Genomic DNA, 57671 nt, shown 5'->3' on the forward strand with positions numbered 1-57671 from the left:
ACGGCGCCGCGCGAAGAGGAGGGAGACGTTTTTGGCTCCCGACCGAGCAAGGGGACTGCGCAGCAGCGCGGCTCGTGCCACGCTGGGAGTCACTGAAACATAGCCGGTAATAGGCAGCAGACGCATCAAAGACACCAAAAGGCCCAGGATTGTTAAGGAGCGGGCCAGCGCTCCTTAACTCGGTTCGGCACAGCGGGTTAAGCTGCCCCCGCAATTATAAAACCGAAACAATTTCTCTAAAGCTAATGGTCTTTTAAGACAAAAATTGTCATTTAAGCCAAACCGGCACTGTTTACATAGTTGACTGGCACATTCAGAGACGGCGCCGCGCGAAGAGGAGGGAGACGCTTTTGGCTCCCGACCGAGCAAGGGGACTGCGGAGCAGCGCGGCTCGTGCCACGCTGGGAGTGACTGAAACATAGCCGGTAATAGGCAGCAGACGCATCAAAGACACCAAAAGGCCCAGGATTGTTAAGGAGCGGGCCAGCGCTCCTTAACTCGGTTCGGCACCGCGGGTTAAGTGGCCATTGCAATTATAAAACCGAAACAGCTCCTCTAAAGCCAATTGATTTTAAAATAAAAAATTGCCATTTAAGCTAAAACCCGAAACAGCTCCTCATAGCCCATTGCCTTTTTAAAACCAAAAAATTGCCATTTAAGCCAAACCGGCACTGTTTACATAGCTAGTTGGCACATTCAGAGACGGCGCCGCGCGAAGCGGAGGTAGACGTTTTTGGCTCCCGACCGAGCAAGGGGACTGCGGAGCAGCGCGGCTCGTGCCACGCTGGGAGTCACTGAAACATAGCCGGTAATAGGCAGCAGACGAATCAACAACACCAAAAGGCCCAGGATTGTTAAGGAGCGGGCCAGCGCTCCTTAACTCGGTTCGGCACAGCAGGTTAAGTGGCCACCGCAATTATAAAACCGAAAAAACTCCTCATAGCCCATTGACTTTAAAAAGAAAATTGCCATTTAAGCCCAACTTCTCATAGTCAATAATCAGGGTCACCGGCAGCGCAGAACAGGCTGTCGGTAATAAGCGACAGCATGAACGTTAACCGTCTCTAATTAACGACATTTAACCTTATGATAAATATATTAATTTATTTTAAATGACTTGAGCGTCTCTTTTTGACGACGGTGCGTCGGGTTTTTAAACGAATCTTTAGCCTGCAAGAAGAGCATTTTTCAATCTAAAAACTTTATTTCATAATAATAACAATGAATTGTAATAAAACTTTTTAAGTTGGCATGTTTCCTGCTATATTCTTGTCAGTTGCTCATTCAATCAGTTATAAATGCCTTGGCGGCTTGTCCGTTATTTGCGCTCATAACATCCGAATGACGCCACAGAAAAGGTGCCTATCGTTCACCAGACCGATATCGTTGCTTCGGCAATCTTATCAAGCATCGAACGACACGTTGAGTGAGGCACCACCTCTTCAGTCCGGCAGACTCTCCCCTGGGGGAGGTCTGCGGGGCGATTCATTAACTCCCTCAGCTTTATCCTTATCCTTCTGCAAGTTGCGGCTACCTGCGACACTATTTTCTTGCGCATTATCAGCCATTACTGGCCGTTTTTCCTCGTCTCAGCTAGTCTGGGTGCGATAAATCGACCTGTTACCGCTGTGGCCATAAGCCAGGCTCGGTATCTGCTACTTGATTAACCGTGAGATGATTTCCTTGAAAAAATGGCGTTTATTCCCTGGCTCGCTTCGACAGCTGGTGTTAATGGCCTTTCTGCTGGTATTGCTGCCGTTGCTGATTTTGGCGTATCAGGCCTATGAGAGTCTGAATCATCTGAGCAAGCAGGCGGCCGAAATCAATCGCACCACCATTGTTGATGCGCGACGTAGTGAGGCGATGACCAGTATTGCTCTCGAAATGGAGCGCAGCTATCGGCAATATTGCGTCCTTGGCGATGCCTCGCTTTCCACCTTGTACCAGAATCAACGTCGCCAGTATTCACAGATGCTGGATGCCCATGCCTCCGTTCTTCCTGATGTTCGCTATTATCAAAATTTGCGCGATCTGTTGACTCAGCTTGCGGAATTTAAATGTCAAAATAATGCCCCAGAGGCCGATGCCTCGATGCGACTGGAGCAGTTCTCGCGTTCCAATGCCGAAATGGTACACGCCACCCGTGAGGTGATTTATTCGCGTGGTCAGCAACTGCAACACGCTATTGCTTCTCGCGGCAAATTTTTTGGCTGGCAGGCGCTGGTGCTGTTTCTGCTCAGCGGCATGTTGGTGGTGCTGTTTACCCGTATGATTATCGGACCGGTGAAGGGCGTCGAACGTATGATTAACCGGCTGGGGGAAGGACGAGCGCCTGGCAGTGCCGCTAAATTTCGCGGCCCGAGAGAAATACGCGCGCTGGCCAAGCGTATTATCTGGCTGAGTGAACGTCTGGCCTGGTTTGAGTCACAACGCCATGAGTTTTTGCGGCATATTTCTCATGAGCTAAAAACACCGCTGGCCAGCATGCGCGAGGGAACCGAACTCTTGCGCGATGAAGTCGCCGGTCCCTTGACTCTCGACCAGAAAGAGGTGGTAACCATTCTTAATAGCAGCAGCCGTCATCTGCAAACGCTGATTGAACAGTTGCTGGATTACAATCGTCGACTGGCCGATGTGGTCACTGATAAAGAGCGGGTCAATCTGCCGGAACTCCTGCAAAGCGTGGCGGCAGCTCATAGTCTGACCGCACGAAGCAAGGGGATAAATACCGAGATCCACACCGATGCGACAGAATGCTGGGCAGAATCTATTTTATTGATGCGCGTATTGGATAATCTCTACTCCAATGCGGTGCACTATGGCGCTGAATCCGGTAACATTTGGCTGCGCAGCTGGCAAGATGGCCCATGTATCATGATTGATGTGGCAAATACCGGCACGCCGATCCCCGACGCTGAACGAGCGATGATATTTGAACCCTTTTTTCAGGGCAGCCAACTGCGTAAAGGCGCAGTGAAAGGTAGCGGATTAGGGTTAAGCATTGCCAGAGACTGTATAACACGTATGCAGGGTGAACTGAATTTGGTGGAAGTCGACTATGCTGACGTCTGTTTTCGCATTGCGTTGCCATCAGCCGCCGGAAACCTATAGCCGAGTATAATTGAACCATGCATAAACGATTTTTTTGCCGCATTGGCTACTTGAAAGCGCAATGGCGGCGGGCAAAACGCCTGCTGGTCCGGTGCCTGCGCCCGGCAGTGCTGTTAACGCCGGTACTGCTATCCGGTTGTATGCACAACAGCAGCGATCGCTTTTATCAGCCAGTGGAAGATGTGATCCCCCAGAGCAAAGTGGTGGATTTTCGCATGGCACCCTGTGAAACGCTGTGGATGCTCGATGACAGTAATACCATGAGTAATGGGCTTTACTGGCTGCGGGCGATGGACTGTGCCGATCGCATGAGTGCGGCCCAGGCGCATTATCAGATCGGCCAGCTCACCTCCGCAGGCTGGGCAAACAATTTCAAGCAAAGCATTTTAGAGGCAAGTTCCGATGCCGATATCGCACAACGTCGGGTGCTGCTGGACAAAGTGAACGGTTATCGCAGCCAGATCCCGGGAGCCATCCGTCCTTTGCTGGAACTCTGGCGGGAGCATCAGTCATTGCTGGTGGCCTTTGAGGACGAAAAAGCGCGTAATGCGCGCCAGCAACTCGCCGATCAGGCCCGGTTTGAAGAGATGAGCAACGCACAGAAGGTATTGCAAGCCAGTCTGCTGGATACCCGCCGCAAACTGGAAAATTTGACTGATATCGAGCGTCAGCTCTCTTCGCGCAAGCAATTGCAGGGGGAGTTGCCCGATAACGACAGTGCGCCAGCCGGCAGTGGTCGCAGCAAAAATGATACTGCCACCGACACCTATGTGCCCGCAAAAGCAACACAATCAAAAGCGACGGGAGATAAATGACCGTACGAAGAAATGCCAGTTTATTGCTGGTTGACGACGATCCCAGTCTGTTAAAACTGCTGGGCATGCGTCTGGTAAGCGAAGGTTTTCAGGTCACTACCGCGGCAAGTGGCGAAGAAGCGCTGAAGCTGTTACGTCGTGAACGTATCGATTTGGTGCTCAGCGACTTGCGCATGGATGAAATGGATGGCATGGCGCTATTTGCCGAGATCCAGAAGTTTCAGCCTGGTATGCCGGTAATTATTCTTACCGCACATGGCTCGATCCCCGACGCGGTGGCAGCTACTCAGCAGGGCGTGTTTGGTTTTTTGACCAAACCTGTTGATCGCGATGCCCTGTATAAGGCCATTGACGAAGCGCTGGCGCTGTCCATCCCTGCCGGCGACGAGAGCTGGCGCGAACATATTGTCACCCGCAGCCCGTTGATGCTGCGCCTGCTCGAGCAAGCCAAAATGGTGGCGCAGTCGGATGTCAGCCTGTTGATCCAGGGGCAGAGCGGTACCGGTAAAGAGGTGCTGGCGCAGGCCATCCACCGCACCAGTCCGCGCGGCAAAAATGCCTTTATCGCCATTAACTGCGGCGCCTTGCCGGAGCAATTGCTGGAATCCGAACTCTTTGGTCATGCCAAAGGGGCCTTTACCGGTGCGGTCAGCAGTCGCGAAGGACTGTTTCAGGCGGCGGATGGCGGCACACTGTTTCTGGATGAAATCGGCGATATGCCGCTGTCGTTACAGGTCAAGCTGCTGCGCGTTTTGCAGGAGCGTAAAGTGCGTCCGCTGGGCAGCAACTATGATATTGATGTCAATGTACGCATTATTTCCGCGACGCACCGTGATTTGCCGAAAGCGATGGAAAAAGGCGAGTTCCGCGAAGATCTGTTCTATCGTCTTAATGTGGTCAACCTTAAACTGCCGGCGTTAAATGAGCGGGCAGAAGATATTCCTTTGCTGGCCAATCATCTGTTACGCGAAGCGGCAGGGCGTCATAAACCTTTTGTACGCAGTTTTTCGACCGATGCCATGCGGCGTTTAATGGCCGCCAGCTGGCCTGGCAATGTTCGCCAGTTGGTGAACGTTATCGAGCAGTGTGTGGCCTTAACTTCTGCGCCAGTCATCAGCGAAGCGCTGGTTGAACAGGCGCTGGAAGGGGAAAATACGGCGCTGCCAACCTTTGTTGAAGCCCGAAACACCTTTGAATTGCACTATCTGCGCAAGCTTTTACAGATCACTCATGGCAACGTCACGCAGGCGGCGAGGATCGCCGGACGTAACCGTACCGAGTTCTACAAACTGCTTTCACGCCATGAACTGGAAGCCAACGATTTTAAAGCGTCATAAATATTTAGAAATCGGATATTTCCTCGCCGCCTTGAAGGATCGCGGGGATATGATACCTTAAGCGCCTGCGTGTGCCTTTGGCACCCAAAAGCTAAGCATACAATCTTGCTGCTGCCTGGCAAAAGCAGCGGCAAACGGATAAAAAAAGGGCATGCCATGAAGAAAATTGATGCGATTATTAAACCTTTCAAGCTAGATGATGTACGTGAAGCCTTGGCCGAAGTGGGCATTACCGGGATGACGGTCACCGAAGTCAAAGGCTTTGGTCGTCAGAAAGGGCACACCGAGCTTTACCGTGGCGCAGAGTATATGGTGGATTTTCTGCCTAAAGTGAAGATCGAAATCGTGGTGGCTGACGATATCGTGGATACCTGCGTTGAAACCATTATGACCACGGCGCAGACCGGCAAAATTGGCGATGGTAAAATTTTCGTCTTTGACGTGTCTCGTGTGGTGCGTATTCGTACCGGTGAACAAGACGAAGAAGCGATCTAACGCTTTGACGGGCTGGATCTCTCCGGCCCGACGTTTCCCCTGCGCCTTTCCCTCAGATTTATTGATTACCCCCTCTCTGCCCAGCTGCGACACCTGTCCATTTTTTGCTCAATTTATTATACCGCTTATAATTAGGGCTATTATCCCAGCTCATTGATAAACAATAATAAAATTTATTTTGGAATTTGATGAATAAATTTAGGCGCTGTTTTTGATGAATTTTCCGTGCTTTATGTTTGTTTTATGTAAATAAAATGGGTTTTTTATATGACTATTGACTAAGAATGAGAGTAATATCACATTTTCTTGTTATACCAATCTTAGTTTCTGTCCTATATGTGGTTTTCACCCATAACAACTATTCCAGGGTGTTATTAAATGACAGCGACCTCCCGATTGGGAAGGAACGACTGCCGCTTTTTTTCGCATAACAGTGAGAAGGCTTTAGTAATGTCAGACAATGAGCTCCTTGCGCAGGGACAACCGCCTTCGCGAATATCCCGACGCCTGTTTTTAGGCGGCGCCCTTGCCGTCCTATCCGTGCCGTTAATCAATAAAATGCTGCTCAATCCGGCTTATGCGGCACCTGTTGCCGGATTGCCGCAGGCCAAAAACGATTTTCAGTCGATCTCCCGTTATTTGACTGGCCATATGCAGCTGGATGCCACGCTATCCGAGCGTTATTACCAGGCGCTATTGCGTCTGTACCCCGATTTCACCGCTCAGGTTCAGGCGCTGCAGAGCTTTATCTCCAGTCGCAGCCTGGCCGCCAGCGACCTGCAAAAAGTTCTCGATGTTGAACAACCGGCATTAAGCAAACTTCCGCGCAGTATTTTACAAGCCTGGTATATCGGCGTGGTGGGTGAGGGCGCGCAAGCTATCTGCATCGCCTATGAGCAGGCGTTAATGAATATCAGCGTGAGCGATCACTTAAACCCTCCCAGCTACGCTTACGGTGCCTATGGTACCTGGGCTAAAAAACCTGCATAAAGGCAAAAAACATGACTGATAACTATTCTGCCGACGTTGTGGTGATCGGCTCGGGGATCGTTGGCTCTTTGGTGGCTCACCGTCTGGCCAAACAGGGGATTTCGGTGATTATTCTCGAATCCGGGCCGCGTTTTGATCGCGGTGCCATCACCGAAAATTTCCGTAATTCGCCGCGCAAAAATGACTTTATGTCGCCTTATCCTTTTTCGCCATGGTCGCCGCACCCGGTGTATAAACCGCAAAGTAACGATTATCTGGTGCAGATGGGCCCCTATCCCTATGCCGCTGAATATATTCGCATGGTCGGCGGTACCACCTGGCACTGGGCGGCGCAGGCGTGGCGGGTATTACCTAATGATATGAAAATCCATACCCTGTACGGTGTCGGTCGCGACTGGCCGATATCTTATGATGAGCTAGAGCCGTTTTATTACGAGGCCGAAGTGAAAATGGGGGTCTCGGGTGCGCCCAACAACGGCTCTCCACGCAGTCAGCCTTTCCCCATGGAGCCGGTGGCCGAGTCCTGGTTGCAACAGCGTTTTCGCGAGCGTCTGGCACCGGGCGGCTATGAGGTGATTGTCAATACCACCGCGCGCAATAGCCGCAATTATGATGGTCGTCCTGCCTGCTGCGGCAACAATAACTGCATGCCTATCTGCCCGATTGACGCGCAGTATCATGGCGGCATCGCCGCTCAGGCCGCCGAAGACGCAGGGGCAAAACTGATTGCCAATGCCGTGGTCTATCGCCTTGAGCACGATGAGAAAGGGCGCATTGTCGCTGCGCATTATTACGATCCCGACAAAGGCACGCATAAAGTCACGGCGAAGAACTTTGTGCTGGCCGCCAACGGCATTGAAAGCCCGAAATTGTTACTGTTATCAGCCAGCGACAAATATCCACAGGGGCTGGCCAACAGCTCAGGTACGGTCGGTCGCAATCTAATGGATCACCCCAGCAACTCTCTGACCTTTGATTGCGACGAGCCGCTGTGGCCGGGGCGTGGTCCCATGAGCCCGGGATCGATCAATAGCCTGCGCGATGGTGCCTTCCGCTCAGACTATGCCTCTTTCCGTATCGATATCTCCAACGCCTCTCAGGTGTTGTCGGCCACCAGTGCCTTGCTGGCGGAAGGGGTTTACGGTATTGATTTGGATAAACAAATCAACTATCGCGCCGCCCATCAGATGAGTTTGAAAAATGTTATGGAGTTGCTGCCCGATCCTGAAAACCGCGTGGTATTAAGCGACCGTAAAGATGCGCTGGGTATTCCCACTCCGGGCGTGATTTACCATATGAGTGACTATGTACATAAAGGCATGGCGCGGGCGGTGGAAGAGTACACCAAGATTGCCAAATTAATGGGCGGCAGCAATCTGCGCTTTAGCAAGCCCGGCATTTATGGCAACAACCAGCATATAACCGGCACCATGAGTATGGGCAACGATCCTCATGATTCGGTGGTCGACGCCTTTGGCCGCTGCCACGATCACGAAAATCTGTTTATTGCCAGCACCGGCGTGATGCCGACTTCCGCTACCGTTAACTCCACGCTTACCGCCGTGGCTTTAGGGTTGCGTACCGCCGATCATCTCGCGAAAACTGCGCTATAGGACTGATCATCATGATATTTAAAAAGATTAAGCCTGGTCAGCAGGTAGCGACATTGCTGGCGTTATTGCTGGGATTTGGCAGCGTCGCGGCACAGGCATCATTAAGCGCCGATCAGCAACAGTTGATTAAAAAAGGGGAGTATATTGCCACTGCCGGTGACTGCGTGGCTTGCCATTCGGTAGCCGGTGGTCAGCCCTTTGCCGGTGGTCTGGGGTTGGCAACGCCGCTGGGGACCATCTACTCAAGCAATATCACCCCATCGAAAAGCCACGGCATTGGCAACTACAGCTTTGAGCAGTTTGCCAGAGCAGTGCGCGGCGGGGTACGTGCTGACGGTGCCAATCTCTATCCGGCGATGCCTTATACTTCTTACGCCAAGATCAGTGACGAAGATATGCAGGCGTTGTACGCCTATTTTATGCAGGGTGTTGCGCCGGTGGATAGCGCCGCTACGAAAACTGCGCTGCCTTTCCCTTTTAATGTGCGACTGTCGATGGCTGGCTGGAATTTGCTGTTTCTTGATAACCAGCGCTTTGTCGCCGATGCGGGCAAAAGTCAGCAGATCAATCGCGGGGCTTATCTGGCCGAGGCACTGGAACACTGCAGCACCTGCCATACGCCGCGTAATGCCCTGATGGCAGAGCAGGGGAGCCAGGCATTGGCTGGCAGTAGTCTGGGTACCTGGTACGCGCCAAATATCACCTCCGATGCGGTAGCGGGCATTGGTAGCTGGAGCGATAGCGAGATTGTCGATTATCTGAAGAGCGGTCATGCTGCTGGGAAAGCGCAGGCGGCCGGGCCGATGGCCGAAGCTATCGATCATAGCCTCAGCCATCTGAGCGACAGTGATTTACAGGCGATTGCTGCCTGGTTAAAACAGACTGCGCCGCAGAGTAGCCCCGGTCAGGCACAGTCCGCCGATAGCTGGGGACAACCGGCGACTTATCTGGCACAACTGCGTGGTGTGGCGCGTCCCGCCCAGGCTGACAGCATGACCGGCTGGCAGGTGTATGATGGCTATTGCGCCAGTTGCCATCAGCCAAGCGGCCAGGGCAGTCCCGACGGTGGCTTGCCTTCGCTGCTGCATAACACCGCATTGGGCCATGAAAATGCCGACAATCTGGTCATGGCTATCCTTAACGGTGTGCAGCGCGGGCCAGAAGTGAAGGATGTGGCGATGCCAGCCTTTGGTCACTTGTTGTCGGACCATCAGGTCGCGGTGTTAAGTAATCAGCTATTGCAGCAGTTTGGCAACCCGCAAGTCCAGGTTAGCGAACAGCGGGTAAAAGAGTTGCGTGCAGGAGGTAAAGCTTCTCCGCTACTGGCCATCGCCCAATATGCAACGGCTATTGGTGCGGTGGTGGTGGTACTGATTGCTTTCTTCTTCTCGCGGAGAAAACGTCGGCAATAGGGCAGTTATTCTTTCCGGCGGCAGTTTTCTGTCGCTGGCCAGGCGGTGTAGCCATACACCGCCTGATATTGCAGATCGGCTTATCTCGACCCTGGATGCGCTGTCCTTTTTCGCCTCGCCATACCTGCCATCGTCTGTCACCCTCTTGCAGTCCGCTTGCGGGATATCTCACAAAGCTGAAGATTTCACATATGAATGTGAAGAAAACTCGCTTGAATGCCGATTGTATTTAACGGATCAAAGCCTTGTGCCGTCTATAGCCAATCGTTTGCTTAAAAAGCTGATACTGAGGCTATCCCAACCGGGGGGAAACAGTTTACACTGTGCGCCAGAACCCGTTAGGGGCGTTTATTTAAGTTTGTTGAGTCAGGAGATGCAGATGTTAAAGCGTGAAATGAACATTGCCGATTATGATGCCGAACTGTGGCATGCAATGCAGCAGGAAGTCGTACGTCAGGAAGAGCACATCGAGCTGATTGCGTCAGAAAACTACACCAGCCCACGCGTGATGCAGGCTCAAGGTTCTCAGCTGACTAACAAATATGCCGAAGGTTACCCTGGCAAGCGTTACTACGGCGGCTGTGAATTCGTTGATATCGTTGAACAACTGGCAATCGATCGTGCCAAAGAGCTGTTCGGTGCCGATTATGCCAACGTTCAACCGCACTCTGGCTCACAGGCCAACTTTGCGGTCTATACCGCACTGCTGCAACCGGGCGATACCATTCTGGGTATGAACCTGGCCCACGGCGGTCACCTGACCCACGGTTCTCCGGTTAACCTGTCGGGTAAACTGTATAACGTGGTGCCTTACGGTATCGACGAAAGCGGCAATATCGATTATGAAGATCTGGCGCGTCAGGCCCAATTGCATAAACCAAAAATGATCATCGGCGGTTTCTCCGCGTTCTCCGGTATTGTTGACTGGGCAAAAATGCGTGAAATTGCCGACAGCATCGATGCCTGGTTCTTTGTGGATATGGCCCACGTTGCCGGTCTGATTGCCGCTGGCGTCTATCCGAACCCGGTTCCTCATGCCCATATCGTGACCACTACCACGCACAAAACTCTGGCCGGTCCTCGCGGCGGCCTGATTTTGGCGAAAGGCGGTGACGAAGATCTGTATAAAAAACTGAACTCTGCGGTGTTCCCGGGTGGTCAGGGTGGTCCGTTGATGCACGTTATCGCCGGTAAAGCCGTGGCACTGAAAGAAGCCATGGAACCCGAGTTCAAAGCTTATCAGCAGCAAGTAGCGATCAACGCCAAAGCAATGGTTGATGTTGTGCTGCAACGCGGTTACAAAGTGGTCTCCGGCGGTACTCATAACCACCTATTCCTGCTGGATCTGGTGGATAAAGGTCTGACCGGTAAAGAAGCCGATGCAGCCCTCGGTCGTGCCAATATCACGGTGAACAAAAACAGTGTGCCAAACGATCCGAAAAGCCCGTTTGTCACTTCAGGTGTGCGTATTGGTACCCCTGCAGTAACCCGTCGCGGCTTTAAAGAAGCTGAAGTTCGTGAACTGGCTGGCTGGATCTGTGACGTTCTGGATAACCTGAACGACGAAGCCACTATTGAACGCGTAAAACAAAAAGTGCTCGATATCTGCGCCCGTTTCCCGGTCTACGCATAATTTCGCACTGAAATAGGCTGATCTTAAAAAACGGTATTGTTTTCAATACCGTTTCACACGGCTGACAAAGTCCGTTATTAGGGAGAGTGCACCGTTGGGGTCGTAGCGGGCTTGCCCGCCGGAGCGCCCCCAGGTGTGCTATGCCCGGGTATCTCTATCATCAAGACGACTTTGTCATCAAACTCAAACGGTATTGTTTTCAATACCGTTTTTTTATTGGTTTTTTCTCAGATTTTGAGATTGCTGGCTCTGGTAAGCTCTGTCAAAGTAGCGCTTCAATCCGGAGGCACTATGGTACTGCGTTCTACATATTGGCTGGCGCTTAGCTATTTCACCTATTTTTACAGTTACGGTATCTTTCTGCCCTTCTGGGGTATTTGGCTAAAAGGGGAGGGTATCTCCTCGGAAAGTATCGGACTTCTGCTCGGTGCCGGTCTGGTGGCACGTTTTCTCGGCACGCTGATTATCTCTCCTGCTATTAAAGATCCCGCATATCTGGTTACCGGGCTTCGTATACTGGCGTTGTTGACCCTGGTGTTTAGTGTCGGCTATTGGTTTGGCAACGGCTGGGCCTGGTTGATGATCAATATTGCCGGATTTAGCCTGTTTTTCGGTCCTCTGGTTCCCCTTACCGATGCCCTGGCGGGGACGCTACAGCGGCAGATCGCCATGGACTACGGCAAGGTGCGGGTCTGGGGATCGATTGCCTTTGTTATCGGCTCGGCGGTGACCGGCAAGCTGGTATCGGTCTATGGACATAATGCCATTCTCTATTCATTGACCGCCGGGGTTGTGGCCATGCTATTGGGCATGCTGCTGCAACCGAGCGTAAAACCCATTGCTCAGGATCGGCAGGCGCGTGGACCTGTAACGCCATGGCGAGTGCTGCTGGCCGAACCGGCGGTCTGGCGCTTTTTGCTCTGTGTCACGTTGATGATGGGAGCCCATGCCGCCTACTACGGATTCAGCGCCATTTACTGGCAGGATGCCGGTTATTCGGCAGCCACCGTAGGCTATTTATGGTCATTGGGGGTCGTTGCGGAGATTGTGGTGTTCACCTTTAGCCAACGCCTGTTTCGCCGCTGGTCGGCGCGTAATATGCTGCTGCTCTCTGCCGTGTGCGGCATTGTACGCTGGGTTATGATGGGGGAGTTTATCGCTTTACCCTGGTTGCTGGTGATACAGCTGCTGCACTGTGGCAGTTTTACCGTTTGTCATCTGGCAGGAATGCGCTTTATTGCTTCACGCCCGCGCGATCAGGTGATCCGCCTGCAAGCGATTTATTCGGCGCTGGCGATGGGCGGGGGTATTGCCGTTATGACCATGGTCTCGGGCTATCTGTTTGCCACTCTACATGGCGGATTGTTTTGGGTGATGGCGCTGGTGGCACTTCCGGCACTGTTCCTGCGACCGCAAGTGACGCCGGCTCAAAACTGATGAGCTTCCAACAGAGAGCGTATTTTTTTGCGCTGCTCTTTGGTTAATGGCAATTGGGTATGAATAATCAGCGGATCCGCGTCGGTGCTTTGTGTGGCGTAAGGGGTGACGATCATAGCGACGCCGCCCGGTGCGCCCTGTTGATGAAAAGCTTCCAGCGTTTGGTATTTAATATTTAACGGCAACAAGGTGGCTTCACGGATCTGCTGTTCCACCGCTGTCTCTAACTGCGGATTATTGCCGGTCAGCAGCAGGATCTGTTTCTCGCCGAGGGCGTTACCCTGCATCAACCAGGCACCAAAACTGACTGCGACCAGGCCGATTTCTTCCTGCGATAGTTCGATATCATAAGTGCGCTTAAAACCCTGTAGTGCATCTTGCGTGGTGCGCATCAGGCGTGGATACATGCGGTTGACCTCATCTTGCAACTGGCTATCGACGCCAATATCAAAACGACAGCGTTCGATGGCAGGCCCAAGATGAGCAAACAGTTGGCTGATCAAACCGCGATCGCTGCTAAAGGTCATTCCCGACACTTCCTGAAAACTGGCTACCAGTTCCCGGATAGCATGCATTAACTTTTGGTCTTCCCGCGAGCCAGAACTGTCGTAGCTATGATTTTTAATCAAGGTCAGCAACAGAGTAAAAAAGTCCCGTTCGCACTCGGCAATCCCTTTGCTAAACAGTTTTTGCAGCTGACTAAAGATCAACGATGCAGCGGAAAATTCCGGCTTGTTGCGCAACCATTGTTGTTGGCTGTCTGAGAGCTGTAGTTGAGGGATCTCAAGGTTTTGCCACAGGCAATATTGCAGGTAGATATGCAAGAATTGCTCGTCGCGGCTGCTGAACTCTCTGTGCAACTGACGGGATATCGTGGTGATCAGCGTCGGAAACTGGCGATCATAGCGGCTGCTGTCAAAATCAGCGGTTTGAGCAAGATGGCGAGTAAACAGTGGTGTAAAATGTTGATGAATAAAATTGGGATTGCTGCGGATAGCTCGTCGCAGATACTGGATCAGGCACAGCCGTTGATTGAGCAAGCCTCCCTGCAACCGGCAGTGATGGTCGTGGCTCGTCACAATTTCCAGCTGATGTAGACGCTGTATATCAAGAGATAGCTGCGCAACATCTTGCTGTGTGGTCTTCAGGTCCACGCCATTAATCTGGCTGACTTTCTCCAGTTGTACCGCCGGTAACGGCGCATACAGCATCAACAATAGGTTGCAGCGACGTTGTTGAGCGGAGAGCTCAGGCACGGAGGAGGTGTCCAGGCTCATATCACCTTCTATAATAGTTTTTTAATATCGCCTTTAGCATAGCAAATCATCGGCTATTCAACGCGCTACCGCTCACGCTTTTACACCGGCTTACAACTGAGATCACAGATTTGACTTAAATGGCAATTTTCTTTTTTGAGGTCAATTTGCCAGGAGGGAAGGGTTTTTAATTGCAAATTTGCTTTTAAATTCAAGGTCAAGGTTGAGGTCAACTTCAACTTCAACTTCAACTTCAAGGTCAAGGTCAAGGTCAACTTCAAGGTCAAGGGCATTCGCTGCGCTCACTGGGCGGCGGCCCAGACCGCCCAAAGGAGGCGAAGGCGCGCCTCCTTTGGAATCCTGCGCCTTGTCCAAATTGATAAGTGTCGTGCCCTCGGTTGTAGTTCTTTCCAGTGGCTTCTGAGTGTGGCCTAAACCACGCCGCTTCGCGGTCCCTTCACTCGGTCGCGAGCCAAAAGCGTCTCGCTCCACGTCGTTCAGCGTAGGTTTTGAATCGGCCAGGAAACATTTAAAGCAAAACCGGGATTGGCTTAAATGACAATTTTTGGTTTTAAAGTCAACTTCAACTTCAAGGGCATTCGCTGCGCTCACTGGGCGGCGGCCCAGACCGCCCAAAGGAGGCGAAGGCGCGCCTCCTTTGGAATCCTGCGCCTTGTCCAAATTGAACAGTGTCGTGCCCTCGGTTGTAGTTCTTTCCAGTGACATCGGTGTGTGGCCTAAACCACGCCGCTGCGCGGTCCCTTCACTCGGTCGCGAGCCAAAAGCGTCTCGCTCCACGTCGTTCAGCGTAGGTTTTGAATCGGCCAGGAAACATTTACTGCAAAACCGGCAACATTAAAGGTCAACGGCGAAAGACAAAAAGACAAAACAGTAGTTTCTGAAACGGTATGGTTTACATAGCTTACTGGCACATTCAGAGACGGCGCCGCGCGAAGCGGAGGGAGACGCTTTTGGCTCCCGACCGAGCAAGGGGACTGCGCAGCAGCGCGGCTCGTGCCACGCTGGGAGTCACTGAAACATAGCCGGTAATAAGCAGCAGACGCATCAACAACACCAAAAGGCCCAGGATTGTTAAGGAGCGGGCCAGCGCTCCTTAACTCGGTTCGGCACAGCAGGTTAAGTAGCCACTGCAATGATAAAACCGAAACAGCTCCTCTAAAGCCAATTGACGTTAAAACCAAAAATTGCCATTTAAGCCAAACCGGTACGACGTACATAGCTAGTTGGCACATTCAGAGACGGCGCCGCGCGAAGAGGAGGGAGACGCTTTTGGCTCCCGACCGAGCAAGGGGACTGCGGAGCAGCGCGGCTCGTGCCACGCTGGGGGTAACTGAAACATAGCCGGTAATAGGCAGCAGATGAATCAAAGACACCAAAAGGCCCAGGATTGTTAAGGAGCGGGCCAGCGCTCCTTAACTCGGTTCGGTACAGTGGGTTAAGTTGCCCCCGCTATTATAAAACCGAAACAGCTCCTCTAAAGCCAATTGATTTTAAAATGAGAAATTGCCATTTAAGCCAAACCGAAACAGCTCCTCTAAAGCCAATTGATTTTAAAATGAGAAATTGCCATTTAAGCCCAACTCGAAACAGCTCCTCTAAAGCCAATTGATTTTAAAATGAGAAATTGCCATTTAAGCCAAACCGAAACAGCTCCTCTAAAGCCAATTGACTTTAAAAAAAGAAAATTGCCATTTAAGCCCAAACCGAAACAGCTCCTCTAAAGCCAATTGACTTTAAAAAGAAAATTGACTTTAAGCCACATTCGCTATTAAAAACCCAGTTCTTATCGCTTCAGAGCTTCGCTCAACTCATCCCGCATGGTCATCAGAATACCTTTAACGACGCGTGGGTTACCGGCAACGACATTCCCTGAAGAGTAATGGTTATGGCCGCCAACAAAGTCAGTAACCACGCCGCCAGATTCACGAACCATCAGTTCGCCACCGGCGAAATCCCAGGGTTTCAAACCGATTTCAAAGAAACCGTCAACGCGACCAGCGGCCACATAGGCCAGATCCAGCGCAGCAGAACCGGTGCGGCGGAAGTCGGCACATTGGGTAAACAACTTGCCGACAACATTGATATAACTGTTGGCGTGCTGTTTTACTTTGAATGGGAAACCGGTCGCCAGAATGGTGCCGTCGAGATCTTTGGCGTTGGTGCCGCGCAGACGATAACCGTTAAGCTGTGCGCCCTGACCGCGGGTCGCGGTGAACAGTTCGTTACGCATAGGATCGTAAACTACCGCCACTTCAGTGCGGCCTTTGATGCGCACGGCGATAGAAACTGCAAAATGAGGGAAACGTTTAACGAAATTGGTGGTGCCATCCAGTGGGTCAATAATCCATTGTACATCTTGATCTTCGCCAACCAACTCACCACATTCTTCACTAATAATGGTGTGTTTTGGGTATGACTTGCGAATAACGTCGATAATCATATGCTCTGCATCACGATCTACGTTAGTAACAAAATCATTGGTGCCTTTCTGCGTTGCTTCTACAGCGTCTGGAGTTTCGTAATTTTTGGCAATCAGGTTACCGGCCTTGCGCGCAGCGCGCACGGCGATGGTGAGCATCGGATGCATGGATATCTTCCAACTAGGATGTTAAAGAACGGGAAACGGCGCGCAGTATAGCAACACTTGCGACAAACGCCAATCACTTTGGCGACGCCTGACATAATAACCTTTGCAGAGGATTGGCTAAATCATCACGGGGCGGCGGTTTGTGATAAACTGTTGTGATTTTCCGCAACGCTCAGAGTTTGTATGTTACACAATATCCGCATTGTCCTGGTTGAAACCTCCCATACCGGGAATATGGGCTCCACCGCCCGCGCTATGAAAACCATGGGGTTATCCAACCTCTATCTGGTCAATCCGCTGGTCAAACCCGATTCGCAGGCGATTTCGCTGTCTGCCGGTGCCAGTGATGTGATTGGCAATGCCACCATTGTTGATACGCTGGATGAAGCGCTGGCCGGATGCAGCCTGGTGATTGGCACCAGTGCCCGTTCTCGTACCTTGCCATGGCCAATGCTGGAACCGCGCGAATGCGGTGAACACAGCGCCAAAGCGGTATTGACCGCGCCGGTTGCGCTGGTATTTGGTCGTGAACGCGTTGGCCTGACCAACGAAGAGCTGCAAAAGTGTAACTTCCATGTCTGTATCCCGGCTAACCCGGAATATAGCTCGCTCAATCTGGCGATGGCAGTACAGATTATTGCCTACGAGGTTCGTGTTGCGTGGCTTAATCAGCTTGAAGCCGCCAAGCCGCCGGTGGTCTATGAAGAAACCCCTTATCCTCTGGTGGACGATCTCGAACGCTTCTATCAGCACCTTGAACAGGTACTGCTGAAAATCGGCTTTATTCGTCAGGCTCATCCGGGCCAGGTGATGAGTAAGCTGCGTCGTTTGTTTACCCGTGCCCGTCCTGAATCCCAGGAATTAAATATTTTGCGCGGTATTTTAACCTCAGTCGATAAACTCGATAACGACAAGCACTAAGTCGAGCTATCCGTTGTCTACTCTTGCTCAATGGGTTAGCGACCAGATTTTCGGTCAGCTATCGCCCCGGGATGGGTATGTATAATACTTGAGTAAATTACTGGGTTAAATAGTTGACTAAATTAGTATGGAATGTCAGACTTCATTTTATGTTGTCCCCCAATGATATTTTGAATTTCACGAACAGGTAATCATGTTATGAGACTGACATCTAAAGGCCGTTATGCTGTTACTGCTATGCTCGACGTAGCACTGCATTCTCAAGAAGGCCCAGTGCCTTTAGCCGACATCTCTGAACGTCAGGGCATCTCGCTTTCGTATCTCGAACAGCTGTTTTCCCGTCTGCGCAAGCATGAACTGGTTGCCAGCGTACGCGGTCCAGGCGGGGGTTATCTGTTGGGGCGTGATGCCGGTGAAATTTCCGTTGGTTCAGTGATCACTGCGGTTGACGAGTCGGTTGATGCTACCCGTTGTCAGGGCAAAGAAGGTTGCCAGGGCGGCGAGCGCTGCCTGACCCACACCCTGTGGCGCGATCTGAGCGAGCGCATTAGCGGCTTCCTTAATGACATCACCCTCGGCGAGTTGGTTAACAGCCAGGAAGTGATGGAAGTGGCAGATCGTCAGAACGGCGAAACCCGTCGTCTGCCAAATGGCCGTCTGCAAGACACTATCAATGTGAATCTGCGCGCGTAATCTCGGCTCTTTGACCGATATGCAGGCAGTATCACCACGGCAAACTTTTTGCCGTTAAATGACCGGGTTGCACAAGCGCATTGATTATCGATCAATGCCCACTTGTCGCCCGGTTTTTTGTTATCTGCCAGCGAAAATTACCGCCAAATAAGCTTATTCTGCTCTCTCTCCCGCCTATGGCATGATTTACCTTTTAACCGGTAGCCAAGCCGTTTTAAACTAGCATCAATGATGACATTTTCACGTTCACTTTCGAACGCGCAGTACGGAGCAACTTCGCCATGAAATTACCGATTTATCTCGATTATTCGGCCACTACGCCGGTCGATCCACGCGTAGCCGAAAAGATGATGCAGTGTTTAACGCTGGACGGTACTTTTGGCAACCCGGCTTCCCGTTCCCACCGTTTTGGCTGGCAGGCCGAAGAGGCGGTGGATGTTGCCCGCAACAATATTGCCGAGCTAATCAATGCCGATCCGCGCGAAGTGATTTTTACCTCGGGCGCGACCGAGTCGGATAATCTGGCAATTAAAGGTGCGGCGCTGGCCAATCAACAAAAAGGCCGCCATATCGTCACCAGCACCACCGAACATAAAGCCGTGCTCGATACCTGCGAGCAACTGGCCCGTGAAGGTTTTACCATCACCTACCTTAATCCGCAGGCCAATGGTTTGCTCGATCTGCAACAGTTGCGTGATGCCCTGCGTGACGACACCGTGCTGGTGTCGGTCATGCATGTGAATAATGAAATTGGCGTGATCCAGGATATTGCAGCAATAGGTACGATTTGCCGTGAGCGTGGTATTCTTTTTCATGTCGATGCCACGCAAAGCGTTGGCAAGATCCCGGTTGATCTCAGCCAGTTGCCGGTGGATTTAATGTCATTCTCCGCCCATAAGATTTATGGACCGAAAGGCATAGGCGCGCTTTATGTTCGCCGCCAGCCACGGGTGCGCATTGAGGCGCAGATCCACGGTGGGGGCCACGAGCGCGGTATGCGTTCCGGTACGCTGCCGGTGCATCAGATTGTCGGTATGGGGGAAGCCTATCGTATCGCCAGGCTGGAAATGGCCGATGAAGCTCCCCGGTTGGCACAACTGCGCGACCGTTTGTGGCAGGGGATTGCGCAAATCAAGGATGTGTTCCTCAACGGCTGTGAAACCCGGCGTGCGCCTAATATCCTCAATGTCAGCTTTGCTGATGTTGACGGTGAGTCGCTAATCATGACGCTAAAGGATCTGGCGGTATCTTCAGGATCGGCCTGTACCTCTGCCAGCCTGGAGCCTTCTTATGTACTGAAGGCGCTGGGACTCAACGATGAGCTGGCGCACAGCTCCATCCGTTTTTCACTGGGGCGTTTTACCACCGAAGAAGAGATCGACTACAGTATTTCGCTTATCGCTAAATCTATAAGCCGCCTGCGCGAACTTTCTCACGCTAATCATTGAAGATTTACCCGCTAAATTTCGGGCAGTGCCCTACGGCAACTTGCAAGATAAAGGGTATAAGAATAATCAGGAGTATTGTTATGACCAACAAAACGATTACTAGCGATGTAATGCCCGTTCTATTGTCTTCACAACCTGCGGATGCCCGTTGGGGTGAAAAAGCGCTGTTGAGCACTGACTCTGCTGGCATGACCATCCATTTTTCTGCGGAAGATACCTTATCTTCTATTGCTCGTGCGGCGCGCCGTATTGATGGCCAGGGTGTAAAAAAAGTCAAACTGGCCGGTGATGGCTGGGATTTGGAAAATAGCTGGGCGTTCTGGCAAGGTTTTCGCGGCCCGAAAGGCAGCCGCAGCGTGGAATGGGCCGAGCTGTCAGCCGACGACGAGAAAACCCTGCAACAGCGTTTGACGATTATTGACTGGGTGCGTGACACCATCAATAAACCGGCAGAAGATCTTAGCCCGGAAAAACTGGCTCGTAGCGCGGTAGATCTGCTGTGTGAATATAAAGACTCCGTTAGCTACCGCATTATCAAAGGCGAAGAGCTGCGCGAGAAAGAGTACAACGGCCTCTACAGCGTTGGTCGTGGTTCCGATCGTCCACCGGTTCTGCTGTCGCTGGATTACAACCCTACCGGCAATGCCGATGCACCGGTGTTTGCCTGCCTGGTCGGTAAAGGTATCACCTTTGATACCGGCGGCTATAGCCTGAAACCGAGTGCCTCCATGGATTCCATGAAAGCCGATATGGGCGGCGCCGCGACGCTGACCGGTGCGCTGGCCCTGGCCGCGGCCGGTGGCTTAAATAAACGCGTTAAATTGTATCTGTGCTGCGCCGACAATATGGTCAGCGGCAACGCACTGAAGCTCGGTGATATTATTCGCTATCGCAACGGGAAAACCGTTGAAGTGATGAACACCGATGCCGAAGGGCGTCTGGTGCTGGCCGATGGCCTGATCGATGCCGCAGAGCAGAACCCTGAGCTGCTGATCGATGCCGCGACGCTGACCGGCGCGGCTAAAACCGCCTTGGGCAATGACTATCATGCGCTGTTTAGCTTTGATGATGCTCTGGCTGCCGAATTGCTGGCCAGCGCCGAGCTGGAGCACGAACCTTTCTGGCGCTTGCCGCTGGCGGAGTTCCACCGTGGTCATCTGCCGTCCAATTTTGCTGAATTGAATAATATTGCCGCGCCAGCCAATACCGCCGGTGCCAGCAGCGCGGCGGCTTTCCTGTCGCATTTTGTCAAAGGCTATAAGAAAGGCTGGTTACATATCGACTGTTCTGCCACCTATCGTAAAAGTGCCGCCGATCAGTGGTCTGCCGGTGCCACCGGGCTGGGGGTGCGTACCATCGCCAACCTGTTGTTGACCAAAGCCAAGTAAAACCCTTGCCGCCTAAGCTTAGCCATGGCGGCAGTGTCAGGTAATATCATCAATCGGGGCGCTGGCAAGCGCCCCGTTTTTAACTGGATCCAGGGTCCAGTCGATATGCTCAGTGAGGGAGAAAAAGATGAGCGTTCCGCACGACATTCCTGCGGCTGCACAGCCGGATGAAAATGAGCTTGAGCGTCTGCTGAGGTTGTCTGTTACTCAGGCGGCTTATCGCCCGGCTTTTTATCAGGCGTTACTGGAGGCAACGGTATGGGTGTTAGGTGATGCCGGACAGCCAACCATCGATAGTCCCGTTGAGATCGCCCACGGCAGTGAACTGAATTTATTGCACTGGGAAAAACAGGACGGCAGCTCGATCATCCCTTTTTTCTCGTCTGTGGCGGTGCTGGAACGCGCAGCGGCCGGGGAAAGCGAGGACGAGCAGGGTTTTGTGGCGCTACCGGCGCGGATCCTATTTGAAATGACCCAGGGCGAGGAGTTGTTCCTTAACCCCAAATCCGAATACGGCAAAGAGTTTTATCCCAGCGAAATTACCCTGCTGCTCAATACCGGCGGTCTCAGTGCGCCCACCGAGCTGGTGCTGGATGCTGAAAGCCAGTTATTGATTGGTCAGCCCGAAGTTTACCCTTCGGCGATGGTCGATGCCCTCACCACGCTATTTAGCCAGAAAAAGCCGGTTCGCCGGGCATTTCTGGCACTGATCCACGATAAGAATCTCGATCCGCAGCCTAATTTGCTGGTGGGGATCGAAGCCGATGGCAGCGAGGCGGAAGTGGATGCCCTGATCCGTGAAGCGGGCAATGTGGCCAGCGAAAGTCTGCCAGACGACAGCCCGGTGGATTTTTGCATTATCAATGAGAAAGAAAGGGGCCTGAGTCACTATCTGGTCAGCCATACTCAGCCTTTTTATCAGCGCAAATGGGGCAGTTGGCTGCGCAATATTATCCCTTCTTCCGGCAAAGCCTGAGTCGGCGGCAGGCCCGCGCGTGGCCTGCCTTTACGGTTACTACTATGGGTGTTCTCTATTTAATTAACCTCAAAGGTTATTTTTAGTGGCAAAAACTAACCTTTGAGGTTATATTTTTGGCAGTAAAACAGCTTGTCAGAGGGATCATGGAAAAGAGAACTCCGCACACCCGCCTTCATATCGTCCAGGGACTCGTCGCTGAAGGTAAGGTAAAAGCCACGGTTTCGGCACTCAATGGTGCTGATGATTTGGGGTTGACCTTTGATGATATATGCCAGGTTATTTTGCAATTGCGGTCGACTGATTTTTTTAAAAGTATGACCACCTATCTGGATCATACTGTCTGGCAGGACGTGTACCGACCGAAACTGAAATGTGGTGACGTTTATATGAAATTAACCGTCAGCAAGGGTGTTTTGATCGTCTCATTCAAGGAGAAATAATATGAAATGTTCCGTGTGTGGCGGTGCAGAACTTGAGTCTGGTATCAAATATGTCCCTTACTCATTCCGTGGTCATAAAACAGCGATCGAAGCAGAAGGGGAACACTGTCCACAGTGTGGTGAAGTGGTTATGGATCGTCAGCAGTCTATGGCTTACCTGGCAAAGATTAAGGTATTTAAAGCCAAGGTGATGGCAGAAACCATTGCACCAGAATACATCGTGCAGGTTCGCAAAAAATTGGCCCTCACGCAGAAAGAAGCCAGTGAGATTTTTGGCGGTGGCGTTAATGCTTTTTCACGTTATGAAAATGGTAAAGCGCAGCCTCACCCTGCAATTATCAAGTTATTGCGGGTTCTGGATCATCATCCCGAGTTGCTACCAGAAGTGAGAGGCCAGATTTAATTGAACAGTAGAGAGCGCCCTGATTGTGCTCTCTCTACTGCTATAACTGTCTCGGCTTGAGGTCTGCGGTGCTTTACCAGCCGCGAAAAATCGGCCAGCAAGCCTCGATCTCGTCACTGCCGTCGCGCACCACGGCAAACTCGGCGTGCTGACTCACAGTGGCACAGGCGTGGTTGGGTAAAATCTGCACCCGACTGCCATAAGGCAGTTCAGGCAATGTTTGCTGGCTGCCCGGCCGCAGGGCGAGAATGCCGTGTTCCTGATTAACGTCAACCATCAGTAAATCCGCCAGCGGTTTTCCTGCCATATCGCAGACGATACCGTAACGCTGATCCACCGCCTGCGCCGATGTCCCGCGATCCCGCGACATCGCCATCCAGCCGGCATCCACCATAATCCAGCCTTTTTGCCGCTGATGGCCGATTACCGTCGCGACTACCGATACGGCGATATCCGTAGTCTGACAGACACCGGCACCCTCCATAACCAGATCAAACAGGGTGAAAACACCTGCGCGCACCTCGGTGACCCCGGTCAGATCCTGGCTAAAATGCGCCGTAGGCGTCGAGCCGACGCTGACTACCGGGCTGGGCAGGCCCGCTTTACGCAATGCTTCGGCGCAGGCCACGGCTGCGGCACGCTCTTTCTCCGCCATCGCCTGGTGGGCAGGAAGCGTTTTACAGTGATAGGACTCGCCAGCATGGGTAATAATACCGCGTAACTCCGCCCCCCGATGATGCAGGATATTGCCAATCTCAATCAGCAGGGGATCGCCGGGGGCAACGCCGCTGCGATGGCCGTCGCTGTCAATTTCAATCAGCGTCGGAATGGCCACACCGGTCTGGCGGGAAAATTCTGCAACCGCCTGTGCCTGCTCGACGCTATCAAGGATCACGCTAATATCGGTCCCGCTGTTAAGCAGTGCCACGACGCGCGGCAGCTTTTGTGGCGCAATGCCTACGGCATAAATCAGATCGTGGCAGCCTGCGGCGGCAAAGACTTCCGCTTCTTTTAGCGTAGAAACCGTTGCCGGGCCATTGCCATTACTGAGGATCAGCCGCGCTGCCTCTACCGATTTGACCGTCTTCAAATGCGGCCTGAGCGGCACCCCAAGACGATCGGTATGCTGGCGCAAGTGGGCGACGTTACGCTCGAGTTTGTCGCGGTTAAGCAGCAGAAAAGGCGTCGGCTGATTATGAATATTCAGGGTCTGGGGCATGTTTTTATCGCTCATAGCATTGGTCCGCCATCGCCGGAATAGGCGGCCAGCAGACGACAGTAATTATCCAGATCGACATTGCCGCCGCTGATCAGGATGCCGACGCGTTTGCCGCGCAAAGATTCGGCCTGATGGCACACCGCCGCCAGCCCCAGACAACCGGTAGGTTCCACGACCAGTTTCATTCGTGAGGCAAAAAAGGCCATGCTGGCTACCAGTTGATCATCGCTAGCGGTGAAAATATCGCTGACGTCCCGTTGAATAATCGGGAAAGTGTAGTGCCCAAGATGTGGCGTTTGTGCACCGTCGGCAATGGTCTTGGGCGTGCTGATATGCACGATGGTTCCGCTGCGTAACGATTGCTGGCCGTCATTACCCGCCTCGGGTTCAACGCCATAAATTTTGCATTCGGGAGAAAGCGCCCGTGTCGCCAGGGCACTCCCGGCCAGCAGGCCGCCACCGCCGAGCGGGGCAAACAGCGCATCCAGCGGGCCCACCTCTTCAATCAGTTCTTTCGCCGCCGTGCCTTGTCCGGCAATAACATCGGGATGATCGTAGGCCGGGATCAGCGCATAACCATGTTTCTCGGCCAACTGCTGGCAAATGCTTTCGCGGTCTTCGGTATAGCGGTCATATTCGACAATAGTGCCGCCGTAGCCGCGTGTCGCCGCCCGCTTGGCGGCGGGAGCATCGTAAGGCATCACAATAGTTGCCGGGATCCCCAGTATTGAGGCCGAGAGGGCAATCCCCTGAGCATGGTTACCGGAAGAAAAAGTCACCACGCCTCTTTTGCGCTGTGTGGCATCCAGTTTTGACAGGGCGTTAAATGCGCCACGAAACTTAAAGGCTCCCATCCGCTGCAGATTTTCACATTTAAAGAAAATCTCGGCACCCAGCGCCTGGTTGAGCAGGATAGATTGCATCACCGGCGTCGGGTGAGCAAAACCGGCAATGCGCTGTGCTGCTGCCAACACATCGTCAAAAGTTGGAAGTATGATCATTTTTCCCTCTGTGATTGCAGTGAAAAAGCGTGGCCCGCTTGCCATTAATGTCATGGCAGCGTAAGAGCAGACTTGGCATCGTTATACAGCGTGGCCCGCGAGACGCCTAAATGTCGGGCGATTGTGTCGATGGCTTTACGTACTTCAAGGTAACCGGCCTGTTTTAATTCTGCCAGCAGTTCGCGACGCTCCCGGGCTTTGAGTCCCTGCGGCGTTTTGCCACGGCTGGCGGCAAACTTGTCAATATAGTCATGGAGCGTTTCGCCATTGGCCGGATCCAGCGTCTCTTTGATTGCGCTGCTGCCGGTCTGGCAAAACTGCGTCAGCATATTTTGCAGCGTGCCAAACATATTGAGATCGACGTTCAGGCACAGGGCGGCGACATAGCGGCCTTGCTCATCCTTGATGCCAATCGAGGTGCTTTTTGCCCGACGTCCATCGGCAAAGCGATTGTCATAGTTGGCGATAATCTGCGGATAAACCGGATCGGCAATGCGTGCCAGACCCAACTCGGTGGCCGGCGATCCCACCTGGCGACCTGACAGATTATTGTGGATCGACAAGATGGCGTGTTGGGGATCGAGCAAATCATGCACCACCACTTCGCAAAAGGGCGCAAAGGTTTCGCCGATGCCTTTGGCTATCTGCTCAAGTTGGCTTAACAGAGCCTGGTTGGGTTGGGGAAGGTCGCGCTGAGTTTTCATATTTGACAATTTATCTATATTTTTACATTTGGTCAAATTTTGTTGCTTGAGTCTTGGCAACCGGCAGACAGAAAACGCTTATGCGGGTTTTTTTCATGGCTAACAGATTGAAAAGCGCGGATCGAACCGCATCTTTTAGAGTAGCCAGCGTTAGTGGGCTACTACTTGGCGCACTGAATCTGACGGCAGAATGATGCAAATCTTTATAAAAAATGAATGCTTTGTGCAGTAACGTGAATCAACTGCACAATTTTTTAACTAAATGTTGTGATTAGTGTAGGCAAGCGTTACTTCGCACCCTATAATCTGCGCCATTTTCCGGCAGCGTTAACATTTAATCTTCAACATTAATTTAACCGGCCCCACTTATAAGTCAGACAGAGGTTTTTATGGCTATCGAACGTACTTTTTCTATTATCAAACCTAACGCCGTTGCTAATAACGATATCGGTGCTATCTATGCGCGTTTTGAACGTGCCGGCTTCAAAATCATTGCCAGCAAGATGATCAAACTGAGCAAAGAACAAGCCGAAGGCTTCTACGCTGAACACCAGGGCCGTCCGTTCTTTGACGGTCTGGTTGAATTTATGACCTCTGGCCCGATCGTGGTTCAGGTGCTGGAAGGCGAAAATGCCGTGCAGCGCAACCGTGACATCATGGGCGCCACCAACCCGGCCAACGCTCTGGCTGGTACCCTGCGTGCCGATTATGCCGACAGCTTTACCGCTAACGCCGTTCACGGTTCTGACGCAGTAGAATCTGCACAGCGCGAAATCGCCTACTTCTTCAACGACAGCGAAATCTGCCCGCGTTAAGACGTCTGGTATCCGGTCGTTTTCGGCACTACTGATCCGTTGAACGAATAAATTTGCGTTAACGGTGTTCCAGTCGTAGCCACCTAGCCTTAAAATTTGTACAATGTTGCGCCCCGAATGAGTGAAGCTCGTCGGGGCGCATTTTTACATTCGGCGTGGCATTTTTGCATGTCGGATCGCGCAGTAATATTATGTGTGCAGCATTGGTGGGTTTTTACCAACCCGCACTTCCTTTCGAGCCATAAAGTGTAACAACGAGGCCAACCTAAATTATGTCCGTTATGAATACCTTTGAATTAACTCCTCCCGAGCTGAGCTCATCTGAAATCGACTCCCTGAACGTTGTTCGTGCAGAGACGGTTGTTAATGCCGTTGCGCCAGTCAGCGCCAAAATTAATCTTCTGGATTTGAACCGCAAACAAATGCGTGAGTTTTTCATCAAAATGGGTGAAAAACCTTTCCGTGCGGATCAGGTTATGAAGTGGATGTACCATTACTGTAGCGATGATTTCGAGGAAATGACCGATATCAACAAAACGCTACGTAACAAGCTGGCAAGCGTGGCAGAAATCCGTGCGCCGGAAGTGGCCGTTGAACAGCGTTCCAGCGATGGCACCATCAAATGGGCTATCCAGGTGGGTGACCAGCAGGTTGAAACCGTGTATATCCCGGATGGTGACCGCGCCACGCTCTGTGTCTCTTCTCAGGTTGGTTGTGCGCTGGAGTGCAAATTCTGCTCTACCGCTCAGCAGGGCTTTAACCGTAATCTGCGGGTGTCGGAAATTATCGGCCAGGTATGGCGTGCGGCCAAAATCCTCGGCGCAGCCAAAGTGACCGGTCAGCGTCCTATCACCAACGTGGTGATGATGGGGATGGGGGAGCCGTTGCTCAACCTGAACAATGTGGTCCCGGCCATGGAAATTATGCTTGATGACTTTGGCTTTGGTTTGTCCAAGCGTCGCGTGACCTTGTCGACTTCAGGCGTGGTACCGGCACTGGATAAACTCGGCGATATGATTGACGTGGCCCTGGCGATCTCTTTGCATGCGCCTAATGACCAGATCCGTGACGAGATCGTGCCGATTAACCGTAAGTACAATATCGATATGTTCCTCGCTTCGGTAAACCGCTACCTGGCCAAGTCCAATGCCAACCAGGGGCGCGTAACCGTTGAATATGTCATGCTGGATCATATCAACGACGGCACGGAACATGCCCACGAACTGGCCGAGCGTCTGAAAGACACGCCGTGCAAAATCAACCTGATCCCATGGAACCCGTTCCCGGCAGCACCTTACGGGCGCAGTTCCAACAGCCGCATTGACCGTTTTTCCAAGGTGTTGATGGAATACGGCTTTACGGTGATTGTACGTAAAACCCGTGGTGATGATATTGATGCCGCCTGTGGTCAACTGGCGGGTGAGGTGATTGACCGCACCAAGCGTACACTGAAGAAAAAAATGGCCGGCGAGCCTATTATGATCAAAACGGTTTGATCTTTAGCTAATTATTTAATCAACCCAATAGATTCCAGGATGCGGCAAGCGACAGGGGCCAGACAGGCACCTGTCGTTACTGGCGAGGGCAGGCAGGTGATGCCCCTCGCCGTCGCAGCTTTCAGTACGATGGGGATAAAGGGAATTAAGCATGGCGATGATGCAGCAGTGGAAAGGTCTCTTTGCAGCCAGTCTGACGCTTTGCCTGTTGGCAGGGTGTTCAAGCTCCAGGCCGCCGCCGGTCGAGACGACCTCCGGTATGCCGCAAACCCGGCTCCAGCGGGGGATGGACTATTTATCGCAGGGAAACATGCCAGCGGCGAAAGACAATCTGCAACAGGCAGTTGATGCTGCCCCGGAAGATTATCGTACCCAGCTGGGAATGGCGTTGTACGCGCAAAAAAACGGCAATAACGATGCTGCGCAAAGCCGCTACCAGCAAGCGTTAAAGCTTGCTCCGCAAAATGGGACTGTCCTGAATAATTACGGTGCGTTTTTGTGTAGTTTAGGGCAGTATGTACCGTCTCAACAGCAGTTTAGCGCCGCTGCCAACTTACCTGATTCAGGTCAGGTTGCTGACAGTCTGGAAAATGCGGGCTACTGTTTTCTGAAGGCCAATCAGAATGATGAGGCAAAAGTGTTGTTAAGTCGGGCTTTGAAACACGATCCCGATAAAGGTGCACCGTTGCTGACTGAGGCCAACAGGCAGTTTAAAGAAGGGAAACGCGCCGAGGCGCAACTATTACTGGATGTTTATCAACATGTTCTGCCAGCCAGTGCTGACAGTCTTATGTTGCAAATTCGTTTCGCGGCGTTAGCCGGCAATCCAGAAGGCGTCCAACGTTATGGAAAGCAGCTTGCGCGGAATTTTCCACAATCCCAACAGTACCAGCAGTTCTTAGCTAATGAATACTGAAGCCTCTCAAGAAAAAAGTACCACAGTGACGGCGGGCGAACGCCTGCGTCAAGCTCGCGAACAGTTGGGACTCAGTCATCAGGCTGTTGCAGAACGCCTATGTCTGAAAGTTTCCACCATTCGCCAAATTGAAGAAGGAAGCACCCCGGCCGATTTGGCCCCGACTTTCTTACGCGGTTATATCCGTTCTTACGCGAAACTGGTTCATGTTCCTGAAGAGGAACTGGTATCACTGATTGGCAAACAAGCGCCGATCAAAGTGCCGAAAGTTGCTTCCATGCGGGGTGTTTCACTAGGCAAGTCACGCAAAAAACGCGATGGCTGGCTGATGGGCTTTACCTGGCTGGTGGTGTTGGTGGTTCTCGGTCTGACCGGTGCATGGTGGTGGCAAAACCATCAGGCGCAGCAGGAAGAGATTGCCAATATGGCAGATCAATCGACTGCGCAACTGAATCAGGATAAAACACAGGGACAGTCTGTTACTTTAAGTAATGGTGATGCCGCACCGCAAAACCAGGCTGCTGCTGCCGATCAGGCGAATAATGCTTCGTCCGCTCCGGCGCAAAACAGCGTGCCGCTGAATACCACACCAGAGGCGACGGAAAATTCCGGCGCTACGCAGAATCAGGCACCTGCTGCGGTTTCTACTAGCCAGCCCGCTCCGGCTGAGAGTTCATCCTCCACATTGCCTACCGGCAATGCGCAAACCAACGGCGCTGCGGTTGATGCAGATGCTGTTATTATGACTTTTAAATCAGCCTGCTGGTTGCAGATTGATGATGCCTCTGGAAAAACACTGTTCAGTGGCGTCAAGAAAGGGGGAGAGACCTTGCATTTGAAAGGTACTGCGCCGTATAAGTTGAAAATCGGTGCACCAGGTGCCGTTGATATCCAGTACAAAGGTAAGCCGGTTGATCTCAGCCGTTTTGTAAAATCAAGCCGTGTTGCTCGTCTGACTTTGGCTGCTGAATAATCTGGCAGACTTATACTGAACCCGATCTTCTGGCGAGAAGAGATTGTCTGGTGATGAACGTTGCAGCAAGCGAGTTTCTCTCTCTTGCTGCAGCTTCAGATACCGTGGTAATAAACGGGTTTAAGACACTGGCAACAATGGAGAGCCTACATGCATAACCAAGCACCCATTATCCGTCGCAAATCAACCCGGATTTACGTCGGCAAGGTGCCTGTCGGTGATGGTGCACCTATTGCGGTGCAATCAATGACCAACACCCGCACCACTGATGTCGCTGCCACCGTCGCTCAGATTAAAGCGCTTGAGCGTGTTGGCGTTGATATTGTTCGTGTTTCTGTGCCAACCATGGACGCTGCTGAAGCTTTCAAGCTGATAAAACAGCAGGTTAATGTGCCTTTGGTTGCCGATATCCATTTTGACTACCGTATTGCCCTGCAGGTCGCCGAATACGGCGTTGACTGCCTGCGCATTAATCCCGGCAATATCGGTAATGAATCGCGTATCCGCTCGGTAGTCGACTGCGCCCGCGACAAAAATATTCCTATTCGTATTGGCGTGAACGGCGGCTCGCTGGAAAAAGACATCCAGGAAAAGTACGGTGAACCTACACCGGAAGCGCTGCTCGAATCGGCCATGCGTCACGTTGATATTCTCGATCGTCTCAATTTTGATCAGTTTAAAGTCAGCGTGAAAGCCTCTGATGTATTTCTTGCCGTCCAGTCATATCGACTGTTGGCCGCCCGTATTGATCAGCCGCTGCATCTGGGGATCACCGAAGCCGGTGGCCTGCGCAGTGGCTCCGTAAAATCGGCAATTGGTCTGGGCATGCTGTTGTCGGAAGGGATCGGCGATACCCTGCGTATTTCGCTGGCGGCCGATCCGATCGAAGAAGTCAAAGTAGGCTTTGATATTCTCAAGTCTTTGCGCATTCGCGCGCGCGGCATCAACTTTATCGCCTGTCCTACCTGTTCCCGTCAGGAGTTTGACGTAATAGGTACGGTGAACGCGCTGGAGCAACGGCTGGAAGATATTATTACGCCGATGGATGTCTCTATTATTGGCTGTGTGGTCAACGGACCTGGTGAAGCGCTGGTTTCCACCCTGGGTGTCACCGGCGGCCATAATAAAAGCGGCTTCTACGAAGACGGTGTGCGTCAAAGAGATCGATTTGATAACGAGCAGATGATCGATCAGCTCGAAGCGAAGATCCGTGCCAAAGCGGCAATGATGGATCAAAGTAAGCGCATTGTTATCAATCATCTCGAAAAGTAACCTGAGCTCGCGCTGCAGTGTTGGCGCGCCTGCCCTGTGGGCTGAATTGAACTGAACCCGATATAAGGTGTTGACGTATCCGCATTGAACCTCAGGATACAAAAAACCTATAATCGGGTTCATTTTTATAGAAAACGATAGAGAACTGACGTGGCAAAGACTGACGTTGTAAATAAATTGCAGGCCATTCGCGGCATGAACGATTATCTGCCTGCAGACACTGCGTTATGGCAGCGCATTGAAGGAACGCTCAAACAAGTTCTGGGTACTTACGGATACAGCGAAATTCGTATGCCGATTGTAGAGCAGACCCCGTTATTCAAACGCGCAATCGGTGAAGTCACCGACGTGGTTGAAAAAGAAATGTATTCCTTTGAAGACCGCAACGGCGAAAGCCTGACCCTGCGCCCTGAAGGAACCGCTGGCTGTGTGCGAGCCGGTATTGAACATGGTCTGCTGTACAATCAGGAGCAGCGTTTGTGGTACATCGGACCGATGTTCCGCTACGAGCGTCCGCAAAAGGGTCGTTACCGCCAATTCAATCAGCTGGGTGTCGAAGTGTTTGGTCTGCAAGGACCGGATGTCGATGCCGAACTGATCCTGATGACCGCCCGCTGGTGGCGCGCATTGGGTATTGCCGATCATGTGGCACTTGAGCTTAACTCTATCGGTTCCCTGGAAGCGCGTGCCGGTTATCGTGATGCGCTGGTGGCCTTCCTTGAGCAGCATAAAGAACAGCTCGATGAAGACTGCAAACGTCGTATGTACAGCAATCCGCTGCGCGTTCTCGATTCAAAAAATCCAGAGGTTCAGGCATTACTCAATGATGCCCCTGAGCTGGCGGACTACCTCGATGACGAATCTCGTGAACACTTTGCCGGTCTGTGTGAACTTTTAAGCCTGGCAGGTATCCCATATACGGTTAATCAGCGACTTGTACGTGGTTTGGATTATTACAACCGCACAGTATTCGAATGGGTAACCACCAGTCTCGGTGCTCAGGGTACGGTTTGTGCCGGTGGGCGTTATGATGGTCTGGTTGAACAACTGGGCGGCCGTGCTACCCCGGCGGTAGGTTTTGCCATGGGGCTTGAGCGTCTGGTTCTGCTGGTGCAGGCAGTGAATCCCGATTTTAAAGCACCGGCAACGGTAGATGCTTATGTGATCTCTTCTGGTGTCGGTACGCAGGGCGCTGCCATGCAACTGGCGGAAACTATCCGTGATGCGCTGCCGGAACTAAAAGTCATGACTAACTACGGCGGCGGCAACTTTAAAAAACAATTTGCCCGCGCCGACAAATGGGGGGCGCGTATCGCCCTGGTGTTAGGTGAGGATGAAGTCGCGGCTCAGCAGGTAGTGGTCAAAAATCTGCAAAGTGGTGAGCAAGAAACGCTGGCGCAGAGCGATTTGGCTGTGCGTCTGGCCTCGATGTTAGGTTAAGGAGAAGGACACCGTGGAAGTCTATACCACTGAAAATGAACAGGTTGATGCCGTTCGCCACTTCTTTGCCGAAAACGGTAAAGCACTGGCAATTGGTATCGTACTGGGTATTGCTGCTTTAAGTGGATGGCGTTATTGGCAATCTCATGAGAATACCGCTCTGACGGAAGCCTCTGCTTCATTCCAGCAGGCAAGCGCTGCGTTAGTCGATAACAAAGCCGACAGCGTTGCCAATTTAGAGAAGTTTGCACAGAGTAATACCAACAGCTACGGCGTTTTTGCTGCGCTGCAATTGGCCGAACATTTTGCACAAGCCAAAGATTTCGCCAATGCCGAAAAACAACTGACTCTGGCGAGCCAGCATGCAAAAGATGACAATTTATTATCGATGGTCAATTACCGCCTGGCACGTGTTCAGTTGCAGGAAAACAAGCTGGATGACGCGCTAAAAACCCTCGACAACGTCAAGGGTGACGGTTGGATGGCAATGCAGCAAGAAGTCCGCGGTGATGTCCTGTTAGCCAAGGGCGATACCAAAGGTGCCAGGGATGCCTACAGTAAAGGCCTTGACTCCAAGCCATCTCAAACGCTGCTAACCATGCTGCGTATGAAATTGAACAATTTATCCAGCTAAGGGGAACCCCGATGCAATTGCGTAAAACACTCTTGGTGGGATGGGTTTCTGTTGCCCTGCTGAGCGGCTGTTCCTGGTTTAACGGCGAAGAAGACGTAGTCAAAATGTCTCCACTGCCAAAAGTAGAAAATCATTTTACGCCAACGAAAGTGTGGAGCACTTCCGTCGGTGACGGCGTTGGCGATATTTACTCGCATCTGCACCCGGCCTGGCTGGACAACACCATTTACGCAGCCGATCGTTTTGGTGTCGTGAAGGCGCTGGATGCGGACAGTGGTAAAGAAAAATGGAAAGTTAACCTTTCTGAAAGCCAGGGTTTCTTCTCCGGTAATCTTTCAGCGCAGCTTTCTGGTGGTATTGGTGTTTCCGGTGCCCATCTGTATATCGGCAGTGAGAAAGCCATTGTTTATTCGTTAAATACTGCGGATGGCAAAGTCTTCTGGCAGACGAAAGTCGCCGGTGAGGCGATCTCCCGTCCGGTAGTCAGCGATGGCCTGGTTCTGGTCCACACCAGCAATGGTCTGCTGCAGGCGCTCAGTGAAATCGATGGTACTATCCAGTGGAGCGCCAACCTCGATATGCCAACGCTGTCACTGCGTGGTGAGTCGGCGCCAGCGGTAGCCTTTGGCGCCGCGATTGTTGGCGGTGACAATGGTCGCGTCAGTGCTGTTATGCTCAAAGAAGGGCAGATGATTTGGCAGCAACGTATCTCTCAACCGAGCGGTGCGACGGAAATCGATCGTTTGAGCGATGTTGATACCACGCCGGTGGTAGTTAACGGGGTTGTTTACTCCGTAGCCTACAACGGTAGTCTAGTGGCCATGGATCTGCGTTCTGGTCAGGTAATGTGGAAGCGCGATGTTGGCTCGGTCAATAATATTATCGTCGAAGGCGATCGTATTTATATGGTTGACCAGGATGACCGCGTGATGGCACTGAACACCCAGGGCGGCGTCAGCATTTGGCGGCAGAGTGAGTTACTTCACCGTAACCTGACTGCGCCTGTGTTGTATAATGGCTATATCGTGGTAGGTGATGCCGAAGGTTACCTGCACTGGCTGAATACCGATGATGGTCGCTTTGTCGCCCAGCAGAAAGTAGACAGTTCCGGTTTGTTGAGCGCGCCTATTGTGGCGAGCGACAAGTTGGTCGTGCAGGCGAAAGGCGGTGAGGTTTACTCCTTTACGCGCTAATTTCCGGTTATATACCCAATAGACTTCGCGTTCTAGGGTATAATCGCGTAGCCATCAAACGGCTCCTGAATTGCTCAGGGGCCGTTTCGTATTCTGATAGCAGCGAGAACGGGCTTGCCCTTTTTGTTGTAACATATTGAATTTTAATAATTTGCATTAAAGCAAATAGATGTTTAACGCCTCTGGGCCCTAGACATCTCAAGCTGTAAAAAAATGAGGCTTCAAAAAATGATACCTGTCGTCGCGCTAGTTGGGCGCCCGAATGTGGGTAAATCCACCTTATTTAACCGTTTGACCAAGACGCGTGATGCGTTGGTGGCGGATTTCCCCGGGCTCACGCGTGACCGCAAGTATGGTCGTGCAGAAATCGAGGGCAATGAGTTTATTATTGTCGATACCGGCGGCATTGACGGCACCGAGGACGGCGTTGAGACCCGTATGGCGGGCCAGTCGCTGTTGGCTATCGAAGAAGCAGACATTGTGTTGTTTATGGTTGATGCCCGCGCGGGCGTGATGCCTGCCGACCAGGGTATTGCCCAGCATCTGCGCAGTCGCGAAAAGGCGACCTTCCTGGTGGCCAATAAAACCGACGGTATGGATCCAGATAGCGCCACCGGTGATTTTTATTCACTGGGACTGGGTGAGGTTTATGCGATTGCTGCCTCTCACGGTCGCGGTGTGACGCAGTTGATCGAACATGTGCTGATCCCTTTTGTTGGCGAAAAGCCGCAAGAAGTGGAACTGAGCGAAGAAGAAGCGAATGCCGCTTATTGGGAAGCTCAGCTTGGTGAAAACGACGATGAAATTCCCGCTGACGTCGAAGACGATTTCGATCCAACCGGTCTGCCGATCAAACTGGCTATCGTGGGTCGTCCTAACGTTGGTAAGTCCACGCTGACCAACCGTATTCTTGGCGAAGAGCGCGTCGTAGTTTATGACATGCCGGGCACGACCCGTGACAGCATTTATATTCCTATGGTACGCGATGAGCGCGAATATGTGCTGATCGATACTGCCGGGGTGCGTAAGCGCGGCAAAGTGACCGAAACCGTTGAGAAATTCTCGGTTATCAAAACTTTGCAGGCGATTGAAGATGCTAACGTCGTCCTGTTGGTTATTGATGCCCGCGAAGGGATCTCCGATCAGGATCTGTCCCTGCTGGGCTTTATTCTCAATAGTGGGCGCTCACTTGTTATTGCGGTCAATAAATGGGACGGCCTGAGCCAGGAAAATCGTGACCAGATTAAAGATACCCTCGATCTGCGTCTCGGCTTTATCGACTTTGCGCGTATTCACTTTATTTCTGCCCTGCACGGCAGCGGTGTAGGTAATCTGTTTGAATCAGTGAACGAAGCCTACACCTGTGCAACCAAGCGAGTAAGTACCTCCTTACTTACCCGCATCATGCAGATGGCCGCCGACGATCACCAGCCACCGCTGGTCAACGGTCGCCGCGTGAAGCTGAAATATGCCCACGCCGGGGGTTATAACCCGCCTATCGTGGTGATCCACGGTAATCAGGTGAAAGACCTGGCTGATTCTTACAAACGTTATCTGATGAACTATTTCCGTCGTTCACTGGAGATTATGGGTACGCCAATTCGCATTCAATTCAAAGAAGGGGAAAACCCGTTTGAAGGTAAGCGTAATACCCTGACCCCGAACCAGTTGCGGAAGCGTAAACGTTTGATGACTCACCTGAAGAAGAAATAAGTCACTCTGAACAGCACATGAATATGTGCTGTAGCTGATTGTGATATCGCCCTGGGGTAGCTCGCTACCCCAGGGCGTTTTGTTATCAGCGGCCGGTAATCAGAATTCTACGTCTTCCAGACTGAAATACTCGGTTTGGTCGTTATAGGAGAAGATTTCGGCGTAACGTCCCCAGTTTACCACCGTGTCCAGTGTCTCTTTGGCTGCGCTGTCGGAAAGCGAATCTTCCAGCTCCTGTTCAAAACGTACCCGCGGTGCGCGATGGCCAGGGCGTTCATCCAGCACCGTTTTAATCAATGCCGCCAGTGGAACATAGCGTAGCAAATGCTCGGCAAACATCACCTTGCGCTGCTGGGTATCGCCTTCGGCAAAAATACGCGCCGGAGGGGTAAGAAAAATATCCCCTTCGCGGACATCGGCAAAGCCCAGAGACTGTAAAACTTCGGCAATGGGGAAGAGATCATCCACTTCCAGATGCAAAGTACGGGCAATATCCGGCATATCGGCGCGGCCGTGGTAAGGCTCGGCGGCCAGCGTCTCAATAAGACCGGCGATCAGGTTGGTGGACACATGCGGCAACCAGGTGCCCAGTTTCAGGCCTTTTTTCACCGTTTCGCTGGTCGGTCTGGCGGTCATTTTGGCATAGACATCATCTACCAGACGACGGAACGTAGGATCCAGTCGATTACGCGGATGCGGGAAGGGCACCTTGATCTCGGCGACCACTTTGCCCGGATTAGACGACAGAACCAGAATGCGGTCACACATAAACACCGCTTCTTCAATATTGTGCGTGACGATCAGTATCGACTTGATCGGCATTTGTCCCTGGTTCCATAAGTCGAGCAGGTCGGTACGCAGCGTTTCGGCGGTTAATACGTCGAGCGCCGAAAAAGGCTCATCCATCAATAGCAGCGTGGGATTGACCACCAGGGCACGGGCGAAGCCGACGCGTTGACGCATACCGCCGGATAATTCGCGCGGGTAGGCATTTTCAAAGCCGTCGAGGCCAATAAGGTCGATGGCGGCCAGCGCGCGGGTCCGGCGCTCTGCGGTAGCCACACCCAAGGCTTCCAGCCCGGCTTCAACGTTTTGCAACACCGTCAGCCAGGGGAACAGGGCAAAGGTCTGAAAGACCATCGCTACACCTTTGGCCGGGCCATCCAGCGGCGAGCCGAGGTAATCTACCTCTCCGGAACTCGGGGTGATCAGACCGGAAATAATGCGCAGCAGCGTTGATTTTCCTGAGCCAGAACGCCCCAGCAAGCCGACGATTTCCCCTTCGTGCAGGGTCAGATTGACATCATCGAGGATCAGCACTTCGCCGTGAGATTTATCAAACCCATGGTTGATATGTTTCACCGCCAGGATCTCTTTACGTACTTCTGGCTTTCTGGCGGTCTGAGCAGAATTTAACATTTGTTGACTTTCTTGCATGGAAAATTGTCCTTAATCTGCACGGAATCTGGATTCGGCATAAGCATATAATGGCCGCCAAAGAAGCCGGTTAAATAACGTCACAAATAGCGACATCACGGCAACGCCCAGAATGATTTTCGGGAAATCACCCGCAGCGGTAGTTTTGGCAATATAAGCGCCCAACCCATGGGCCGTCACCTGAGTATCCCCCCACTGCACAAACTCTGACACTATGCTGGCATTCCAGGCGCCTCCCGAGGCGGTGATAGCGCCGGTGATATAATAGGGGAAAATGCCGGGCAGCATCACTTTTCGCCACCATTGCCAGCCACGGATATGGAAATTGGCCGCGGCTTCGCGATAGTCATTAGGAAAGGCGGAGGCACCGGCGACGACATTAAACAGGATGTACCACTGAGTGCCGAGGACAATAAGCGGCGACAGCCAAATATCCGGGTTTAGGTGGAAGTGGACAATGGCAATCACAAATACCGGGAACAGTAAGTTGGCGGGAAAGGCGGCCAAAAACTGGGCTATCGGCTGTATTTTTCCGGCAAGGGCAGGGCGCAAACCAATCATTACGCCGAGCGGCACCCAAATAAGCGAGGAGATGAGGATCAGCACCGCTACGCGCAATAAGGTAATCAGGCCGAGCAGCAATACATGACCCACTTCATTGAGCGACACCCCACTTTGCGCATAGCTGATCACCCGGTATGCAACATATAAGGTCAGCAGAATAATAAAGGCACCCCAAATAATATCTCCTGCTCGTGAGCTATTTTTCTGTGGACGCCCTACGGTGACGGTCTTGCGTTTCGGCAGACGCAGTGGGATACGGGCGATAGTGGAGAATAACAGCCCCAGCGGCGTTAAAATCTGGTGGATAAGACGGGTCTGGCGCAGCAGATCCAGCAGCCAGGAGGTGGGAGCCTTATCTGAACGGGTATTTTCCATACGGAACTTATCGGCCCAGGCGACCAGCGGTCTGAACAGCAATTGATCGTAGGCCAAAATAACGATGCTCATTGTCAGCAATACCCAGCCAACGGCATGAATATCTTTACTTAAAATCGCCTGGGCCAGATAGCCGCCGACCCCCGGTAAGGTAAAGGTATTGTTGCCCACGGTGATGGCTTCAGAGGCGACAATAAAGAACCAGCCGCCGGACATGGACATCATCATGTTCCAAATCAGCCCCGGCACAGCAAAAGGTGCATCCAGCTTCCAGAACCGTTGCCAGGCAGTCAGGTGAAAACCGCGGGAAACTTCGATCAGATCGCGCGGAACAGTACGCATTGACTGATAAAAGCTAAAGGTCATATTCCATGCCTGACTGGTAAATAAGGCAAATATCGCGGCCAGTTCGACGCCGAGAACCCGACCAGGAAACAAGGCAATAAAAAAGGTCACGGTAAAGGAGATATAGCCCAGCACCGGCACCGATTGCAGGATATCGAGGATTGGCACCAGGACCTTTTCTGCCCGGCGGCTTTTAGCTGCCAGGGTGCCATATATCAGACTAAATAGCAGCGATGCCAGCATAGCCACCAGCATACGCAGCGTGGTGCGCATGGCATATTCCGGCAGATTTTCCGGGTCAAGAGAGATAGCCTGTGTTTTCAAGCTATCTATTGGCAACAGGGTTTGGTGGAATGCCACCGCAATCATGGCAATCAGACAGATAATAAGTGGAAAAGCCACTGCATCCCAAAGGTTGGGCAGCAAGCGCCAGTTGGCGGAATTTGCGTTAAATCGGAAGTTCATAAACGCTCTCTTCTATATGTTTCTCTAAAACGACCTGGCTCTGGGGCGCCATTATCGTACAGATATATTAAATTTTTGCTCACATTCGCTCAGTGTACCGTTAAATTTTTCAAAAAGTTTAATGGCAGCTTGTGACATATTTATGGTTATTGTGATTGCTACTCTTTTTAATGCCGACAATCCGACGGAATTTGGTCTAATGTATTGATAGCATTGACATGGATCCCTGGAGAGGTAAGCACGATGTCCGTTGGCGTTCAATCCGAAGATGAAGGAAAAACCACAGGCAGCATAAAATTATTGGCCTTTGGTGCACTGGGTGTAGTGTTTGGCGATATTGGCACCAGCCCGCTCTATACTCTGAAGACAGTGCTTTTTTTATCGGGAGAAGCACCTTCACCTGAACTTATTCTTGGCCTGTTGTCGCTTATTTTCTGGACACTGGTTATCGTGACTTCGCTTAAATATGCCATGTTTGCCATGCGCATTGATAACCGCGGAGAAGGCGGCATATTGGCCCTGATGTCGTTGTTGGTCAATAAAAAGCACCGCCGCCCGCTGGTCATTTTTGCCGGATTATTTGGCGCAGCATTGATTTATGGTGACGGGGCCATTACACCGGCAATTTCTGTTCTTTCCGCGCTGGAGGGCATAAATATGATCCTGCCAGAGTCAAAGCCTTATATTGTCCCCCTTACCATAGTCATCCTGATCAGTTTGTTTGCTATCCAGGCAATAGGCACCTCACGCATTGGCCGGCTGTTTGGTCCGATTATGGCGCTGTGGTTTATCGTTATTGCTGCTCTGGGAATATGGGGGATAGCTCAGCATCCCGCCGTGCTATATGCCCTGAATCCGCTTTATGGCATCCGTTTTCTGTTCTCGGAAGGATTCAGCAGTTTTCTGGTTCTTGGTGGCGTGTTTCTTTGTGTTACCGGCGCTGAAGCCTTGTATGCCGATATGGGGCACTTTGGTAAACGTCCCATCTGGCTGGCATGGTTTGGATTGGTATTTCCCAGCCTGTTGCTGAACTATGCCGGACAGGCGGCGTTGATCCTGTCCGGGGCGGATGTCACACAGAATATTTTTTACCGCCTTTGCCCGTCCTGGATGTTGATCCCATTGGTCATTTTAGCCACCCTGGCCACCATCATTGCCAGTCAGGCGATTATTAGCGGGGCGTTTTCCATGACTCGCCAGGCCATATTGCTTGGCTGGCTGCCTCGATTACGCATCAAACAGACCTCGGCCGAAAGCTACGGACAAATTTATATTGGCAGCATTAACTGGATGCTGATGATAGTGACGGTATTTCTCACTCTATTCTTCAAGTCTTCCGATAATCTTGCTGCCGCTTATGGCATTGCCGTCTCTTTCACCATGATTATGACTACCGGGTTGTTATTTGTTTCTATGCGCGAAATATGGCGCTGGAGCTTGCCGGTCAGTCTGCTGGTGGCCGGGATCTTTTTTATTGTCGATCTCAGTTTCCTGATTGCCAATATGGTCAAGATATTTGACGGCGGCTATATTCCACTGCTGTTTGCCGTGGTGGTGTATGGCGTAATGCTGGTCTGGCATCATGGCGTCAAGGCTGCTTCATGTATTATCAATGAGAAGACCTTGCCGGTACTGGATTTTCTTGAGGAAGTCAGACACAACGAAATTCCTCGCGTGCCGGGCACGGCGATCTTTTTGACCCGTTCTGGTGGCACGCCGGCGGTGATGAGATGGCATGTGATGCGTAATGGTTCGCTGCATGCCCAGGTGCTTTCGTTGAATATTTTTATCGATAATATTCCGCGCGTTGCGCACCATGAAAGGTTGAAAATTACTAAAATCGCGCCAGATTTCTGGCATGTTATTGCACACTATGGGTTTATCGAACAACCGGATGTTGCCGCAATTTTGGGCTACCAGGAAGTGCGTGATCTTGAGCTGGATATGGAGAATGTGACTTATTATATGGGGCATGAAAATATCATTCGCCGTGAAGGTAAACAAAGACTACCTGCCTGGCAACGACATATTTTTGCCTTTATGGTGCGTAATGGTGTCCATGTTACCGATTATTATCACGTGCCCAGTGACAGGGTTATTGAAATAAGCCGCCAGGTTCCTGTGTAAATAGCACTGTATTCCACCTGGGTGGAATACAGTTAAAAATAACAGTAGGGATATTTTTATTTATTCGCCAACCTGAAAAGTCATGGCTTGTTACGGCACATAATCAGGAGGGACATCCGGGTTGGCGGCCGGATAATAATCAGGGGGGACGTTACGGTCTGCCGGATAATAATCAGGAGGCACCTCAGACGCGCTTGCAGGTATAGAACCGGCAGGCATAGGGACTCTGTCCCCTTTGGCATACATACACTGGATATAAATACTATTATAGCGGTGCTGGATATCGCCATTACTTTGCATGGCATTATCATTGCCTATGGCGCTGCCTAATAACAGTCCGCTACCGGCACCTATTGCTGCCCCGGCGGCGGCATGGCCGGAAGCTGCACCCAGTAAGGCCCCGCCTGCGGTACCAATCAAGGTGCCACCTACCGCACTGCTCACCGCATTATTATTGGCCTGCTGGGTAGCCTGATTCAGATGACCTCTGGCGTAATTTTGGCAAATATTGTCATCAGCCATAAATTGCTCATAGGTTTTACCTGTGCCAGGTAACGCGGTGACATTTGGCCCGGTCGGCGGGCTAACGCAGCCCGCTAAAAGTACGACTCCCAAAGCCATTGTCACTGGCGCGTACGCAAAGATTTTCATATTAACTTGACCTCAAAGAGTGACAATCTCAATTTCCGGAAGACGCGACTTTAAGCCAGCCGGATGGGCAGCGCGGGACCTGAGGATAATACCCCACCGGTTTGCGGCAGTAGTAGGCATTGGCGGGGGCTGATTTCTGCACATAAACCTGCGGCTCAGGTGGAGCAACATAGACCACCGGTGGCGGACCGTAGTAAGGCGGTGGCCCGTAATAATAAGGATCCGGCCCCCAATAAGGACCGACACCCACCACCACGCGCGGGCCACCATAGCCATGATAATAATATCCGCCGTGAGCATAGGATAAGTTGGTTACACTTATACCCGCCAGCACGCTTGCAAAAACCCAAAATAAAGTGAGCTTTTTCATAATTGACCTTCACCTGTGAGTGCAGCAAAAACATAAAACGCCATTAAATCAGCTTAGAATTTAGCCTAACCAGGCCATTAATATCTAAACTGAGTTTATTGGGGAATACTCCATTCTTACTTCCATAATATACGCCTGCAAGGTGGTTTTTTGTGCCAGTTGCAAGTAAAACATTCGTAAAATTGTCGGGGAAATAATGGAGAGATTGTTTGTATTGATGTCGTGGTTTTTCATTATCGACCTTAAGGTGAAAATATTGCGCACTGTATGATCCCCTGAACAGGCTGATAACCGCACATATCGGCAACATGGATGCCCATGCGCCGGTGCTTTCTTAAGTTTGGCTTTGTTGGTCGACCCAAGAGCACTAGAATGTAGGCCTTTAATATTCAATAAATCATCAACAGAGGCGCGCATGCAATCAATATGCCCAAAATGTGGCGGTATCCTTGACCCGGTCAGTACTGGCTATCAGTGTAAGGATTGCCACACCCACTTTGAACAACAGGCATTTTGCCCCGAGTGTCAGCAGCCGTTACAGGTGTTAAAAGCCTGCGGTGCCGTTGACTATTTTTGCCAGCACGGACACGGGCTGGTTTCTAAAAAAGCGGTGCTATACCACTATCTGCCACAGGATTAACTGCGCCGATCCATCGTATTCTCTTTCCGCTGCCAACGCCTGATATCCCGCCAATTTTCCGTTGCCAACCGCACTTTCCCTGAGGGCGGCAACGGTCTGATTGCTCCCTAAAGTCAAATTGTTTCCTATACTGGGTGGTGTAGGAAATTGCCCCTACTCTTATTAACACCCTCTGTTTCTGGTTAAAGGAGTGTCGTAATGTCAGACGAGAAAGGAAAACGGAAAGGCGCTGCTGTTAAAAATATCGCTTCATCCGTGACGCCTCATTTACATGATACTGCCCCTAAAGGCGTGTCGCTAAAGCCCAGGAAAGCCATCAGTCCGCCAGGGGAAGAACCCATGGCCGCAGGCTCAATGAAAAACGCCAAGGCGACCAATGCCAAATTAGCGCAGCTGGATAGCGTGCGTGATCAACCAGAGCATCAGGCATTACGCACCAACCAGGGGGTGAGGATTGCTGATAATCAGAACTCCTTGACCGCCGGTGTGCGCGGATCGACTTTGCTGGAAGATTTTATTCTTCGCGAGAAGATCACCCATTTCGATCATGAACGCATACCTGAACGAGTCGTGCATGCGCGCGGTGCCGCAGCTCACGGTTATTTTCAGGTTTACCAACCCTTGGACTCCTTGACCAAAGCGGGATTTTTATTGGATCCCGAGATTCGCACACCGGTGTTTGTGCGTTTCTCTACGGTGCAAGGATCGCGCGGCTCCGCCGATACCGTCAGAGATATTCGCGGCTGGGCCACCAAATTCTATACCCAGGAAGGCAACTTCGATCTGGTAGGGAACAACACGCCGGTATTTTTTATCCAGGATGCGATTAAATTTCCCGATTTTGTCCATGCCGTAAAACCCGAACCGCATAATGAGATCCCACAAGGACAAAGCGCCCATGACAGCTTTTGGGATTACGTCTCTCTACAGCCAGAAACCCTGCATAATGTCATGTGGGCGATGTCGGACCGAGGCATACCACGCAGTTATCGGATGATGGAAGGATTCGGCATTCATACTTTTAAAATGATAAATGCCCAGGGCAAGAGCCATTTTGTCAGGTTTCACTGGAAACCGGTGTGTGGTGCGGCTTCGCTGATCTGGGATGAGGCGCAGTTACTGACGGGGCGAGATCCTGATTTTCATCGGCGTGAATTATGGGAATCAATCGAAGCCGGGGATTTTCCCGAGTATGAATTAGGGCTACAGATCATTGCCGAAGAGGATGAGCACAAGTTTGATTTTGATATTCTCGATGCAACAAAACTGATCCCCGAATCTCTGGTGCCGGTGCAACTGGTCGGCAAAATGATCCTCGATCGTAATCCGGACAACTATTTTAGTGAAACCGAGCAGGTGGCATTTTGTCCCGGCAATATCGTTCCTGGCCTGGATTTTTCCGATGATCCCTTGCTCCAGGGACGGCTGTTCTCCTATATCGACACGCAGATCAGTCGACTGGGGGGCGCGAATTTCCATGAAATCCCTATCAATAAACCGGTTTGCCCATTCCACAATAATCAACGTGATGGCATGCACCGTATGACAATTTCCGGCACTGCCAATTATGAACCTAACTCCATTAATAATAACTGGCCGCGTGAAACCCCGGTGGCTGAAGAAAACGGCGGATTTTCTACCTCGCCGCAGCCTTTAGCGGGTGAAAAGGTTCGCCACCGCAGTGACTCCTTTGCCGATTATTATTCGCAGCCACGCCTGTTCTGGCTCAGCCAGACCGAGACGGAGAGAGATCATATTGTCGGCGGTTTCAGTTTTGAGCTGGGTAAGGTTGTGCGTCCGTGGATACGCGAAAGGGTGGTCGATCAGCTTACCTATATCGACCATACACTAGCCGCCAGGGTGGCCGCCAATCTCGGGCTTTCGCTTACCAAACAACAACTGCAGCATGCGCTCCCCGGTGCCATTAATGGCTTGCAAACGGATGCCGCATTGAGTCTGTATGCACAGAAACAGTACCCGGTGAAATCACGACAGGTGGCTATTCTGGGAGCGGACGGTATTTGCGGTGATTCGCTGGCGAAAATTAAAAAATTACTTACTGCGCAGGGAGTGCATAGCAAAATTTTTGCGCCGCATTTAGGGAATATCAAAACGCTGCAGGGCAAGGACATTGCCGTTGACGGCACAATTGAAGGTAATCCTTCGGTATTGGTTGATGCGGTGATTGTGGTCACCGGCAAGGAGAGCGTGGCGACCTTAATGAAAAACGGCAATGCCAAAAATTACCTGCTGCAGGCGTTTAAGCACCTTAAACCTATTGCGCTGCAAGGGGATGGTGTCCGCTTATATCAATCGTTGCCACTGCCGAAACCTGACGAAGGCGTTATTGTGCATGATGATACCAAGCCGCTGATACAACAGTTTATTGCCGCGTTGCAGAAACACAGAATATGGTCGCGTGAACCGCTGGCCGAGGAGATCCCTGGATAATACCGCGATCAACATTTAACGGGTCTACTAACAGGGATCGCCCATGTTCCGGGGATCCCTGATAATCGGGCAGGGCGCTGACTTATTTATTACTTTTGCGGGTTGTTCTGGTCCGGGCTGTAAGCGGGGTGATATTCACCACTTCGCTTTCCACCCAACCGTCTTCCAGGCGGGTTTTCAGTCGGTCACCGGCGCTAAGCTGGCTGGTGCTTTTCAATAATTCGCCGGTCGGCGTGGTGCTGACCGAATAGCCACGTGCCAGCGTGGCCAGCGGGCTGGCGGACTCCAGCCGGGTGCAGGCAGTACCAAAGCGTTGACGGCTGGCAGCAAGTTGCGTGCTTAGTGCCTGTTGCAGACGATATTGCAGTTGCTGGACCCGCTGCTGGGTTTGATGAATACGTCGTTGCGGCTGTTGCTGGGCCAGGCGCTGTTGCAGATTCAGGCAGCGACGCGACAGGCGCCGCAGCTGATTTTGCATGGCTTCATCCAGGCGACGACGCAGTTTAAACAGTGCCGTTTGCTGGCGCGCCAGCCGCAGATGTGGATGCTGTTGTTGCAGACGATGATGCAGGCGGCTAAAACGTTGCGTCAGTTGCGCCAGATAATAGTCCATTGCCATTTCCAGTCGCTGCTGCTGCGTCTGGATCTGCCTGAGTAGCTCCAGCTGGTTACGGCTGATCAGCTCTGCCGCGGCAGAAGGCGTTGGTGCGCGCAGGTCGGCAACAAAGTCGGCAATGGTGACGTCAGTTTCATGGCCGACGGCGCTGACAATGGGCAGACGGCTGTTAAAAATCGCCCGCGCAACCCGTTCGTCGTTAAAGCTCCACAAATCTTCCAGTGAACCACCGCCGCGGCCGACAATCAGGATATCGCACTCCTGACGCTGGTTAGCCAGGGTAATGGCGCGCACGATCTGCAGTGGGGCATCAACGCCCTGTACCGCCGTTGGATAGATCACAACCGGCAGCGACGGGTCACGGCGTTTGAGCACCTGCAAAATATCGTGCAATGCAGCACCGCTGGCCGAAGTGATCACCCCAACGCATTTAGCCGGCGAGGGGAGCGGTTGCTTATGTGCGGCGTCAAACAGACCTTCCTGTGACAGCGCCTGCTTTAACTGTTCGAACTGTTGTTGCAATAGCCCGTCACCGGCCGGCTGCATGCTTTCGGCAATCAGCTGGTAGTCACCGCGCGGTTCGTACAGGGTAATGGCAGCGCGTACCAGCACCTGTTGGCCGTTTTGCGGTCGGAAGGTAGTACGGCGATTGCTATTGCGGAACATGGCGCAGCGCACCTGGGCACGGGCGTCTTTAAGGGTAAAGTACCAGTGACCGGAAGAGGGCTGCGAGAAATTGGAGATTTCACCGGTTAGCCACACCTGACCCATTTCGTTCTCTAACAATTGTCGGACCGTCTCGTTGAGGCGGCTTACGGTAAAGATTGGCGGAGAAGAAGGTAGCGACATGTGACCCAGATCAAATTCGAAAACAGAGACTTAATCAATCGATACTACATGCCCAACAGAGGTAATCAAGAGTTTTTTATAAGAAATGTGAAATAGTACTAGAGCAAACCCCATACTACCTGTATACTCTCGCTGCAATATTTTATCTTTTCCGCATCCACCTTGGTGAGATATTGCCCATGCTACGTATCGCAAAAGAAGCACTAACGTTCGACGACGTCCTCCTTGTTCCAGCCCACTCCACAGTACTGCCCAACACCGCAGACCTTGGCACTCAGCTGACCGCTAAAATCCGTCTCAATATTCCTATGCTGTCTGCAGCAATGGATACCGTGACTGAAGCGAATCTGGCTATTGCTCTGGCTCAGGAAGGGGGTATTGGGTTCATCCATAAGAACATGTCTATTGAACGTCAGGCCGAAGAAGTTCGCCGCGTTAAGAAGCATGAAAGCGGCGTCGTTGCCGATCCTATCACCGTGACGCCTGCTACCACCCTGCGTCAGGTAAAAGAAATCACCGCTCGCAATGGTTTCGCCGGTTACCCGGTCGTGACTGATGACAACGAACTGGTCGGTATTATTACCGGCCGTGACGTGCGTTTTGTCACCGATCTGGAACAGCCTGTCACCGCCGTGATGACGCCGAAAGAACGTCTGGTTACGGTGAAAGAAGGCGAAGCGCGCGAAGTCGTGCTGCAGAGAATGCACGAAAAGCGCGTTGAAAAAGCGCTGGTCGTTGATGCTCAGTTCCACCTGTTGGGCATGATCACTGTAAAAGACTTCCAGAAAGCCGAACGTAAACCGAACGCCTGTAAAGACGAACAGGGTAGCCTGCGCGTAGGTGCAGCCGTCGGTGCCGGTGAAGGCAATGAAGAGCGTATCGATGCGCTGGTGGCCGCTGGCGTTGACGTATTGCTGATCGACTCCTCTCACGGTCATTCCGAAGGCGTACTGTCCCGTATTCGCGCCACTCGCGCCAAATATCCTGACCTGCAAATCATTGGCGGCAACGTAGCAACCGGTTCCGGTGCTCTGGCGCTGGTGGCTGCCGGTGTCAGCGCCGTTAAAGTCGGTATTGGCCCAGGCTCAATCTGTACTACCCGTATTGTTACCGGTGTAGGGGTACCACAGATCACTGCCGTTTCTGACGCCGTTGAAGCGCTGGAAGGCACCGGTATCCCGGTTATCGCCGACGGCGGTATCCGCTTCTCGGGTGATATTGCCAAGGCCATTGCTGCCGGTGCAAGCTGCGTTATGGTTGGCTCAATGCTGGCCGGTACCGAAGAATCACCAGGGGAAATCGAACTCTACCAGGGACGTTCATTTAAATCCTACCGCGGTATGGGTTCATTGGGTGCCATGTCAAAAGGCTCTTCAGACCGTTACTTCCAGAGCGATAATGCCGCTGACAAACTGGTGCCGGAAGGTATCGAAGGTCGCGTGGCCTACAAGGGTCGCCTGAAAGAGATCGTGCATCAGCAAATGGGTGGTCTGCGCTCCTGTATGGGTCTGACCGGCTGTGCTACTATCCAGGAACTTCGCACCAAGGCTGAATTTGTTCGTATTAGCGGTGCCGGTATTCAGGAAAGTCACGTGCACGATGTGACCATCACCAAAGAGTCACCGAACTACCGTATGGGGTCTTGATCCCTTTCGGAGTGGCGGCACGTCGCTAATACGACGTGGGGATCGGGCGAAAATGCCGATTTACCTTGCGGTAAACTGTGCTTTTCACCCGATTTCATTTGCACTTCCCACTCCATGATCGAGATACCAGCTACTTTTTTTAAAAATTTAACCGCTCTGGAAAATCACCCGCATGAGTGAAAATATTCATAAGCATCGCATTCTTATCCTCGATTTCGGCTCTCAGTACACACAACTGGTTGCACGCCGCGTGCGTGAACTGGGTGTCTATTGTGAACTCTGGGCATGGGATGTTACCGAAGCCCAAATCCGTGAGTTCAACCCGAACGGTATTATTCTGTCAGGTGGCCCGGAAAGCACCACTGAACAAGATAGCCCACGCGCACCGGATTATGTTTTCCAGGCGGGCGTGCCTGTTCTGGGTGTCTGCTACGGCATGCAGACCATGGCTATGCAGTTGGGTGGCCAGGTTGAAGGCTCTAACGAGCGCGAATTTGGTTATGCGCAGGTTGAAGTTCAGACCCCGAGCGCACTGATCCGCGATATCGAAGATGCACTGAGCGCTGATAACAAACCGCTGCTTGACGTCTGGATGAGCCACGGCGATAAAGTGACCGCTATTCCGTCTGACTTTGTCACCGTAGCCAGCACCGATACCTGCCCGTTTGCCATTATGGCCAACGAAGAAAAACGCTTCTACGGCGTGCAGTTCCACCCGGAAGTGACCCATACCCGTCAGGGCCTGCGTATTCTTGAACGTTTTGTTATGGACATCTGTCAGTGCGAAGCGCTGTGGACGCCGGCAAAAATCATCGAAGACGCTATTGAACGCCTGCGTGTGCAGATTGGTAACGACCATGTGATCCTCGGCCTGTCTGGCGGCGTAGACTCCTCGGTTACCGCCATGCTGCTGCACCGTGCCATCGGCGATCGCCTGACCTGCGTATTTGTCGACAACGGCCTGCTGCGCTTAAACGAAGCCGATCAGGTTCTGGAAATGTTTGGCGACCGTTTTGGTCTCAATATTGTCCACGTTGCTGCCGAAGAGCGTTTTCTGTCGGCATTGGCGGGGGAAAACGAACCAGAAGCCAAACGTAAAATCATTGGCCGCGTTTTTGTTGAAGTATTTGATGAAGAAGCTTGTAAACAAGACGCCGTTAAATGGCTGGCACAGGGCACCATCTATCCTGACGTGATTGAATCTGCCGCTTCGGCGACCGGTAAAGCGCACGTTATCAAGTCACACCACAACGTCGGTGGCTTGCCAAAAGAGATGAAGCTGGGGCTGGTTGAGCCATTAAAAGAACTGTTTAAAGATGAAGTGCGCAAGATCGGTCTCGAACTGGGTCTGCCGTACGATATGCTTTACCGCCATCCGTTCCCGGGTCCAGGTTTGGGCGTCCGTGTGCTGGGCGAAGTGAAGAAAGAGTACTGCGATCTGCTGCGTCGCGCCGATGCTATCTTTATAGAAGAACTGCATAAAGCGGATCTCTACCATAAAGTCAGCCAGGCCTTTACCGTCTTCCTGCCGGTGCGTTCGGTCGGCGTTATGGGTGATGGCCGTAAATACGATTGGGTTGTATCGCTGCGTGCGGTAGAAACCATCGACTTTATGACCGCCCATTGGGCACATCTGCCTTACGATTTCCTTGGTCGCTGCTCTAACCGCATCATCAATGAAGTCGACGGTATTTCCCGCGTTGTTTATGATATCTCCGGTAAACCACCGGCGACGATTGAGTGGGAATAATTTAACGTCTGGCAACAGCCTGCACGTAAAAGCAGTGAAATCCCTCTAAGCCCGCGTAACAGCGGGCTTTTTTGTTTTGGTATCTGGCACTTTCTGGCAGCTGTTAGCAACGGGAAACACGGTTTTTTCATGGGAATAATCATGATACGGACACTACCCTACTATTCTGCTCCGCCCAAAACTGGAAATCCGGCATAGATCAGCCCGTTTCTGCCAACCGGTACTGTAGTCCCTCCGGTTTTAGTTCCACACACTTTTTGAGATGGTAATCATTTATATGCAATAACATAGTGTGCCTATTGGGAGTGGGTACAACAGCCATTCGCCACGGGCTGATTTCGAAGAGGATCTAACTCCACCTATCTTAGCGGATATTGTGTCGTGCCGATGATAGCTACAAACTCACAGATGAGACAGATGAACAATGGGTTAACCTTATTTTGCGAGATTTACTCCTTCGATGTTATGATTATTTGTATCACAGATGAGACGTAGCTGAGTGAGGTTAAGATGCTCGAAGAAAAAAATATGAGTAAACTTCGTCGGACAAAAGGCTCAGTTGTACGGCCCTCGACCGAAGCCGCCTTGGCCAAATTAGGCAAGGACATCGAATTTGCACGTAGAGTAAGAGGCATCCCTGCTGATAGGTTTGCAAACTCAGCGGGTATCTCGCGCTCTACTCTACATCGACTTGAGAGTGGTAATTGTGCCGGTATCTCACTCAACACGCTTGCGATGGTGCTCACTGTTCTTGGAAAGCTTGATCTCTTGAGTAATTTGATCGACATGCGTAATGACGACATCGGTCTGTCTATGCTGCGTGAAAATGTTATGCAAAACACCATAACGCCCCATAAAGATGTCAAAGCGAATGTCGTGTTACGGTCGGGGTCGAAGGTAGTGACACGAGCGTCAGGTACAGCGGCTACTAAGAAATCGACAGAATCTGCTGTAGAAACAAAGGAGCAGGGAAATCAGAGGACGTTGGTGGTCAGTCCGTCAGGGCGTACATCATCGCTGCTATCTCGCTTAAAAGCTGCACGAGACTCTTCTGGCTCATGATTAGAGAATTGATATGAGGCAAAGACTTTACGTTTGGATGGATAATCAAGACCTGGTCGGACAGTTGGATTTCAATGTCGACGGAATACGACAGAACTCCGTTTTTCGCTATGCACAGAGTTGGATCGATAATCCGGAAGGCTTTGATCTTGCTCCTTTTATGCCGCGCAGCCAGATAGTTGCATCGGCGAGCCTGCAGGGAAATTCATCGCCCCTTGTGATGCCGATCGCCGATAGCACGCCTGATTCCTGGGGGCGCGCGATTATGCGTGCAGCAAATGGCGGTCGCGCAATGAATGATTTCGAGTACCTAATTGGGGTCGACGATTTCCTGCGTTCGGGCGCACTTCGTTTTTATGAGAGCGATGCGCCGGATGCGCTTCCTCTGGCCCAACCCCGGACTGGGGAAAATGCCTATTCCATACCACGGCTCATTGAACTCGAGACTATGATTCATGAGGCTCGCGCCTTTGAGGTAGATCCGGCCCATTATCGTGAAAATCGGGCAAAGTTGCTTGCCGGACAAATATTGCTTGATGCTGCAGGCTCGTTAGGCGGCGCGCGACCAAAAGTAAATGTGCGTGCAGAGGACCAGACTATCTGGATAGCGAAGTTGCCTAAGATGGGCGATGAATACGATATGGCGTGTGCCGAAGTACTGACACTTCGTCTCGCTGGTGAAATAGGAATGACGGTTGCTGAAGCTAAGCTACTTGTCGTTGCCGGCCAATTTCCGGTTGCTTTAATCAAGCGTTTTGATCGAACTTACGAAGATGTTAAAACCCCTGGTCGTATCCATTTTATCACGGCACAGACTTTTATGGGGTTAGCAGGGACTGAGCCATCAAACTATGCCTCGTTAGCAGAGCTGATGTTGATAAATGGTGCTGGTGATGATTTGGTCGAGCTTTGGACTCGTATGGCTTATTCTGTGTTGATCCAGAATACAGACGATCATCTGCGTAATCACGGCTTCATCCGAACGGCCAATCGCTGGGCTCTTTCCCCCGCCTATGATATTAATCCCGACCCGTTAGTTGGCGGCACCCTTAAGACTGCCATAAGCGATATTCATGGGAATCAACTCAACATTTTAGAGGTACTGGACGCGGCGCCGCTCTTCAATATCGACGAGGGTGAAGCTCGCGAGGCTCTCAGGGTTATGGCGGAAATCATTGCAGACAGATGGCGCCCTCTTGCCTCGGAGTTGGGAATGACGTCGAAAGACATCAAGGCGCTTGCACCAGCCTTTGAAAGCCCGCAGGTGAGAGCAGCATTGAGTCTGTGATAATCGAATTTCTGCAGCGATATTCAGTATCTACAATCTCCCGCTATCGATAGATTGCAGTTTCTGCATCCTGGATCTCCCGCCGCTTTTATTGTGTCATGGCTGACTAGATGCCTTATGCCCCGTACCCCATCACCTGCAACAGATGCTGCGCCTGCTGTACCGCTTCCTGGCGGTGCGCCACGCCCAGTTTCTGATAGAGGTTGCGGATATGGGTTTTGATGGTGGTGGAAGCCACGGCCAGCTCTCCGGCAATCTGGTCATTGCTGTAGCCGGAATAAATCAGCCCCAAAACCTGCCATTCACGCTGGGTTAGTGGGCTGGTGCGGATCAGCTCTGGCACCTGTGGATGCGTCAGCAGCTTATTGACAAAGCCTTCGTCGAAGTGGGCAAACTTATGGCGATGATGCTGGTTAATCTCGCGCAGGATCAGCTGCGCCCGGCGCTGCTCCAGGTCGGGCAGCAGGTTAAGCTGGATCAACTGACGCAGCTGCTGGGCCATCATCTCACCTTCAATCACAAAGTGGCTGATAAACCCGGTGCGGTTCGCCAGCCCCAGCGCTTCAATCAGCGCGCGCTGTGCTTCGCCTTTGCGCCCGGTGTGCCAGTAAAGCAGATTACTCAGCAGCAGGTTACGGTTCAGGTCGCTGGTCAGGCGCAACTGACGGGCATGCTGATTCAGCTCATCCAGTACCACTTCGGCTTCATCAAACTTCTCAAGCAGGATCTGCACGCGGGCAATATTGCGCCACTGGCCCTGCTGGAAGTGGTTATCCGCCATATCAGGTTTACGCGCCTGTTGCAGCCACTGGCTGGCGGCTGCTTTATCCCCGGTCATCTGCCAGTAGGTTACCCGTGGTTTATCGGTGTTGGTCAGCCAGTCGATATGATACTGACCGGTTTTCAGCAGCGCCTCACAGCGCTGTAAATGATGATGGGCATTATCGAGCTGTCCGCGCGCCAGCGAGCACTTGGCCAGCATTGCCAGACACTGTAACTGCTGCTGCGGCTGGAAGTTGATCAGCACTTCCAGTCCCTGGCGCGCAGCCTCTTCTGCATCGTCCAGGCGTGACCACGACCACAGCAGTTGTGAACGCAGGCGCAGTAAAAACTCATGCATCGGCAGCTGTTCAAGGTGCTGCTCGCGTACCAGTTCGAAGGCGCGCTCCTGCATCTCAAAGGCGGCCTGCAAAAATCCCTGGGCGATCAGGATCTCGCTCTGCTGCAACAGTGCCCAGAGGGCATAGTGATAGGCTTCGTGGCGGCGGGCAATCTGTTCTGTCTGCTGCATCAGCGGCAGGGCACGGGCCAGGTCGCCTTTGCAGTGCTGGATCTCTCCGGTGACGGAGGTCGCGACGATGCGGCTGTAATAACTTTCATACGGCAGAAAACGCAGCGCCTCGGCGGCCAGCTGTTCTGCTTCATCCTGGCGGCCATCATTAATCGCCACCTGCGCGCGCAGCGCGTTAAACTCGGCGGTTAAATCCTGCTCCATCACGATATTGTGCTTCAGCATTTCGCTTTCGGCCTGTGCCAGCAGGGTCTCGACCTCTGCGTAACGATGCTGGCTCTGCGCCAGCCATGCCTGCAACAGCACCAGCTTAGGGCTCTGGATCAGCCGGTCGTAGGGTAGTGCGGCCAGGCACTCTTCCAATAGCGCCAGTTCGCTCTGATTAAACAGCGACCAGGCGTGTTGCAGCATGATATCGCGCAGCATATCGATATCATCGGCACCCAGCGCATGATGAATGGCTTCCGCCGGGAACCCCTGTTCCAGCCAGCCTTCGGCAGCGGCACGGTGAATGGCAGGCAGTTCGGTCGCCAGCTCCCACTGGCAGCGCTGACGCAGGAAGGTAGCGAACAGTGGATGGAAGTTAAACCACTCGCCGGTGTCATCCATGCGGTGAATAAACAGGCCCTGACGTTCTAACTCTTCCAGGCGCTGTTGGCCATTGTCGCCCCCGGTCAGGCGCACAATTAGCGCGTCATTCATTGAACGCAGCAGAGAGCAGCGCAGCAGGAAATCACGGGTTGACGCATCCACGCGATCCAGCACTTCATCCACCAGATAGTCGGAGAGATGGCTGGCGTTCAGCCCGGAGAGTTTACGGGCTGACTGCTGGGTGGACTGGCGTGAAGGCGTGCTGGACTGGCGTGCCGACAGGGCAATCAGCTGTAGAGCGGTAGCCCAACCGGCAACGTCGTCGCACAGGCGGTTGCTGTCGGCCTGATCGATGGGATCTTTCAGGCGGTTGTCGAAAAATTGCTGCGTTTCAGGATGAGTAAATGCCAGATGTGAAGCATTCAGTTCAAGGAGCTGCTCGCGCACGCGTAAATTGGCAATACCCAGCGGCGGCACGGTACGCGAAAGCACCACCAGCGAGAGGTTTTCCGGCTGATGCCGCAGAAAGAAGCGCATCCCTTCATGGATCGCATCATTGGAAATCAGATGATAATCGTCAATCACCAGCAGCAGCGGGCGGTGCCAGTCGGAGAGCTCAACAAACAGCTGGGCAAACAGCGCTGGCAGGCTGGCGTACTGATGCTTGAGGCTCAGTGCCTCACTTTTCACGCAGTGGCCGCCACAAGCCTGCTGCACGGCGGCGATCAAATAACTGGCGAAGCGTTCCGGCAGGTTGTCGCTTTCATCAAGAGAATACCAGCCCAGATCGCTCTTACCCGCAGCCCAGTGGGCGACCAGCGTTGTCTTGCCATATCCCGCCGGACTGGCGACGAGGGTCAGACGATAATGCGCCGCTGCCGAAAGCCTTGTCAGTAATCGGTCACGAACCACGGTATTTTGCTGCCGCACCGGGCGGCTCAATTTTGATGGGATCAGCATTTTATTCGATTCTGTTGACGGTAGTCAGGGGGCGTTATAATTATTTCGCAGCGTGTAATTAATTCTTTTCCTAAATTCCTCCTTTGAAACATCGAATGCAACAATGTTACGTATTTACATGTTGTTAACTTGCTCTGCATCACATTTCTTAAAACAAATTTTATACCACTCCTCCTGAGCATCCCCCTCCCACGGCTACGCCCCGTTTCTCCTCCCTGTCTAATCGCTGACAGGAGGATGTTGCCCAGGGTACATGGCTTCAGCATAGGCACGATAAACAACCCACTTTCCCGACAAATTCCCGAATAAAGAGGCATGTGATGCAGGTGACCTTAGATAAAACGCAGTTTACCGCCGCGCTTAAACGCCAGTGGCAGGGGTTCGGTTTACAGCAGGCGCAGGATATGACGCCGCACCAGTGGTGGCAGGCGACCAGTGCCGCCTTATCCGAGCAGCTCAACGCGCAGCCTGCACCGGCGACGACGGAACAGCCGCAGCGCCATGTGAACTATATTTCCATGGAATTTCTGATCGGACGCCTGACGGCCAACAACCTGATTAACCTCGGCTGGTATGAAACGGTGAACCAGGCGCTGAAAGAACAGGGCGTAGCATTGGCCGATGTGCTGGAGCAGGAGACCGATCCGGCGCTGGGTAACGGTGGGCTGGGGCGTCTGGCTGCCTGCTTCCTCGACTCAATGGCCACCGTTGGCCAGCCGGCTACCGGTTACGGTTTAAATTATCAGTACGGTCTGTTCCGCCAGTCGTTCAAAGATGGCCAGCAGCAGGAAGCGCCGGATAACTGGCATCGCGAAAGCTATCCGTGGTTCAACCACAACAGCACGCTGTCGGTCGACGTGGCATTCGGCGGCAAGCTGGTAAAAGATGCGCAGGGTGTAGAGCAGTGGCAGCCTGCGTTTAGGCTGCGCGGCGAAGCCTGGGATCTGCCCGTGGTGGGCTATAAAAATGGCGTAACTCAGCCGCTGCGTCTGTGGCAGGCCACCGACGTGCATCCGTTCGATCTCACCCTGTTTAACGAAGGGGCCTTCCTGAAAGCGGAACAGAAAGGGATCGACGCGGCGAAGCTGACCAAAGTGCTCTATCCGAATGACAATCATGATGCCGGTAAACGCCTGCGTCTGATGCAGCAATATTTTCAGTGCGCCTGCTCAGTGGCGGATATTCTGCGTCGTCATCACTTCCTTGAGCGCAAAATCCAGGATCTGCCGGAGTATGAGGTGATCCAGTTGAATGATACCCATCCAACGATTGCCATCCCGGAACTGCTGCGCATCTTGATCGATGAGCATCAGTTGGAGTGGGACGCGGCCTGGGCGATCGTGCAGAAGACCTTTGCTTACACCAACCACACGCTGATGCCGGAAGCGCTGGAGTGCTGGGATGAAAAATTAGTGCGCAGCCTGCTGCCACGCCACTTCTCACTGATCAAGGCGATCAACGCCCGCTTTAAAAAAGTGGTGGAAAAACAGTGGCCGGGTGACAAAGGCGTATGGGAAAAACTCTCGGTTCATCAGAACAAACAGGTACGCATGGCCAACCTGTGTGTAGTCAGCGGTTTTGCGGTAAACGGCGTGGCAGCACTGCACTCCGAGCTGGTGGTTAAGGATCTGTTCCCGGAATACCACCAACTGTGGCCGAACAAATTCCATAACGTCACCAATGGCATCACGCCGCGTCGCTGGTTAAAACAGTGCAACCCGGCGCTGTCATCGTTGATTGATGAGACGCTGAAAACCGAATGGGTGAACCATCTGGATGCGCTGCAAGGGCTGGAGCCTTTCGCCGATGATGCGGCATTCTGCCAGCGCTATCAGCAA

General features: G+C 52.2%; 45 protein-coding genes (1 of these 45 running past the window's edge). 33 read left to right on the top strand and 12 right to left on the bottom strand.

The genetic code is table 11. From position 1 onward, the window contains the following. The first annotated feature begins 1674 nt into the window (after positions 1–1674). The 9 genes from GW590_RS21910 to GW590_RS21950 all read left to right on the top strand — a co-directional run bounded on the left by GW590_RS21910 (position 1675) and on the right by GW590_RS21950 (position 12843). Positions 1675–3111 (top strand): sensor histidine kinase, encoded by a 1437-nt coding sequence (locus GW590_RS21910; RefSeq protein ID WP_169405207.1) that lies wholly within the window; start codon positions 1675–1677, stop codon positions 3109–3111. A 17-nt stretch (positions 3112–3128) separates the two neighbouring features. Beyond that, on the top strand, positions 3129–3926 hold the full coding sequence (qseG, locus tag GW590_RS21915) for a two-component system QseEF-associated lipoprotein QseG (RefSeq protein WP_169405208.1): 798 nt from the start codon (positions 3129–3131) through the stop codon (positions 3924–3926). Next, positions 3923–5263, top strand: a complete 1341-nt coding sequence (gene glrR / locus GW590_RS21920; RefSeq protein WP_169405209.1) for a two-component system response regulator GlrR — start codon at positions 3923–3925, stop codon at positions 5261–5263. Before qseG ends, glrR begins: the two co-directional genes overlap by 4 nt. 156 nt (positions 5264–5419) lie before the next feature. Further along, positions 5420–5758 (top strand): nitrogen regulatory protein P-II, encoded by a 339-nt coding sequence (gene glnB, locus GW590_RS21925; RefSeq protein WP_169405210.1) that lies wholly within the window; start codon positions 5420–5422, stop codon positions 5756–5758. Between the two features lie 450 nt (positions 5759–6208). Next, positions 6209–6748: a sorbitol dehydrogenase family protein gene (locus GW590_RS21930; RefSeq protein ID WP_169405211.1), complete on the top strand. Its 540-nt coding sequence runs from the start codon at positions 6209–6211 to the stop codon at positions 6746–6748. Between the two features lie 11 nt (positions 6749–6759). Continuing rightward, a complete protein-coding gene (locus GW590_RS21935; protein ID WP_169405212.1) occupies positions 6760–8361 on the top strand; it encodes a GMC family oxidoreductase in 1602 nt (533 codons plus the stop codon). A gap of 11 nt (positions 8362–8372) precedes the next feature. Next, the gene (locus tag GW590_RS21940) at positions 8373–9773 is read left to right on the top strand and encodes a c-type cytochrome (RefSeq protein ID WP_169405213.1); all 1401 of its coding nucleotides are present in this window, start codon (positions 8373–8375) and stop codon (positions 9771–9773) included. A 379-nt stretch (positions 9774–10152) separates the two neighbouring features. Beyond that, a complete protein-coding gene (gene glyA, locus GW590_RS21945; RefSeq protein ID WP_169405214.1) occupies positions 10153–11406 on the top strand; it encodes a serine hydroxymethyltransferase in 1254 nt (417 codons plus the stop codon). Between the two features lie 291 nt (positions 11407–11697). After that, positions 11698–12843, top strand: a complete 1146-nt coding sequence (locus GW590_RS21950; protein WP_169405215.1) for a 3-phenylpropionate MFS transporter — start codon at positions 11698–11700, stop codon at positions 12841–12843. Here GW590_RS21950 and csiE read toward each other — a convergent pair. The 3 genes from csiE to suhB form a co-directional block, all read right to left on the bottom strand. Further along, positions 12834–14120, bottom strand: a complete 1287-nt coding sequence (gene csiE / locus GW590_RS21955) for a stationary phase inducible protein CsiE (protein ID WP_169405216.1) — start codon at positions 14118–14120, stop codon at positions 12834–12836. The genes GW590_RS21950 and csiE overlap by 10 nt on opposite strands. A 141-nt stretch (positions 14121–14261) precedes the next feature. Beyond that, on the bottom strand, positions 14262–14825 hold the full coding sequence (locus GW590_RS21960) for a hypothetical protein (RefSeq protein ID WP_169405217.1): 564 nt from the start codon (positions 14823–14825) through the stop codon (positions 14262–14264). Between the two features lie 1078 nt (positions 14826–15903). After that, a complete protein-coding gene (suhB, locus tag GW590_RS21965) occupies positions 15904–16707 on the bottom strand; it encodes an inositol-1-monophosphatase (protein WP_169405218.1) in 804 nt (267 codons plus the stop codon). Between the two features lie 183 nt (positions 16708–16890). Between suhB and trmJ the strand changes: the two genes are divergently transcribed. The 7 genes from trmJ (at position 16891) to GW590_RS22000 (ending at position 22979) form a co-directional block, all read left to right on the top strand. Next, a complete protein-coding gene (gene trmJ, locus GW590_RS21970) occupies positions 16891–17628 on the top strand; it encodes a tRNA (cytosine(32)/uridine(32)-2'-O)-methyltransferase TrmJ (protein ID WP_169405219.1) in 738 nt (245 codons plus the stop codon). Positions 17629–17826: 198 nt separating this feature from the next. Continuing rightward, the gene (gene iscR / locus GW590_RS21975) at positions 17827–18321 is read left to right on the top strand and encodes a Fe-S cluster assembly transcriptional regulator IscR (RefSeq protein ID WP_169405220.1); all 495 of its coding nucleotides are present in this window, start codon (positions 17827–17829) and stop codon (positions 18319–18321) included. A 281-nt stretch (positions 18322–18602) separates the two neighbouring features. Beyond that, complete coding sequence (locus GW590_RS21980; RefSeq protein ID WP_169405221.1) at positions 18603–19769, top strand: IscS subfamily cysteine desulfurase; 1167 nt, start codon at positions 18603–18605, stop codon at positions 19767–19769. 110 nt (positions 19770–19879) lie between these two features. Next, positions 19880–21157: an aminopeptidase PepB gene (gene pepB / locus GW590_RS21985; protein ID WP_408014955.1), complete on the top strand. Its 1278-nt coding sequence runs from the start codon at positions 19880–19882 to the stop codon at positions 21155–21157. A gap of 127 nt (positions 21158–21284) precedes the next feature. Further along, positions 21285–22133, top strand: a complete 849-nt coding sequence (gene sseB, locus GW590_RS21990) for an enhanced serine sensitivity protein SseB (protein ID WP_169405223.1) — start codon at positions 21285–21287, stop codon at positions 22131–22133. 146 nt (positions 22134–22279) lie between these two features. Next, positions 22280–22576 carry a type II toxin-antitoxin system MqsR family toxin gene (locus GW590_RS21995; protein ID WP_169405316.1) on the top strand — a complete coding sequence of 99 codons (297 nt, stop codon included), beginning with the start codon at positions 22280–22282 and terminating at the stop codon, positions 22574–22576. A 1-nt stretch (position 22577) separates the two neighbouring features. Further along, a complete protein-coding gene (locus GW590_RS22000; RefSeq protein WP_169405224.1) occupies positions 22578–22979 on the top strand; it encodes a type II TA system antitoxin MqsA family protein in 402 nt (133 codons plus the stop codon). Positions 22980–23052: 73 nt separating this feature from the next. Here the strand turns inward: GW590_RS22000 and GW590_RS22005 are convergent, their stop codons facing one another. From GW590_RS22005 to GW590_RS22015, 3 genes are read right to left on the bottom strand one after another with little or no spacing between them, the layout of a single operon-like run. Further along, positions 23053–24213, bottom strand: a complete 1161-nt coding sequence (locus GW590_RS22005) for a DSD1 family PLP-dependent enzyme (RefSeq protein ID WP_169405225.1) — start codon at positions 24211–24213, stop codon at positions 23053–23055. Then, a complete protein-coding gene (locus GW590_RS22010; RefSeq protein ID WP_169405226.1) occupies positions 24210–25199 on the bottom strand; it encodes a threo-3-hydroxy-L-aspartate ammonia-lyase in 990 nt (329 codons plus the stop codon). The genes GW590_RS22005 and GW590_RS22010 overlap by 4 nt, the downstream gene beginning before the upstream one ends. Positions 25200–25249: 50 nt before the next feature. Then, a complete protein-coding gene (locus GW590_RS22015) occupies positions 25250–25903 on the bottom strand; it encodes a helix-turn-helix transcriptional regulator (RefSeq protein WP_169405227.1) in 654 nt (217 codons plus the stop codon). A 389-nt stretch (positions 25904–26292) separates the two neighbouring features. Between GW590_RS22015 and ndk the strand changes: the two genes are divergently transcribed. The 9 genes from ndk (at position 26293) to der (ending at position 36355) form a co-directional block, all read left to right on the top strand. After that, entirely contained in the window at positions 26293–26718 is a 426-nt protein-coding gene (gene ndk / locus GW590_RS22020) for a nucleoside-diphosphate kinase (protein WP_169405228.1), read from the top strand. A gap of 281 nt (positions 26719–26999) precedes the next feature. Then, entirely contained in the window at positions 27000–28214 is a 1215-nt protein-coding gene (locus GW590_RS22025) for a bifunctional tRNA (adenosine(37)-C2)-methyltransferase TrmG/ribosomal RNA large subunit methyltransferase RlmN (RefSeq protein ID WP_211186875.1), read from the top strand. A 160-nt stretch (positions 28215–28374) separates the two neighbouring features. Continuing rightward, positions 28375–29130, top strand: coding sequence for a type IV pilus biogenesis/stability protein PilW (pilW, locus tag GW590_RS22030; protein ID WP_408014956.1), 756 nt, complete (start codon positions 28375–28377; stop codon positions 29128–29130). Continuing rightward, a complete protein-coding gene (rodZ, locus tag GW590_RS22035) occupies positions 29120–30103 on the top strand; it encodes a cytoskeleton protein RodZ (protein WP_169405231.1) in 984 nt (327 codons plus the stop codon). The genes pilW and rodZ overlap by 11 nt, the downstream gene beginning before the upstream one ends. 150 nt (positions 30104–30253) lie before the next feature. Next, a complete protein-coding gene (gene ispG, locus GW590_RS22040; RefSeq protein ID WP_169405232.1) occupies positions 30254–31375 on the top strand; it encodes a flavodoxin-dependent (E)-4-hydroxy-3-methylbut-2-enyl-diphosphate synthase in 1122 nt (373 codons plus the stop codon). Between the two features lie 177 nt (positions 31376–31552). Next, complete coding sequence (hisS, locus tag GW590_RS22045) at positions 31553–32815, top strand: histidine--tRNA ligase (RefSeq protein WP_268952823.1); 1263 nt, start codon at positions 31553–31555, stop codon at positions 32813–32815. A 13-nt stretch (positions 32816–32828) separates the two neighbouring features. Further along, positions 32829–33449 (top strand): YfgM family protein, encoded by a 621-nt coding sequence (locus tag GW590_RS22050; protein WP_169405233.1) that lies wholly within the window; start codon positions 32829–32831, stop codon positions 33447–33449. Positions 33450–33460: 11 nt separating this feature from the next. Next, positions 33461–34642, top strand: coding sequence for an outer membrane protein assembly factor BamB (bamB, locus tag GW590_RS22055; protein ID WP_169405234.1), 1182 nt, complete (start codon positions 33461–33463; stop codon positions 34640–34642). A 228-nt stretch (positions 34643–34870) separates the two neighbouring features. After that, positions 34871–36355, top strand: a complete 1485-nt coding sequence (der, locus tag GW590_RS22060) for a ribosome biogenesis GTPase Der (protein WP_169405235.1) — start codon at positions 34871–34873, stop codon at positions 36353–36355. 99 nt (positions 36356–36454) lie between these two features. On the opposite strand, the gene GW590_RS22065 is transcribed toward der, so the two are convergent. Both GW590_RS22065 and GW590_RS22070 read right to left on the bottom strand, forming a co-directional pair. Further along, positions 36455–37774, bottom strand: coding sequence for an ABC transporter ATP-binding protein (locus tag GW590_RS22065; protein ID WP_211186873.1), 1320 nt, complete (start codon positions 37772–37774; stop codon positions 36455–36457). Positions 37775–37804: 30 nt separating this feature from the next. Next, positions 37805–39541 carry an ABC transporter permease gene (locus tag GW590_RS22070; RefSeq protein ID WP_169405237.1) on the bottom strand — a complete coding sequence of 579 codons (1737 nt, stop codon included), beginning with the start codon at positions 39539–39541 and terminating at the stop codon, positions 37805–37807. Between the two features lie 243 nt (positions 39542–39784). On the opposite strand from GW590_RS22070, the gene GW590_RS22075 reads away from it, so the two are divergent. Further along, positions 39785–41668, top strand: a complete 1884-nt coding sequence (locus GW590_RS22075) for a potassium transporter Kup (RefSeq protein WP_169405238.1) — start codon at positions 39785–39787, stop codon at positions 41666–41668. 90 nt (positions 41669–41758) lie between these two features. Here the strand turns inward: GW590_RS22075 and GW590_RS22080 are convergent, their stop codons facing one another. Both GW590_RS22080 and GW590_RS22085 read right to left on the bottom strand, forming a co-directional pair. Then, positions 41759–42319, bottom strand: a complete 561-nt coding sequence (locus tag GW590_RS22080; protein WP_169405239.1) for a YMGG-like glycine zipper-containing protein — start codon at positions 42317–42319, stop codon at positions 41759–41761. 28 nt (positions 42320–42347) lie between these two features. Next, positions 42348–42689, bottom strand: coding sequence for a hypothetical protein (locus tag GW590_RS22085; RefSeq protein WP_169405240.1), 342 nt, complete (start codon positions 42687–42689; stop codon positions 42348–42350). A gap of 415 nt (positions 42690–43104) precedes the next feature. On the opposite strand from GW590_RS22085, the gene GW590_RS22090 reads away from it, so the two are divergent. Then, positions 43105–43329 (top strand): zinc ribbon domain-containing protein, encoded by a 225-nt coding sequence (locus tag GW590_RS22090; RefSeq protein WP_169405241.1) that lies wholly within the window; start codon positions 43105–43107, stop codon positions 43327–43329. A 198-nt stretch (positions 43330–43527) separates the two neighbouring features. Then, on the top strand, positions 43528–45780 hold the full coding sequence (gene katE / locus GW590_RS22095; protein WP_169405242.1) for a catalase HPII: 2253 nt from the start codon (positions 43528–43530) through the stop codon (positions 45778–45780). A gap of 82 nt (positions 45781–45862) precedes the next feature. Here katE and xseA read toward each other — a convergent pair whose 3' ends face one another. After that, positions 45863–47245: an exodeoxyribonuclease VII large subunit gene (gene xseA, locus GW590_RS22100; RefSeq protein ID WP_169405243.1), complete on the bottom strand. Its 1383-nt coding sequence runs from the start codon at positions 47243–47245 to the stop codon at positions 45863–45865. 179 nt (positions 47246–47424) lie between these two features. Here xseA and guaB point away from each other — a divergent pair, with 179 nt between their 5' ends. From guaB to GW590_RS22120, 4 genes are all read left to right on the top strand, one after another. After that, positions 47425–48891: an IMP dehydrogenase gene (gene guaB, locus GW590_RS22105; RefSeq protein WP_169405244.1), complete on the top strand. Its 1467-nt coding sequence runs from the start codon at positions 47425–47427 to the stop codon at positions 48889–48891. Positions 48892–49063: 172 nt separating this feature from the next. Continuing rightward, entirely contained in the window at positions 49064–50641 is a 1578-nt protein-coding gene (gene guaA / locus GW590_RS22110; protein WP_169405245.1) for a glutamine-hydrolyzing GMP synthase, read from the top strand. A gap of 510 nt (positions 50642–51151) precedes the next feature. Next, complete coding sequence (locus GW590_RS22115) at positions 51152–51703, top strand: helix-turn-helix domain-containing protein (protein ID WP_169405246.1); 552 nt, start codon at positions 51152–51154, stop codon at positions 51701–51703. 37 nt (positions 51704–51740) lie between these two features. Then, entirely contained in the window at positions 51741–52991 is a 1251-nt protein-coding gene (locus GW590_RS22120) for a type II toxin-antitoxin system HipA family toxin (protein WP_169405247.1), read from the top strand. A gap of 115 nt (positions 52992–53106) precedes the next feature. Here GW590_RS22120 and malT read toward each other — a convergent pair whose 3' ends face one another. Further along, positions 53107–55833 (bottom strand): HTH-type transcriptional regulator MalT, encoded by a 2727-nt coding sequence (gene malT, locus GW590_RS22125; protein ID WP_169405248.1) that lies wholly within the window; start codon positions 55831–55833, stop codon positions 53107–53109. Positions 55834–56153: 320 nt separating this feature from the next. Here malT and malP point away from each other — a divergent pair, with 320 nt between their 5' ends. Beyond that, a protein-coding gene (gene malP, locus GW590_RS22130) for a maltodextrin phosphorylase (RefSeq protein ID WP_169405249.1) crosses the window boundary here: on the top strand, positions 56154–57671 show its 5' portion. It continues 885 nt past the right edge of the window; 1518 of the gene's 2403 nt are visible here — the first part of the coding sequence; it begins with the start codon at positions 56154–56156; the stop codon falls past the right edge of the window.

Origin of the sequence: Rouxiella aceris, assembly GCF_012933545.1 — a bacterium.
GTDB lineage: Bacteria > Pseudomonadota > Gammaproteobacteria > Enterobacterales > Enterobacteriaceae > Rouxiella > Rouxiella aceris.

Coding starts and splice junctions, on each gene's coding strand:
- GW590_RS21910 (WP_169405207.1), top strand. CDS start 1,675: ATGATTTCCTTGAAAAAATGGCGTTTATTCCCTGGCTCGCTTCGACAG.
- qseG (WP_169405208.1), top strand. CDS start 3,129: ATGCATAAACGATTTTTTTGCCGCATTGGCTACTTGAAAGCGCAATGG.
- glrR (WP_169405209.1), top strand. CDS start 3,923: ATGACCGTACGAAGAAATGCCAGTTTATTGCTGGTTGACGACGATCCC.
- glnB (WP_169405210.1), top strand. CDS start 5,420: ATGAAGAAAATTGATGCGATTATTAAACCTTTCAAGCTAGATGATGTA.
- GW590_RS21930 (WP_169405211.1), top strand. CDS start 6,209: ATGTCAGACAATGAGCTCCTTGCGCAGGGACAACCGCCTTCGCGAATA.
- GW590_RS21935 (WP_169405212.1), top strand. CDS start 6,760: ATGACTGATAACTATTCTGCCGACGTTGTGGTGATCGGCTCGGGGATC.
- GW590_RS21940 (WP_169405213.1), top strand. CDS start 8,373: ATGATATTTAAAAAGATTAAGCCTGGTCAGCAGGTAGCGACATTGCTG.
- glyA (WP_169405214.1), top strand. CDS start 10,153: ATGTTAAAGCGTGAAATGAACATTGCCGATTATGATGCCGAACTGTGG.
- GW590_RS21950 (WP_169405215.1), top strand. CDS start 11,698: ATGGTACTGCGTTCTACATATTGGCTGGCGCTTAGCTATTTCACCTAT.
- csiE (WP_169405216.1), bottom strand. CDS start 14,120: ATGAGCCTGGACACCTCCTCCGTGCCTGAGCTCTCCGCTCAACAACGT.
- GW590_RS21960 (WP_169405217.1), bottom strand. CDS start 14,825: ATGTCACTGGAAAGAACTACAACCGAGGGCACGACACTGTTCAATTTG.
- suhB (WP_169405218.1), bottom strand. CDS start 16,707: ATGCATCCGATGCTCACCATCGCCGTGCGCGCTGCGCGCAAGGCCGGT.
- trmJ (WP_169405219.1), top strand. CDS start 16,891: ATGTTACACAATATCCGCATTGTCCTGGTTGAAACCTCCCATACCGGG.
- iscR (WP_169405220.1), top strand. CDS start 17,827: ATGAGACTGACATCTAAAGGCCGTTATGCTGTTACTGCTATGCTCGAC.
- GW590_RS21980 (WP_169405221.1), top strand. CDS start 18,603: ATGAAATTACCGATTTATCTCGATTATTCGGCCACTACGCCGGTCGAT.
- pepB (WP_408014955.1), top strand. CDS start 19,880: ATGCCCGTTCTATTGTCTTCACAACCTGCGGATGCCCGTTGGGGTGAA.
- sseB (WP_169405223.1), top strand. CDS start 21,285: ATGAGCGTTCCGCACGACATTCCTGCGGCTGCACAGCCGGATGAAAAT.
- GW590_RS21995 (WP_169405316.1), top strand. CDS start 22,280: ATGGAAAAGAGAACTCCGCACACCCGCCTTCATATCGTCCAGGGACTC.
- GW590_RS22000 (WP_169405224.1), top strand. CDS start 22,578: ATGAAATGTTCCGTGTGTGGCGGTGCAGAACTTGAGTCTGGTATCAAA.
- GW590_RS22005 (WP_169405225.1), bottom strand. CDS start 24,213: ATGAGCGATAAAAACATGCCCCAGACCCTGAATATTCATAATCAGCCG.
- GW590_RS22010 (WP_169405226.1), bottom strand. CDS start 25,199: ATGATCATACTTCCAACTTTTGACGATGTGTTGGCAGCAGCACAGCGC.
- GW590_RS22015 (WP_169405227.1), bottom strand. CDS start 25,903: ATGAAAACTCAGCGCGACCTTCCCCAACCCAACCAGGCTCTGTTAAGC.
- ndk (WP_169405228.1), top strand. CDS start 26,293: ATGGCTATCGAACGTACTTTTTCTATTATCAAACCTAACGCCGTTGCT.
- GW590_RS22025 (WP_211186875.1), top strand. CDS start 27,000: ATGAATACCTTTGAATTAACTCCTCCCGAGCTGAGCTCATCTGAAATC.
- pilW (WP_408014956.1), top strand. CDS start 28,375: ATGCAGCAGTGGAAAGGTCTCTTTGCAGCCAGTCTGACGCTTTGCCTG.
- rodZ (WP_169405231.1), top strand. CDS start 29,120: ATGAATACTGAAGCCTCTCAAGAAAAAAGTACCACAGTGACGGCGGGC.
- ispG (WP_169405232.1), top strand. CDS start 30,254: ATGCATAACCAAGCACCCATTATCCGTCGCAAATCAACCCGGATTTAC.
- bamB (WP_169405234.1), top strand. CDS start 33,461: ATGCAATTGCGTAAAACACTCTTGGTGGGATGGGTTTCTGTTGCCCTG.
- der (WP_169405235.1), top strand. CDS start 34,871: ATGATACCTGTCGTCGCGCTAGTTGGGCGCCCGAATGTGGGTAAATCC.
- GW590_RS22065 (WP_211186873.1), bottom strand. CDS start 37,774: ATGTTAAATTCTGCTCAGACCGCCAGAAAGCCAGAAGTACGTAAAGAG.
- GW590_RS22070 (WP_169405237.1), bottom strand. CDS start 39,541: ATGAACTTCCGATTTAACGCAAATTCCGCCAACTGGCGCTTGCTGCCC.
- GW590_RS22075 (WP_169405238.1), top strand. CDS start 39,785: ATGTCCGTTGGCGTTCAATCCGAAGATGAAGGAAAAACCACAGGCAGC.
- GW590_RS22080 (WP_169405239.1), bottom strand. CDS start 42,319: ATGAAAATCTTTGCGTACGCGCCAGTGACAATGGCTTTGGGAGTCGTA.
- GW590_RS22085 (WP_169405240.1), bottom strand. CDS start 42,689: ATGAAAAAGCTCACTTTATTTTGGGTTTTTGCAAGCGTGCTGGCGGGT.
- GW590_RS22090 (WP_169405241.1), top strand. CDS start 43,105: ATGCAATCAATATGCCCAAAATGTGGCGGTATCCTTGACCCGGTCAGT.
- katE (WP_169405242.1), top strand. CDS start 43,528: ATGTCAGACGAGAAAGGAAAACGGAAAGGCGCTGCTGTTAAAAATATC.
- xseA (WP_169405243.1), bottom strand. CDS start 47,245: ATGTCGCTACCTTCTTCTCCGCCAATCTTTACCGTAAGCCGCCTCAAC.
- guaB (WP_169405244.1), top strand. CDS start 47,425: ATGCTACGTATCGCAAAAGAAGCACTAACGTTCGACGACGTCCTCCTT.
- guaA (WP_169405245.1), top strand. CDS start 49,064: ATGAGTGAAAATATTCATAAGCATCGCATTCTTATCCTCGATTTCGGC.
- GW590_RS22115 (WP_169405246.1), top strand. CDS start 51,152: ATGCTCGAAGAAAAAAATATGAGTAAACTTCGTCGGACAAAAGGCTCA.
- GW590_RS22120 (WP_169405247.1), top strand. CDS start 51,741: ATGGATAATCAAGACCTGGTCGGACAGTTGGATTTCAATGTCGACGGA.
- malT (WP_169405248.1), bottom strand. CDS start 55,833: ATGCTGATCCCATCAAAATTGAGCCGCCCGGTGCGGCAGCAAAATACC.